This window comes from Psychrobacillus sp. FSL K6-2365 (genome assembly GCF_038003165.1).
GTDB classification, from domain to species: domain Bacteria; phylum Bacillota; class Bacilli; order Bacillales_A; family Planococcaceae; genus Psychrobacillus; species Psychrobacillus psychrodurans.
In genome coordinates this window covers 1,326,446-1,384,116 of the sequence record NZ_JBBOOO010000001.1, presented here as the reverse complement: position 1 = coordinate 1,384,116, position 57,671 = coordinate 1,326,446, and the positions used below count along the sequence as shown (strand labels likewise).

General features: G+C 35.8%; 59 protein-coding genes and 1 other annotated feature (1 of these 60 cut by a window edge). Of the genes, 9 read left to right on the top strand and 50 right to left on the bottom strand.

The window, feature by feature from the left end:
- From lspA to MKY29_RS06405, 35 genes are all read right to left on the bottom strand, one after another.
- A protein-coding gene (gene lspA, locus MKY29_RS06570) for a signal peptidase II (RefSeq protein WP_093494411.1) crosses the window boundary here: on the bottom strand, positions 1-329 show its 5' portion. 148 nt of this gene lie to the left of the window's left edge; only the first 329 of its 477 coding nucleotides appear in the window; its start codon is at positions 327-329; its stop codon lies beyond the left edge, outside the window.
- A 337-nt stretch (positions 330-666) separates the two neighbouring features.
- A complete protein-coding gene (ileS, locus tag MKY29_RS06565) occupies positions 667-3,417 on the bottom strand; it encodes an isoleucine--tRNA ligase (protein ID WP_340879344.1) in 2,751 nt (916 codons plus the stop codon).
- Positions 3,418-3,490: 73 nt separating this feature from the next.
- Positions 3,491-3,710, bottom strand: a binding site (T-box leader).
- 49 nt (positions 3,711-3,759) lie between these two features.
- Positions 3,760-4,269 (bottom strand): DivIVA domain-containing protein, encoded by a 510-nt coding sequence (locus MKY29_RS06560; RefSeq protein ID WP_090562787.1) that lies wholly within the window; start codon positions 4,267-4,269, stop codon positions 3,760-3,762.
- Positions 4,270-4,366: 97 nt separating this feature from the next.
- Positions 4,367-5,155 (bottom strand): YlmH family RNA-binding protein, encoded by a 789-nt coding sequence (locus MKY29_RS06555; protein ID WP_340879343.1) that lies wholly within the window; start codon positions 5,153-5,155, stop codon positions 4,367-4,369.
- Between the two features lie 48 nt (positions 5,156-5,203).
- Positions 5,204-5,467 carry a YggT family protein gene (locus MKY29_RS06550; RefSeq protein ID WP_093494408.1) on the bottom strand — a complete coding sequence of 88 codons (264 nt, stop codon included), beginning with the start codon at positions 5,465-5,467 and terminating at the stop codon, positions 5,204-5,206.
- Between the two features lie 18 nt (positions 5,468-5,485).
- On the bottom strand, positions 5,486-5,965 hold the full coding sequence (locus MKY29_RS06545; protein WP_241596038.1) for a cell division protein SepF: 480 nt from the start codon (positions 5,963-5,965) through the stop codon (positions 5,486-5,488).
- Entirely contained in the window at positions 5,962-6,654 is a 693-nt protein-coding gene (locus MKY29_RS06540; RefSeq protein WP_093494406.1) for a YggS family pyridoxal phosphate-dependent enzyme, read from the bottom strand. Before MKY29_RS06540 ends, MKY29_RS06545 begins: the two co-directional genes overlap by 4 nt.
- A gap of 80 nt (positions 6,655-6,734) precedes the next feature.
- Positions 6,735-6,968 carry a YlmC/YmxH family sporulation protein gene (locus MKY29_RS06535; protein WP_090562803.1) on the bottom strand — a complete coding sequence of 78 codons (234 nt, stop codon included), beginning with the start codon at positions 6,966-6,968 and terminating at the stop codon, positions 6,735-6,737.
- Positions 6,969-7,208: 240 nt separating this feature from the next.
- The gene (sigG, locus tag MKY29_RS06530; protein ID WP_090562806.1) at positions 7,209-7,988 is read right to left on the bottom strand and encodes an RNA polymerase sporulation sigma factor SigG; all 780 of its coding nucleotides are present in this window, start codon (positions 7,986-7,988) and stop codon (positions 7,209-7,211) included.
- 89 nt (positions 7,989-8,077) lie between these two features.
- Entirely contained in the window at positions 8,078-8,785 is a 708-nt protein-coding gene (gene sigE, locus MKY29_RS06525; RefSeq protein WP_090562808.1) for an RNA polymerase sporulation sigma factor SigE, read from the bottom strand.
- Positions 8,785-9,627: a sigma-E processing peptidase SpoIIGA gene (locus tag MKY29_RS06520; protein WP_093494404.1), complete on the bottom strand. Its 843-nt coding sequence runs from the start codon at positions 9,625-9,627 to the stop codon at positions 8,785-8,787. Before MKY29_RS06520 ends, sigE begins: the two co-directional genes overlap by 1 nt.
- Before the next feature lie 821 nt (positions 9,628-10,448).
- Positions 10,449-11,603, bottom strand: coding sequence for a cell division protein FtsZ (ftsZ, locus tag MKY29_RS06515; protein ID WP_093494403.1), 1,155 nt, complete (start codon positions 11,601-11,603; stop codon positions 10,449-10,451).
- Between the two features lie 42 nt (positions 11,604-11,645).
- Positions 11,646-12,935 (bottom strand): cell division protein FtsA, encoded by a 1,290-nt coding sequence (gene ftsA, locus MKY29_RS06510; protein WP_093494402.1) that lies wholly within the window; start codon positions 12,933-12,935, stop codon positions 11,646-11,648.
- A 99-nt stretch (positions 12,936-13,034) separates the two neighbouring features.
- Entirely contained in the window at positions 13,035-13,385 is a 351-nt protein-coding gene (locus MKY29_RS06505) for a small basic family protein (RefSeq protein WP_093494401.1), read from the bottom strand.
- A 1-nt stretch (position 13,386) separates the two neighbouring features.
- Positions 13,387-14,109 carry a DUF881 domain-containing protein gene (locus MKY29_RS06500; RefSeq protein ID WP_093494400.1) on the bottom strand — a complete coding sequence of 241 codons (723 nt, stop codon included), beginning with the start codon at positions 14,107-14,109 and terminating at the stop codon, positions 13,387-13,389.
- Positions 14,110-14,127: 18 nt separating this feature from the next.
- Positions 14,128-14,853 (bottom strand): DUF881 domain-containing protein, encoded by a 726-nt coding sequence (locus tag MKY29_RS06495; protein ID WP_340879342.1) that lies wholly within the window; start codon positions 14,851-14,853, stop codon positions 14,128-14,130.
- Positions 14,831-15,628, bottom strand: coding sequence for a cell division protein FtsQ/DivIB (locus MKY29_RS06490; protein ID WP_090562830.1), 798 nt, complete (start codon positions 15,626-15,628; stop codon positions 14,831-14,833). The genes MKY29_RS06495 and MKY29_RS06490 overlap by 23 nt, the downstream gene beginning before the upstream one ends.
- A 1-nt stretch (position 15,629) precedes the next feature.
- Complete coding sequence (locus tag MKY29_RS06485) at positions 15,630-16,685, bottom strand: FtsW/RodA/SpoVE family cell cycle protein (protein WP_340880817.1); 1,056 nt, start codon at positions 16,683-16,685, stop codon at positions 15,630-15,632.
- Between the two features lie 55 nt (positions 16,686-16,740).
- Positions 16,741-18,096: a UDP-N-acetylmuramoyl-L-alanine--D-glutamate ligase gene (gene murD / locus MKY29_RS06480; protein ID WP_340879341.1), complete on the bottom strand. Its 1,356-nt coding sequence runs from the start codon at positions 18,094-18,096 to the stop codon at positions 16,741-16,743.
- A gap of 1 nt (position 18,097) precedes the next feature.
- A complete protein-coding gene (mraY, locus tag MKY29_RS06475; protein ID WP_090562838.1) occupies positions 18,098-19,069 on the bottom strand; it encodes a phospho-N-acetylmuramoyl-pentapeptide-transferase in 972 nt (323 codons plus the stop codon).
- 46 nt (positions 19,070-19,115) lie between these two features.
- On the bottom strand, positions 19,116-20,984 hold the full coding sequence (locus tag MKY29_RS06470) for a penicillin-binding transpeptidase domain-containing protein (RefSeq protein WP_090563574.1): 1,869 nt from the start codon (positions 20,982-20,984) through the stop codon (positions 19,116-19,118).
- 101 nt (positions 20,985-21,085) lie between these two features.
- A complete protein-coding gene (locus MKY29_RS06465; RefSeq protein WP_340879340.1) occupies positions 21,086-23,251 on the bottom strand; it encodes a penicillin-binding protein in 2,166 nt (721 codons plus the stop codon).
- A gap of 35 nt (positions 23,252-23,286) precedes the next feature.
- Complete coding sequence (gene ftsL, locus MKY29_RS06460) at positions 23,287-23,655, bottom strand: cell division protein FtsL (RefSeq protein ID WP_090562841.1); 369 nt, start codon at positions 23,653-23,655, stop codon at positions 23,287-23,289.
- Complete coding sequence (gene rsmH, locus MKY29_RS06455) at positions 23,656-24,606, bottom strand: 16S rRNA (cytosine(1402)-N(4))-methyltransferase RsmH (RefSeq protein WP_241596044.1); 951 nt, start codon at positions 24,604-24,606, stop codon at positions 23,656-23,658. It lies immediately after the preceding gene.
- A 131-nt stretch (positions 24,607-24,737) separates the two neighbouring features.
- Positions 24,738-25,169, bottom strand: coding sequence for a division/cell wall cluster transcriptional repressor MraZ (gene mraZ / locus MKY29_RS06450; protein WP_090562848.1), 432 nt, complete (start codon positions 25,167-25,169; stop codon positions 24,738-24,740).
- Between the two features lie 1,070 nt (positions 25,170-26,239).
- Complete coding sequence (gene bshC, locus MKY29_RS06445) at positions 26,240-27,904, bottom strand: bacillithiol biosynthesis cysteine-adding enzyme BshC (RefSeq protein WP_340879339.1); 1,665 nt, start codon at positions 27,902-27,904, stop codon at positions 26,240-26,242.
- A 60-nt stretch (positions 27,905-27,964) separates the two neighbouring features.
- A complete protein-coding gene (locus MKY29_RS22000; protein ID WP_445677869.1) occupies positions 27,965-28,333 on the bottom strand; it encodes a DUF3397 domain-containing protein in 369 nt (122 codons plus the stop codon).
- A gap of 1 nt (position 28,334) precedes the next feature.
- The gene (locus tag MKY29_RS06440; protein ID WP_241596049.1) at positions 28,335-29,225 is read right to left on the bottom strand and encodes a 2-dehydropantoate 2-reductase; all 891 of its coding nucleotides are present in this window, start codon (positions 29,223-29,225) and stop codon (positions 28,335-28,337) included.
- Positions 29,226-29,636: 411 nt separating this feature from the next.
- Positions 29,637-31,178: an acyl-CoA carboxylase subunit beta gene (locus MKY29_RS06435; protein ID WP_340879336.1), complete on the bottom strand. Its 1,542-nt coding sequence runs from the start codon at positions 31,176-31,178 to the stop codon at positions 29,637-29,639.
- Between the two features lie 15 nt (positions 31,179-31,193).
- Complete coding sequence (locus tag MKY29_RS06430) at positions 31,194-31,406, bottom strand: acetyl-CoA carboxylase biotin carboxyl carrier protein subunit (protein ID WP_090562863.1); 213 nt, start codon at positions 31,404-31,406, stop codon at positions 31,194-31,196.
- A complete protein-coding gene (locus tag MKY29_RS06425) occupies positions 31,403-32,764 on the bottom strand; it encodes an acetyl-CoA carboxylase biotin carboxylase subunit (RefSeq protein WP_093494390.1) in 1,362 nt (453 codons plus the stop codon). The genes MKY29_RS06430 and MKY29_RS06425 overlap by 4 nt, the downstream gene beginning before the upstream one ends.
- 127 nt (positions 32,765-32,891) lie before the next feature.
- Positions 32,892-33,293, bottom strand: a complete 402-nt coding sequence (locus tag MKY29_RS06420) for a hypothetical protein (RefSeq protein WP_090562870.1) — start codon at positions 33,291-33,293, stop codon at positions 32,892-32,894.
- Between the two features lie 60 nt (positions 33,294-33,353).
- Positions 33,354-34,115, bottom strand: a complete 762-nt coding sequence (locus tag MKY29_RS06415) for an enoyl-CoA hydratase/isomerase family protein (RefSeq protein WP_093494389.1) — start codon at positions 34,113-34,115, stop codon at positions 33,354-33,356.
- 93 nt (positions 34,116-34,208) lie between these two features.
- Positions 34,209-34,382: a 50S ribosomal protein L32 gene (rpmF, locus tag MKY29_RS06410; protein ID WP_090562877.1), complete on the bottom strand. Its 174-nt coding sequence runs from the start codon at positions 34,380-34,382 to the stop codon at positions 34,209-34,211.
- Positions 34,383-34,406: 24 nt separating this feature from the next.
- Positions 34,407-34,946 carry a YceD family protein gene (locus tag MKY29_RS06405; RefSeq protein ID WP_090562880.1) on the bottom strand — a complete coding sequence of 180 codons (540 nt, stop codon included), beginning with the start codon at positions 34,944-34,946 and terminating at the stop codon, positions 34,407-34,409.
- Between the two features lie 124 nt (positions 34,947-35,070).
- Here MKY29_RS06405 and MKY29_RS06400 point away from each other — a divergent pair, with 124 nt between their 5' ends.
- The gene (locus MKY29_RS06400; protein ID WP_340879335.1) at positions 35,071-36,288 is read left to right on the top strand and encodes a nucleotidyltransferase; all 1,218 of its coding nucleotides are present in this window, start codon (positions 35,071-35,073) and stop codon (positions 36,286-36,288) included.
- Position 36,289: 1 nt separating this feature from the next.
- On the opposite strand, the gene MKY29_RS06395 is transcribed toward MKY29_RS06400, so the two are convergent.
- Positions 36,290-37,339 carry a SepM family pheromone-processing serine protease gene (locus MKY29_RS06395; protein WP_093494387.1) on the bottom strand — a complete coding sequence of 350 codons (1,050 nt, stop codon included), beginning with the start codon at positions 37,337-37,339 and terminating at the stop codon, positions 36,290-36,292.
- 96 nt (positions 37,340-37,435) lie between these two features.
- Between MKY29_RS06395 and MKY29_RS06390 the strand changes: the two genes are divergently transcribed.
- Entirely contained in the window at positions 37,436-38,314 is an 879-nt protein-coding gene (locus tag MKY29_RS06390) for a hypothetical protein (RefSeq protein WP_093494386.1), read from the top strand.
- Between the two features lie 313 nt (positions 38,315-38,627).
- On the opposite strand, the gene coaD is transcribed toward MKY29_RS06390, so the two are convergent.
- The 3 genes from coaD to MKY29_RS06375 are packed head-to-tail and all read right to left on the bottom strand — an operon-like array spanning position 38,628 to position 41,115.
- Complete coding sequence (gene coaD, locus MKY29_RS06385; protein WP_093494385.1) at positions 38,628-39,113, bottom strand: pantetheine-phosphate adenylyltransferase; 486 nt, start codon at positions 39,111-39,113, stop codon at positions 38,628-38,630.
- Position 39,114: 1 nt separating this feature from the next.
- Positions 39,115-39,681 carry a 16S rRNA (guanine(966)-N(2))-methyltransferase RsmD gene (gene rsmD / locus MKY29_RS06380; RefSeq protein ID WP_093494384.1) on the bottom strand — a complete coding sequence of 189 codons (567 nt, stop codon included), beginning with the start codon at positions 39,679-39,681 and terminating at the stop codon, positions 39,115-39,117.
- A gap of 15 nt (positions 39,682-39,696) precedes the next feature.
- On the bottom strand, positions 39,697-41,115 hold the full coding sequence (locus MKY29_RS06375; protein ID WP_340879334.1) for a hypothetical protein: 1,419 nt from the start codon (positions 41,113-41,115) through the stop codon (positions 39,697-39,699).
- Between the two features lie 53 nt (positions 41,116-41,168).
- Between MKY29_RS06375 and MKY29_RS06370 the strand changes: the two genes are divergently transcribed.
- Positions 41,169-41,555 carry a DUF7147 family protein gene (locus MKY29_RS06370; protein ID WP_340879333.1) on the top strand — a complete coding sequence of 129 codons (387 nt, stop codon included), beginning with the start codon at positions 41,169-41,171 and terminating at the stop codon, positions 41,553-41,555.
- 6 nt (positions 41,556-41,561) lie between these two features.
- Here MKY29_RS06370 and MKY29_RS06365 read toward each other — a convergent pair whose 3' ends face one another.
- Positions 41,562-41,834 (bottom strand): YlbG family protein, encoded by a 273-nt coding sequence (locus MKY29_RS06365; RefSeq protein ID WP_090562904.1) that lies wholly within the window; start codon positions 41,832-41,834, stop codon positions 41,562-41,564.
- A gap of 193 nt (positions 41,835-42,027) precedes the next feature.
- Between MKY29_RS06365 and MKY29_RS06360 the strand changes: the two genes are divergently transcribed.
- Positions 42,028-42,930 (top strand): glycerophosphodiester phosphodiesterase, encoded by a 903-nt coding sequence (locus tag MKY29_RS06360; RefSeq protein WP_241596062.1) that lies wholly within the window; start codon positions 42,028-42,030, stop codon positions 42,928-42,930.
- A 308-nt stretch (positions 42,931-43,238) separates the two neighbouring features.
- Here MKY29_RS06360 and MKY29_RS06355 read toward each other — a convergent pair whose 3' ends face one another.
- Positions 43,239-43,688 carry a YlbF family regulator gene (locus MKY29_RS06355; protein ID WP_093494382.1) on the bottom strand — a complete coding sequence of 150 codons (450 nt, stop codon included), beginning with the start codon at positions 43,686-43,688 and terminating at the stop codon, positions 43,239-43,241.
- Positions 43,689-43,771: 83 nt separating this feature from the next.
- On the opposite strand from MKY29_RS06355, the gene MKY29_RS06350 reads away from it, so the two are divergent.
- Positions 43,772-44,269, top strand: a complete 498-nt coding sequence (locus tag MKY29_RS06350; protein WP_340879332.1) for a PaaI family thioesterase — start codon at positions 43,772-43,774, stop codon at positions 44,267-44,269.
- Here the strand turns inward: MKY29_RS06350 and MKY29_RS06345 are convergent.
- On the bottom strand, positions 44,218-45,609 hold the full coding sequence (locus tag MKY29_RS06345) for a UDP-N-acetylmuramoyl-L-alanyl-D-glutamate--2,6-diaminopimelate ligase (RefSeq protein WP_340879331.1): 1,392 nt from the start codon (positions 45,607-45,609) through the stop codon (positions 44,218-44,220). The genes MKY29_RS06350 and MKY29_RS06345 overlap by 52 nt on opposite strands.
- A gap of 177 nt (positions 45,610-45,786) precedes the next feature.
- Here MKY29_RS06345 and MKY29_RS06340 point away from each other — a divergent pair, with 177 nt between their 5' ends.
- Positions 45,787-46,518, top strand: a complete 732-nt coding sequence (locus tag MKY29_RS06340; RefSeq protein ID WP_269921375.1) for an amino acid kinase family protein — start codon at positions 45,787-45,789, stop codon at positions 46,516-46,518.
- On the opposite strand, the gene MKY29_RS06335 is transcribed toward MKY29_RS06340, so the two are convergent.
- Positions 46,519-47,607 carry a CAP domain-containing protein gene (locus MKY29_RS06335; RefSeq protein WP_340879330.1) on the bottom strand — a complete coding sequence of 363 codons (1,089 nt, stop codon included), beginning with the start codon at positions 47,605-47,607 and terminating at the stop codon, positions 46,519-46,521.
- Positions 47,608-47,758: 151 nt separating this feature from the next.
- Between MKY29_RS06335 and MKY29_RS06330 the strand changes: the two genes are divergently transcribed.
- Both MKY29_RS06330 and ytvI read left to right on the top strand, forming a co-directional pair.
- The gene (locus tag MKY29_RS06330) at positions 47,759-48,124 is read left to right on the top strand and encodes a YugN family protein (protein WP_090562923.1); all 366 of its coding nucleotides are present in this window, start codon (positions 47,759-47,761) and stop codon (positions 48,122-48,124) included.
- A gap of 103 nt (positions 48,125-48,227) precedes the next feature.
- Positions 48,228-49,292 carry a sporulation integral membrane protein YtvI gene (gene ytvI / locus MKY29_RS06325; RefSeq protein ID WP_093494377.1) on the top strand — a complete coding sequence of 355 codons (1,065 nt, stop codon included), beginning with the start codon at positions 48,228-48,230 and terminating at the stop codon, positions 49,290-49,292.
- 60 nt (positions 49,293-49,352) lie between these two features.
- Here the strand turns inward: ytvI and MKY29_RS06320 are convergent, their stop codons facing one another.
- The 7 genes from MKY29_RS06320 to cyoE all read right to left on the bottom strand — a co-directional run bounded on the left by MKY29_RS06320 (position 49,353) and on the right by cyoE (position 55,981).
- Positions 49,353-49,814 (bottom strand): DUF420 domain-containing protein, encoded by a 462-nt coding sequence (locus MKY29_RS06320; RefSeq protein ID WP_090562930.1) that lies wholly within the window; start codon positions 49,812-49,814, stop codon positions 49,353-49,355.
- A 29-nt stretch (positions 49,815-49,843) separates the two neighbouring features.
- Positions 49,844-50,755 (bottom strand): cytochrome c oxidase assembly factor CtaG, encoded by a 912-nt coding sequence (gene ctaG / locus MKY29_RS06315; protein ID WP_340879329.1) that lies wholly within the window; start codon positions 50,753-50,755, stop codon positions 49,844-49,846.
- A 254-nt stretch (positions 50,756-51,009) separates the two neighbouring features.
- Positions 51,010-51,345: a cytochrome c oxidase subunit IVB gene (gene ctaF, locus MKY29_RS06310; protein WP_090562936.1), complete on the bottom strand. Its 336-nt coding sequence runs from the start codon at positions 51,343-51,345 to the stop codon at positions 51,010-51,012.
- Between the two features lies 1 nt (position 51,346).
- A complete protein-coding gene (locus MKY29_RS06305) occupies positions 51,347-51,973 on the bottom strand; it encodes a cytochrome (ubi)quinol oxidase subunit III (protein ID WP_241596081.1) in 627 nt (208 codons plus the stop codon).
- Between the two features lie 2 nt (positions 51,974-51,975).
- Positions 51,976-53,838, bottom strand: coding sequence for a cytochrome c oxidase subunit I (locus tag MKY29_RS06300; protein ID WP_090562941.1), 1,863 nt, complete (start codon positions 53,836-53,838; stop codon positions 51,976-51,978).
- A 34-nt stretch (positions 53,839-53,872) separates the two neighbouring features.
- Positions 53,873-54,955: a cytochrome c oxidase subunit II gene (coxB, locus tag MKY29_RS06295; RefSeq protein WP_340880814.1), complete on the bottom strand. Its 1,083-nt coding sequence runs from the start codon at positions 54,953-54,955 to the stop codon at positions 53,873-53,875.
- 102 nt (positions 54,956-55,057) lie between these two features.
- On the bottom strand, positions 55,058-55,981 hold the full coding sequence (gene cyoE, locus MKY29_RS06290) for a heme o synthase (protein ID WP_090562947.1): 924 nt from the start codon (positions 55,979-55,981) through the stop codon (positions 55,058-55,060).
- Positions 55,982-56,305: 324 nt separating this feature from the next.
- Between cyoE and MKY29_RS06285 the strand changes: the two genes are divergently transcribed.
- On the top strand, positions 56,306-57,217 hold the full coding sequence (locus MKY29_RS06285; RefSeq protein WP_093494373.1) for a COX15/CtaA family protein: 912 nt from the start codon (positions 56,306-56,308) through the stop codon (positions 57,215-57,217).
- The last annotated feature ends 454 nt before the right edge of the window (positions 57,218-57,671 follow it).

Sequence of the window (57,671 nt, the reverse complement as noted above, 5' to 3'; positions counted from 1 at the left end):
ACTTCGCCTCTCCAAAGTCGGTCAATAAAGTTCCCTATTGCTCCTCCAAGTAGCATCATCAAGCCAGCTTGAAATACTGGCTTTCCTTTTGCTTCTTTATGAAAATAATAGATAATTCCAATGATGACGATGATAGTGACAATGGTAAAGAATCCTATTTTTCCTTCTAGAATGCCCCAGGCTGCTCCTCTATTTCTATGAGAAAGTAGCGCTAGGTAAGGGTCCCACATAATAATTCGTTCACCAAGTATCATATTTTTAACGACTAGCCATTTTGTCCATTGATCTAATGCAATGACAAAGGCCGCCAGTCCATAAAATTTCCACACATTATTTCCCCCACATAACAAATTCTTTTCAGCAAAATTGAACACTCTCCATCTAGTTTAACACAGAACCATGCAATACGTAAAAGAGCAGACACAATTTCAACATCGATTATGTACCATAAGAGTTGAAAGGATGGCGGCTTTATGGGCTATTTGCTCGATGTTAAGGACTAAAGTAGAGAATTTAAGGGCTATATTGAAATCTATGGATTATTAAAAGTGATTTATGGGCTATCCGAAAACACTTAAGGGCTTTACCTTTAAAATTAAGAGCTATCTAGCCATTATCCTATAAAAAATGTGATCCAAATAATTGGACCACATTTCTTTGTTTTATTTACTTAACAACCTCTGCGCAACGTGCACATAAAGTTGGGTGGGCTTCACTTGTACCAACTGTTTCGGAAATTGTCCAACAGCGCTCACATTTTTCACCATCTGCTTTTTCTACTACAACAGAAGCATGCTCTAATACTAAGCTGTTTGCTGGTGCTTCAGACGGTGCACCGCCTAATTCAAATTTAGAAACAATGAACAATTGTGCAAAGTCAATGGCATCTGTTTCAAACAGTGCTTTATAGTCATCATTTACATATAAAGCTACTTTAGCTTCTAATGATTTACCGATCGTTTTTGCATTTCGCGCTTCTTCTAGTGCTTTTAATACATCATCACGTAATTCCATAATTTTATCCCACTTAGCTGCTAAATTCTTGAATTCAGGATAATCAACAGCTTCTGGCATATCCGTTAATTGAACACTTTCCGCAGTTTCATGCTCTAAATAAGCCCAAAGCTCATCTGTCGTATGAGGCAAGATAGGTGTTACTAATTTTAGTAGAGCTAATAATGTATCATACATAACTGTTTGCATAGCACGGCGATCCGAGTGGTCCTCGCCATAGATATACACAACATCTTTTGCAATATCTAAGTAGAATGAACTTAACTCACTTGATACAAAGTTATTCACCGTATGATATACACTTGCAAAATCGTAGCGATCATATGCAGCTCTTACTGTTGTAATTACTTCTTGAAGTTTCATGTACATATACTGATCCACTTCACGAAGATCCTTGAATTCCACACGATTATTAACAGGATGGAAATCACTAATATTACCATGTAAGAATCTGAATGTATTACGGATTTTACGATATACTTCTGATACCTGTTTGAAGATCGCATCTGATACACGTACATCTGCTGTATAATCTACAGAAGCTACCCACAAACGTACAATGTCTGCACCTAACTGATTTATCACTTTAGAAGGAACGATTACGTTCCCTAATGATTTACTCATTTTACGTCCATTTCCATCCAATGTGAAACCATGGCTTAACAAACCTTTGTAAGGAGCGTGACCAAACATAGCCGTACTTGTTATTAACGAAGAGTTAAACCAACCACGATATTGATCCGATCCCTCTAGATATAAGTCAGCTGGGAATACTAAATCGTCGCGTTCTTCTAGGACACCTTGATGAGATGAACCGGAATCGAACCATACATCCATAATATCTGTTTCTTTCGTAAAGATACCATTGGGACTTCCAGCATGTGTAAATCCTTCTGGTAGTAATTCCTTCGCTTCTTTTTCAAACCAAATATTTGAACCGTGCTCACGGAATAGTTTAGAAACATGTGAAATAGTCTCTTCTGTCAGAATCGGTTCTCCATCTTCCCCATAAAATACTGGAATTGGAACTCCCCATACACGCTGACGAGAAATACACCAGTCTCCACGATCGCGAATCATGTTAAATAGACGAGTCTCCCCCCATGCAGGAGTAAACTTGGTATCCCGAATAGCTTGTAGCAATTCATCTCTAAATGCCTCAATAGAAGCAAACCATTGTGCTGTAGCACGATAAATAACTGGTTTTTTTGTACGCCAGTCATGCGGATATGAATGTGTAATAAATGTAAGTTTCTCAAGCGCACCTGCAGCCTCTAAAGCTTCTGTAATCGCTTTGTTAGCTGTGTCATAAAATAATCCTTCAAAACCAGGTGCTTCAGCAGTCATTACACCGCGGTCATCAACTGGACAAAGAACATCTAAGCCGTAAGCTTTTCCAACGTAAAAGTCATCTTCCCCGTGTCCAGGAGCTGTATGAACACATCCAGTCCCAGATTCAGTTGTTACATGCTCTCCTAAAATGATAAGAGAATCACGATCGTATAATGGATGTTTCGCTACGAGACGATCCATTTCCTTACCTTCCAGTGTACGTTCTACTGTATATTCTTCCCAGCCTAATTCTTCCGCAACAGATTTTACTAAATCTAATGCAACGACAAATTTAGAACCTTTCGTATTAACAACTGCATACTCAACTTTAGGATGCAAGGAAATAGCTAGGTTTGCAGGAATTGTCCAAGGTGTTGTAGTCCAAATGATAAATTTTGTTCCTTCTTCCAGAACTCCTTTTCCTTCAGTCACCTCAAAGCTTACATAAATAGATGGTGATTTTTTATCTTGGTATTCAATTTCTGCTTCAGCCAATGCTGATTCACTTGATGGTGACCAGTAAACAGGCTTTAACCCTTTATAAATATATCCTTTTTTAGCCATTGCACCGAATACTTCAATTTGACGTGATTCAAATGCAGGAGTTAATGTAACATATGGATTATCCCAGTCCCCACGAACACCCAAACGTTTGAATTGTGAGCGTTGATTGTCAATTTGTTGATATGCATACTCCTCACAAAGCTTCCTAAACTCTGCTAAAGACATCTCTTTACGTTTTACACCTTTATTGGTTAGTGCTTGCTCGATTGGCAGACCATGTGTATCCCAGCCTGGAACATAAGGTGCATGGAAGCCTGACATAGACTTGTGACGGACAATCATATCTTTTAATACTTTATTTAATGCATGACCCATATGAAGATCACCATTGGCATAAGGTGGTCCATCATGTAGTACAAAAAACGGACGATCTTTTGTATGGTCCTGTACCTTTTTATAAATATCCTGATCTGCCCATTTAGTTTGAATTTCTACTTCTTTCACTGGTAAATTTCCACGCATAGGGAAATCAGTTTTTGGCATTAATAACGTATCTTTGTATTCCATCTTATAACCTCCTAATTATTAAAAGCATGAGTACTGTAAAGGAGTGGCGAAAACAAAAAAACTCCACATCCCTAAAAGGGACGAGGAGTTATGCTCGCGGTACCACCCTACTTGCGATTTGTATAAAATCGCCGCTTAGAATGCCATAACGGGGCATTAACCGAAGACACTTACTATTTGTTCAGTGCCCTTGCTCCAAAGTGATATTCTAAATAAGATTCTACCCTGAGCTCTCACCACCCTCAAGTCGCTTTGTCGAAATCTATTTTAGACGTCTTTTTCAACGCATATTATATGATATGAAATTATTATAGGTAAAGTATGGCTATGAGTCAAGAAATGTTAATCTTCCGTAACAGATATACGATCAATTGCTTCTGTATCCACATCATATTCCATTAAATGATTCCAGTCATCTGTGTTGATCAAATCTAGCTGGGCTTCGACTAACATTTTAAAACGATTTCGGAAAACTTTTGACTGCTTTTTCAAGTCCTCGATTTCCAATGCAATCCTTCTAGCCTTAGTTAAAGCTTCATTAACAATTCGATCAGCATTTTTTTCTGCCTCTTTCACAATTAACTTCGCTTCTTTTTGTGAATTGCGACGAACCTCTTCTGCTGCCTCTTGTGCAACGACAATTGACTTATGTAATGTCTCTTCAATTGAAGTAAAATGACCAACCTTTTCGCTTGAAGTTTTAAGCTTTGTTTCTAATTCCTTTTTTTCTTTCATCAATATTTCAAGATCTTTCATAATTTGATCAAGGAATTCGTTTACTTCATCTTCATTATATCCTCTAAATCCTTTACCAAATTCCTTGTTATGTATATCAAGTGGTGTCAGTGGCATTTTAACATCTCCTTTACTTACTATTCTTGTATTCTTTCTTACATTATACATTTCCAAGAAGGTGAATACATCTAAATTTGAAATATTCTTATAAAAATTAACTTTTAAGTTCTAACCTGCCTATTTGTAGTCGTAATTTATCTTTTTTTGTTCTTCCTTCGATCATTATTAATTTTACTCTTCCATGCCCTCTAATAGAAAGTAAATCAAGTTCTTGTAACTCAAGAGATACCTGATCCTTTTCTGACCAGTTCACTTTGACCTTACCAGCTTGAATAAGGGATGCAGATTTTTGACGAGAAATATTAAAAACTGCCGCAATCACTGTGTCTAACCTAAGGGAACTAACCGTTAAAGTATCAGTTATCCATTCCTCCTGTTGAACAAAATAATCGATTGGATTTTCTATCACATTTATATGAACTTTCACTTTCCCAATGGATGTGAAATTAGCTCGAACGTAATCTAAAACCTCTAAGGCAACGACGAACTGAATGGCTCCATCTTGTACGCGTATATCACCAAATTTACTACGATCAATTCCTAGTGACATCATTGAACCAAGAACATCCTTGTGCTTTAGCGTAACAAATTTAGTAGGATAATGAACTTCCACTACTTTCGAAGAGAAATCGTTATCAGATGGAGTAAAATAAGAAGGAAACAATAAGACTCTTCTTCTCTCCGCATCCTCTAGTGCACCTTGAGCGCTAGAGTCAATCTCTTCATATTGCCTACGAATCGAGTCTACGATAAATTGCTGCCTTGGGTCTAGAAAGTCCGTCAACTTAGGAGCATATCGATCCTCAACTTCCCGCATCATACTCACAACCTGTTCTATAAATGGCTGTTCTTCTTTTCTAAAATGTTGCAATACATTTTCCATTTTAATATTTCCCTTTCGACTATAGTAAAAAACCCCACGAAAGTGAGGTTAGACAACTATATTAGCTATATAATATATGCCTGTCATTGCTAGGTTTAATACAAAAATTGCCACAATTGGTGAGATATCAATCATCCCTAATGGAGGAATAATTTTTCTAAATGGTTCTAAGTATGGCTCACATATTTTCCCTAAAAACTTTCCAAAACCTGATTGTTGAATGCTCGGAACCCATGACATTAAAATATACGCTATTAATGCATACGTATAAATTTGAACACCCCAGCTTATTAAAGATAAAACTAATCCCATAATTTAAATACTCCTCTGTTAATCTAAGTCATTATAGTAATAATCCGATATTGCACCATCGACTTCAACAGAATCTGGTGCACAAAGGAATATATCCGTACCTATTCTTTGTATGTCTCCACCTAAAGCGTACACTGTCCCACTTAAAAAGTCGATTATTCGAATTCCCTGCTCCTTATCAATTCGTTGCAAATTTACAATTACAGCCTTTTTACTTTTTAAGTGTTCAGATATATCTTGTGCTTCTGCATACACTCTCGGCTCTATCAATATTACTTTTGATGACTTTTGGACATTTTGAATACTAACGAGATTAGGAGTGTTCATATCCTTTGGAATCGTATTAAATTTACGTTCTTTAGGAGCAGACTTTACAGTTTGTTGCTTTATATTATTATCAACTGTTTTTTGCTGCTGAGGTCTTGGTTGCTGCGCTTCTGATGCTTCCTCATCTTCATCTAAGTAGAAGAAGTTTTTCATCCAGTTTTTCATGCTCATACAATTCCCTCCCTCTCTTTTCCAACCAATGCTGTTCCGACTCTAATAAATGTTGCACCTTCTTCTATTGCTATCTCATAATCCCCAGACATTCCCATGGAAAGTTCTGTACAAGGGGCGCCTGCTATTTGTTTAGCTGCAATTTTACTTTGGAGTTGTTTCAATCTGCGGAAAACATTTCGAATGATTGTGTCATCTTCCGTATTAGGTGCCATTGTCATCAATCCAATAATGCGAATACGTTTATGGTTTTTAAGCTGATCTACAAATGCTTCTACTTCTTCAAAAGCAAGCCCATGTTTTGACTCTTCTTGGGATACGTTTACTTGTACAAAACAATCCTTTGTGGAGGTAGCTCTTTTCTCAATTTCATCCGCTAAACTCATCCGGTCTAATGAATGCAAGAAATTTATATGGTTAATAACTGATTTAACTTTTCTTGTTTGCAATGAACCTATGTAATGCCACCCAACATCATTAGAAATGGCATCTAACTTTTTCTGTAAACCCTCTGGTCGATTTTCTCCCAAATGCCGAATACCATTTTCTATTACCTCGTTTGTTCGACTAACTGAAACTTCTTTTGTTACTGCTATTAATGTAATATCTTCTAACTTTCTATTACCTCGGTCGCATGCATTTTGCATACGCTGTTGAATTTGTTCTAAGTTTTGTTGTACGTTTGTCATTCGAAACCCAACTTTTCATCAATTGTTTTTGTTTATTGTATCAATGAAAAGCCGTTTTATCAATGATGAACATTGTAAGTCTATGTTTTTGATACAATTATAACATCTTTTCCAATTATCGCTATATTTTGTACGGCTATTTTCTTTGTGTCTCTTTTTTTATTAAAAAAAGTTGGATACGCTCCATTTTCTTCTACTAAAAATGAAATAATATAACCAGTTTCTTTATCAATTTCTGCGTCTACAATATAGCCGAGTAATTGCCCACTCTTTGCTTCTATTACTTCTTTTTGCTGCGCATCTGAAAATTTCATCATTAACCCCCTTTATTCATTATATGAATGAAAATGAAAAAAACGCTTTTTTTCTAAAAAGAAAAAAATCCAGATCTTAAACGCTTCGTTCTAATGCATAAATACGGAATCCTACTTGTAACTACCTATATGATTTTTTAAGTGTTTTCTGCCGGACCAAGCTAACTTGTTGTTCTTAAGAAATTTATAACAACAGAAAAACGCTTCTTCTAAAAAGAAAAAGCGTTTTTGCTAAATAACTTATGGATTCAATTGGCTTTGAATAGTTGATAAGGCACTTTTCTCTAATCTTGAAATTTGTGCCTGCGATAAACCTAAGTCCATTGCTATTTCTGTTTGTGTAGCTCCATAGTAAATTCTCTTCGTTAATATTTTCTTTTGTCTTGTATCTAGCTTCTGAAAACTATCCTTCACAGTAAAATAAGTTACCCATTGATCTTCGGATACATCATTATCGCATAATTGGTCCATCATATAAATAGCGTCTCCACCATCACTGAATATTGGCTCTTGTAAAGATACAGGATCTTGAATAGCATCTAAAGCAATTAATATATCCTCCACTGAAATATCTAGCTCTTTTGACAAGTCATCCAAGGTTGGTTCTTGTAAATGTTCGTTGATAAACTGTTCCTTTGCTTTCATAGCTTTATATGCAATATCTCTTAACGATCTTGATACTCGTACTGAATGATGATCACGTAAGTGTCTTTTTATTTCTCCAATAATCATAGGAACTGCATACGTAGAAAAACGGACGTTATGCTTTAAATCGAAATTCTCAATTGATTTGATGAGCCCAATACAACCAACTTGAAACAAATCATCTGCTTGCTCTCCTCGGTAAGCAAACCTTTGAACTAGACTTAAAACTAGCCTTAAATTACACATTACCAGTTCATCTTTAACAGATTCTTCACCAGATTGTAAACGGATAAACAATTCTTTCATTTCTTCATGCTTAAGTAAAGGAAGCTTAGATGTATCAATGCCGCATAATTCAACTTTTGTTCTCGTCATAGATCTTCCTCCGGACTTTTTAATTGTTCTAAGTCAGTTTGTCCGGGAAAGAAAAGATTATTCTATACGTTTCTATCCAATTTCACCCATTAGGCAATTGGTTCGTTTAACAGCTCCTTTAAATCTAAAATGATTTTTTTTTCTAAACGTGATATATATGATTGCGAAATACCTAAATGATCAGCTACTTCTTTTTGAGTCATTTCTTCTTTACCATTTAAACCAAACCGACATTGCATAATGTACTTTTCCCTATTCCCTAGTAAATTTATTGCTTCAAATACATGTTGACGCTCTAGTTTTTTCTCCACATCTTCAATGATTAAATCCTCGCTAGTACCTAAAATATCTGATAGTAATAGTTCATTCCCGTCAGAATCAGAATTTAAAGGTTCATCAAAAGAGACTTCTGACTTCATACGATTTGTCTTACGTAAATGCATTAAAATTTCGTTCTCTATACATCTTGATGCGTAAGTTGCGAGCTTAATACCTTTTTCTAGATTAAACGTCTCTACAGCCTTAATAAGTCCGATTGAACCTATACTAATAAGGTCTTCTATATTAGTATTTGTCTGATCAAATCTTCTCGCAATGTAAACAACTAATCTTAAGTTTCGTTCAATTAATACATCTCTAGCATGTTCATCTCCATCCATAAACGCCAGTAGCATCTCTCGTTCTTCTTCTCTCGATAATGGTTTAGGTAATGATTCATTGCCACCAATATAATGTACACTTTTTCTTCTAAAGGAAAGTACCCAATAGTAAATCTTACGCAACCAATTCATCAGCATTATCCTACACTCCTTTTTTTCAAATGAAAATATGAGGAACTATGTAATATCCCATCCGCCCCATGTGGAAACTTTTCTCTTGCTTTCGTCATAACAATATAACCTTTTGGTAATGCCTGATCTCCTATCATCCATTGATCATACTTAATACCAACAACCCATGTTTTATGTTTGTGAATCGTTGCAATTGGAATTAATCTTAATTTACTTGCATATTCTTTTGAAATCTTGTCCAATCCGGTTCTTCCATCAAACTCCCAATTACTAATAGCTTCAAATAACGCATGTGGTAGAATCTCCCGCAACATTTCAGCTGCCACAAAGTGGACAGGATCATTGGACAACGGTTCCGTACACACATTTCCTGAGTCTATAAAAAGTGTCAGCTCCTTAGAAATACCAAATAACGAAACGTTAGATGGATATAGAAGCTCTCTTTCTCCGTGAGTAATATTCAGATGAAGGACATGTTTGGTCAGCAAATATAGACCACCTGTTGCAATCAACGCAAAGTTCATAATCATAAACAAATTACTACTATTGTCATACAAAGGAGCAATAGCTGTAAGTAAACCGCCAGCAAAAACACTAGTCAGTAACGTTAAAATAATTGCTTTTCCTATTTGCGAACGTTTTTTCCAAAAAGCAATCGCAATCATTACAAAAAAAGATAAAAATATTGTACTCATAGAATGAGAGAAAACAACTGTGATTACTCCAGCCGTTAGAGCAGATAGGAATAAATACCTTTTCTGATTTTCAATCCACCCAATTTTATTGGCAAATGCCAAAACGGTATAATTGAAAAAAGTATTGGTTACAATCATTACTTCCGCATACATAGTTTCCCTCCTTTTGACTAAAGCTTAGCATCTAAAGTTTAAGAAATTTGTCAAAAGACCGTTCAAAAACGTTCTTTTTTTACGACAAATAATAAGAGTTAAGAAATACAAAAAAAGATGCCAATTAGGCTGGTGGTGACTGAACGTCACCACCAGCATCTGTTTTCTCAGTAGTTTTATGGCATTTTTCTGTCCGTCACCCTTATACCTTCTAGAAACAGGTTAGTGGGATAACAAAAGATAAGATACTCTTCAATTCAAAGAGGGAGCTCCCGAAAATAAAATTTCGGGAGCTCTACCGTTAATCTATAAGGCAAATACCAGCTATTTTTTGTCGTATACTTTTTTCTTAGTGTAGAAATATATAAGAAATGCCTTTTTGGATGCTTGATAACCCAAATCTAAGAGCTCTGTTTGTAATCGTTATATTCTATACCACTCAAATTACCAAAAACTTATTTTAAGCTCAGGAATCAAAAATTATCCTTATATTTAATACAGAATTTGATCTTAATATATCTTTACTTGCTCTCACCTATTGTTTACTTGCTCCCATCAGTGGCTTACTTGCGGTCTTAAAGTTTTACTTGCTCAAAGTCTATATTTACTTGCGGACTATTACCTTTTACTTGCGTAGTGGAAAACTTTTACAAAACTTTTATCGATTCATGGCCAAAACATGTAGAACCATACTACTAATAGGTGTTTCTATTCACTGTTTCGACTGGAATATTCCTAATTTATAAGGAGTCCTTTTAACACGGGAAATTATACTTTATTCAAAAAAAGCAACCACCGAAGTGATTGCTTTAATCTTTATATTAGTTTCTACGTTGACGATTTCTTAAGAAAGTTGGGATATCTAATGCATCCTCTTGTTGGTTATGAGATACATGTCGTTCTTGTTGAGGTGCTTGTTGTTGCACTTCTTCTTTACGCTGTTCTCGGATTGGTGCTACAGATGGTTGTGGCGTTCTGCTGCCACCGAAACCTGTGCTTCGAGGTTGTTTTTGTGTGATAAGTTCTTCGTTGAATCCAGTTGCAATTACCGTAACAACTATTTCATCTTTCAAGTTATCATTGATAACCGAACCGAATATCATATTAACTTCTTCATCTGAAGCAGAGGCAACAATATCAGCCGCTTCTTGAACTTCAAACAGACTTAAGTTTGAACCACCAGTAATATTCATCAAGACACCAGTTGCTCCATCAATTGATGTTTCAAGAAGTGGACTTGAAATAGCCTTTTTCGCAGCTTCTGCAGCACGATTTTCTCCTGCAGAAATACCGATACCCATAAGTGCTGCACCTTTGTTAGACATAATTGTTTTAACATCTGCAAAGTCAAGATTGATAAGACCAGGTACTGCGATCAAATCAGAAATACCTTGAACCCCTTGACGTAGTACATTATCCGCTTCTCTGAATGCTTCTAGCATTGGTGTGTTTTTATCTACGATTTCTAACAAACGGTCATTTGGAATGACGATTAACGTATCAACTGACTCTTTCATCATGCTAATACCACCAACTGCTTGTGTAGAACGTTTACGACCTTCAAAAGTAAATGGACGTGTTACTACCCCAACTGTTAATGCCCCTAAATCACGTGCAATTTGAGCAATGACTGGTGCTGCTCCAGTACCTGTGCCGCCACCCATACCTGCTGTGACAAATACCATATCTGCGCCTCTTAAAGCTTCTTCTATCAGTTCTTTACTTTCTTCCGCAGCTTTTTTCCCTACCTCAGGATTCGCTCCTGCACCAAGACCGCGAGTTAGTTTTCCACCAATTTGTAGTTTTACTTCGGCTTTTGACATATTGAGAGCTTGTGCATCTGTATTAACAGCAATAAAATCTACTCCTTGAACACCGTGTTCAATCATTCGATTTACAGCGTTGTTACCGCCACCACCTACTCCAATAACTTTAATGATCGCTAATTGATCTTCATTTGTTTCAAATTCTAACATGCTATTGCCTCCTATGCTCTCTCTGCTATGATAAAGGGTTTGTTATTCGAAAAACTTGTCAAAAAATCTTTTTGCTTTTGTCATTGGGCTATCTTTGTGTTCATTGGTTGTTTGCGCAGTTTGTTTTTGTTTTTTTGACACCGCAACTGTTTCATTTGGAACCGAATGCGCTAATGCATGGCTACTACCAATTTTACCATAGAAAAGATCTTCTTTATAGGCATATCTTATAAGACCAACTGCAGTCGTATATTGTGGCTCACGAACCCCAATATAATCTGGAGTATATAGTCTTACTCTTGTTTGGAGTATATGTCTTGCCAACTGACCTAAGCCTTCCAGTTTAGAAACTCCGCCAGTAATCACTACTCCTCCTGGTAAGTCTTGTAAACCAAGTCGATAGAATTCTTCCAGAACTAGTTCAAATAGCTCTTCAAGTCGAACTCCGATGATTTCAGCAATATAACGTTGCGAGTATTGTTCCTTCATATCAGCTCCTATTACAGGTACTTCAAATAATTCATCATCCGAAGCATCATCATAGAATGCATGTCCATATTTTAGTTTAATCATTTCTGCTTGTTCGGTTGGTGTTTTCAGTACAATAGATAAATCTTTTGTAATATGATCTCCACCTACCGGAATAACAGAAGTATTAATTAAATGACCTTCATTAAAAATGGCAATCGTTGTGGAACCCCCGCCTATATCAATATAAGCAGTGCCATGATTTTTTTCATCTTCAGTTAATGCAAAATGACCACCAGCTAAAGGTTGCAAATAAATCTCCCTTATTTGGAGACCAGCTCTTTCCACACATCTTAACACGTTATGTAAAATTGTTTTGGATGTAGTCATCATAATACCGTCTAATTCTAAGCGGGTGCCAATCATCCCTCTTGGATCTTTAATTTCCTCTAAGTGATCGACGATAAACTGTTTTGGTGCTATATTAATAAGCTCTCTCTCAGGAGGAATAGACATTACTTGAGCAGACTCAATCACACGTTCTAAGTCTCCATCCGTAATTTCTCTATCCTCACGATTAACAGCGACTACTCCTTTAACATTTTGTATATTCGCCATATTTGCTGGGATGCCTAATACTATTTCATTAATAGACATACCAATCATTCTTTCGGCTTCATTAACAGCTTTTTTTATAGATTGTACGGTTGCATCTATATCCACAATGGTGCCTTTTCTTATTCCATTTGATTTAACATTTCCTACACCTATTACATGCAGCGAGTCATCATTCATTTCGCCTATTAAGACCTTGATTGATGACGACCCAATATCTAGTGATACGTATAATTCTGATTGATTCAACCCGTGGCACCTCCTGTAAACTCTTTATTTATTATTCTAGTGTAAAAATAGTATAAAGTCTAAAATTTTCTAAAGAAATAGTCAATTACTATATAAAATCTATTGTTTTTTTCTTTCTGACCATTTGGTTAACATTATTCGACGAATAACTGCTATATTTTGAAATAATCGTACTCCAAACGCAAAAATTGCAGCCAAGTATAAATCTATCCCTAAGTGGACTCCTAAAAATGCTAGAGCTGCAGCAAGAGCAATGTTGAAGAAAAATCCTGAAACAAATACTTTATCATCATAAACATGCTGTAGATGGGCACGTATTCCACCAAATAAAGTATCAAGTGCAGCCAATACTGCTATTGATAAATAGCTTTCATATATTTCTGGAACCTGCATTTCAGTTAATAAACCGAGGGAAATCCCAAGTATCAGTCCTAATAATGGCAACCACATTTCATGACTCCCCTTCTGGTACTTCTTTTAAGAAATGATTGTTCACTGGTTGGTCATAAGCTGAAATCCTGATAATCTGCTCTGGCTCACCAATCTTAAGTTTTAAATTATCGATATAGAAGTCATCACCGATTGTAGAAGCCTCTAACTGATTGTACATTTTTTGTGCTTCATCATAGGTAGAAGTTCCAATTCTGATCATAAATGGAGCATTTCTTACAGGTATATTATTCACTGTAGTTTTACCATTTACATCTCTTATTGGTGAAGAATATATTATACGTTTACCGTCAACTTCAATATCTTTAGCTTTAAAACGATTGATTTCATTGATTAGACGAATAAGTAGGTCTGGTGAAATACCTTCTACAGGTTGTCCAAGTGCAATGCTTTCTAAGGATGGTTCTACTTTAATAGTAAGCCCTGGACCAGTATAATCTACTAGCCCAATATCTTCCTTTAGTTGCACCACTGTATCCTCTAAAGCAAACGCAGCACTTTCACTCACCATATTCCCATATTTAAGGATTGTCTGATCTAACATATATACTTCAGATAGTAACTCTGAGTGTGTTTCGGTTTCTTTGGACAATTCTTGACGAATAGCCCATATGTCTCGTGTGTCTCTAGTTTCTGGATTTTGAACGGTGTTATATTGTACTGCTAACATAAAACCCACTATTAACAAAATTATGGTGAACCGAATATAGACGGTTTTTTTCATTATTCGGCCTCCTTTTGGTTAGCTATAATCATCATCCCTTAAAGCAGGCATAGTTATTAAATCTTTTTCTCCGACGGTTACCACTATATTATCACTAGTAAGTTGATCTACAACGCCTCCACCTAAGTTTACGGAGGCGAATAAAACTTTGGGATCTCCTACTGCTTCTATTGTAAATGGGGCAGGAAAGGTTTTCCCATCAACCACAATTACAGGTCCAGTACATCGTATATAGGAGTTTGCGTGAAGCCGCTGACCATTAATCGATATAGCCTCTGCACCTGATATTTTTAATTCATTGATCACTTTAAAAACATGACTCTCATGTACAATGTAATCATTTGGGTTTTCTTGAGAAGGATTATATGCCCCATCTTCCAACGAAACAGTAATTCCTTTTCCTTGTGATGGAATATCACCAATTAATAATCGAAGTAATTCTGCTTCCTCAACTAGCTCTTCCACACTTTCTTCACTCTCTACAAAAGATTGTTCATAATCTCGAACTTTTTGCTGCTTTACGATAATTTCTTCCGTTAGTTCTTTATTTCGTTCTTTTTGTTCTACTAATTTTTCTCTATATTTTTCTTGCTGTTGGAACCCCGAGACATCTGAAGCGTTTTCATCTGTGTCATCTGAGGAGATGCTATACGAATATGCAAGTATAAATCCTAACACTAAACTTACCATCGATATAGTAATAAGTCCCCTAGACGGTACTTTAAGGAGTTTGGTCTTCCTCATTTTCCACAACCTCCTCCTTTTCTGGTACATTGTACACATCTACATATGGTTGAAAAAATGTTCCTACTTCTAAATCTACAATCCCTTTCACTTCTGGATTCAGTTGAGAAACAATAGACGGGTAGTAATTCATTTTCTCTCCAAATGATGGAATGATTGCTTGAACCTCATTGCCATCATTCATATACACTTGAATAGAATAGGCATCGTTTTCGGTTGGTGTATATTTAATCTGTGAAATACCCGTTAACACTTCACTGTCTAAGAGCTTTAACTCTTTAATCATTCTTTGACGTATTTTCTCATCTTCAAACCCAGTAAATATGGGACCATCCTTAGGAATAACTTGTCCATCTGTTTTAATAATCTGCCCATTTTCTAAAATAATATGAAGAAAATCGCCTTCCTCAAGGTATCCTATTTGATTAAACTCATTCACCTGTATATGAACGGATGTTAACCACTTCCGCTGGACATGCACTGATTCTACCCAGGCATTCCCTGCCAATAGATTTTCTATTTTACTTTCATTAAAACTCCACATCGATTCACCAGTAACCAATGTACTTTCTTCTATGTACAATTGCTCTGGAACTAGTTTTGCACCATCTAATGAGATTGTTTGAATTTGACTATAAGATGATTGGAAATATAAAACAATCAACAAAGTAGTTACAAAGAGAAAAAGTAGAATGGAAAATTTTTTGTTTGTTCTACGTCTTCTTCGCTCTTTTAGTGTAGGTATACGATCTTCAATATCAATAATTTTTTCCATTCTACCGCCCCCCTTCTTTATCAGTTTCTTTGGCTAAATTTAAAATAATTCCAATAATCCCCCATGTCATCACTAATGACGATCCCCCATAACTGATGAATGGTAAAGTCACTCCTGTCACTGGTAACAGTCCAGTAACTACTCCCATATTTAAAAATGTTTGTACTGCCAACAGGGAAGTAAATCCGATAATCATCAGCTGGCGTTCACGTGTTTTTGCACGTGCAGCCATTGTGAAACTAGTCGTAAAGAAAGTCACAAAGGCAAGTACGATGATGAATCCCCCGATGAAACCTGCCTCTTCTAATAGAATAGAAAAGATAAAATCATTTTGAGGTTCCGGCAAATATAAAAACTTCTGGCGGCTATTTCCATAACCAAACCCGAATAATCCAGCTGGTCCTATTGCAAGCAATGATTGTATAGCTTGAAACCCAGAGCCCAAAGGATCGTTCCAAGGGTCTAAAAAAGCTTGAATTCGTACAAGTCTGTATGGTGCTGAAACAATTAATAACACAAAAGCAACAATTCCACTCAAGCCTATCCAGAGGAAGAACTTAAACGGAAGACCTGCTGCGAACAATAAAAAGAATACAGCAACAACCAAGACAAATGCTGAACCAAAATCTGGCTGAACCATGATAAAACCAATTGGTAATAATAACAGGACCGCACTTTGAATATACATTTTCATCCTAGAATTTTTTTCATTTGCAAGGGTGCTTGCCAAAACTCCTAAAACAGCTATTTTAGCTAACTCAGCTGGTTGAAAGTTCATAAAACCAAGTGAAATCCAGCTTTGAGATCCATTTCGAACAACTCCAATGCCTGGAATCAAAACGCCGATTAGCATAACAATTGCAACTATATATAAACCTTTCCAAAATCCATCTGACCGTATGAAACTCGATTTTTGAATAATAAATGCTCCAAAGATCCCTACAACTAAATATGCAGCTTGTTTTAACGCAAAAGGCATTTGTCCTTTATAATGGACTTCGCTCCAATAGGAACCGGCTGAATGAACAAATAATATACCTATGATGGATAAAAACAGTACAGAAGATAGGAAAATAAATTTTCTTGTATCTTTCGTTTAGGTCATCCTTTCATTACTCTTCTAAAGAAATAACTCGATTGATAAATTCTTCGCCACGTATCTCAAAGCTTTCATATTGGTCCCAACTTGCACAAGCGGGAGATAATAATATAATATCCCCTTCCGATGACAACTCAGTTGCCATTTCAAATGCTTCACCTAATGTTTGAACACTAACTACAGAAGGTATTCTCTGTGCTTCTCCAAACTTTTGTAGTCTGTCTTTAGTTGCTCCGTAATGGACTAATGCTTTCACACGATGTAAGTATGGTATTAATTCATCAAATGAATGTCCACGGTCCACACCACCTGCTATTAATATAACCGGCTCCGTAAATCCTTCCAATGCACTTTTAGTAGCAAGTGCATTGGTAGCTTTTGAGTCATTATAGAATTTACGTCCCTTCCACTCCTTGATAAACTGTGTGCGATGCTTAACCCCATGGAACGTCGACAATACTTGTATAATAGCTTCCACAGAGCAATTCATCATAAGTGCAGTAGCAGTAGCTGCTAATGCATTTTCTAAATTATGTTTACCTCGTAGCGCGATGATTGATCTATTAAATAATTGTTCACCGTTCCAGTAAACATATAAATCATCCGCACTAATACCATCCTTTGTTTTAAGACTTACATAGAAAGGTATTTTGGATGCATTACTTTTTTGGGCATAATCTTTTACAATTTGCTGCTCCCCATTAAAAACTAGCCAATCGCTAGCATCTTGTTTTTGGGTAATTTTAAATTTAGCATCTGTGTATTCTTGAAAATCCCTATGATAATCTAGATGGGCCTCATACAAGTTAAGCAATACGGAAACTTTAGGCTTTAAGTCTTCTGTACCCATTAGTTGGAACGAAGATAATTCAGTGACGATAATATTGTCTTCTGTTGCTTCTTTTGCAACACTAGTTGCCACCGTCCCAATATTTCCAGCTATTTTTGGCTTTTTATTGGCAGCTGCAAGCATTTCAAATATTAATGTTGTTGTTGTTGTCTTCCCATTTGACCCTGTAATTCCTATCATAGGAGCTTCGCTAATACGATACGCTAGTTCTACCTCTGTCCATACTGGAATACCTCTTTTATTTGCCTCTGCAACGACTGGATTGGTATAAGGTATCCCCGGATTTTTGACGATAAGACTAAACCCTTCGTCTAAAAGATCTTCCGGATGACTTCCGCAAATAACTGTAAGCCCTTTGGACAACAAATACTGAGCGTTTTCATTTTGCTCAAATGGCTTTGAATCATTTACGGTAACAAAAGCTCCTAAATCATGAAGAATTTCTGCAGCAGCAGTACCACTTTTCGCCAATCCTAAAACGAGTATTTTTTTATGAAATACAATTGGTAATTTCTTCATATTACAAAACCTCCAAGCAGACTACAATCATTGCAGCTATAAAACCTATTGCCCAAAAAACGGTAACTATTTTACGTTCATTCCAACCTGATAATTCAAAATGATGATGAATTGGGCTCATTTTAAATATACGTTTTCCGGTTGTTTTAAAGCTAATTACCTGCAAAATTACCGACAATGTTTCAATTACAAAAATAATACCGACTAGAAGTAATAACAATTCATGTTTAACTAGAATGGATACCATTGCTAGTGCGCCACCTAATGCTAGAGAACCCGTATCTCCCATAAACACTTTTGCTGGATTTTTGTTGAATAATAAAAACCCTAAAAGTGAACCCGAAACACTGAATGTGAATATAGCTATATCTGTTTGTTCATAAGCAAGTGCTAGAACACCAAATGTCGCAAAAGCAACCGTTGCAGTTCCTGCTACTAAACCATCTAAGCCATCTGTTAAATTGACAGCATTTGAAAACCCTACTAACCAAAATATTAGGAACGCAATATACAATTGTCCTAAAGCTAGTTCCATTTGTGTAAATGGTATTTCAATGGTTGTATCAAACGGACCTTGCTTTAGTAAGAAATACGCAATTACCGCAATAAGAATCTGACCAATTAGTTTCTGAATAGAAGTTAAACCCAGATTTCTCTTCAATACTACTTTTATAAAGTCATCTAAAAACCCAATTACACCGAATCCTACCAGGATAACTAATAAAACAATTGACTGAGTCGTTAACTGATCAAAATAAAATGAAAGAGCAAGTGTAGAAATAATAATAGATGCTAAAAAGATTAGTCCTCCCATTGTAGGAGTACCCGCCTTTTTATGGTGCGACTGTGGGCCTTCTTCTCTTATACTTTGACCAAATTTCATTCTTCTTAAATACGGAATAACTATTGGAGCAAGAATAATAGTGATTAAAAAACTAACAATAAGTGTAATAACCGTTGTAGACAATGTCATGAAAAAATCTCCTTAAATACGATCAACTAATAATGAATGTACTGTTTTATTTATTTGTGTAGACATGTATTGTTCCATCTAATGGGATGAGCCCATTTTCTTTTGGTAGCTGAGAAATTATTTCGTCTCCCTCACCATGCCAAACAATAGTAAATGGATACATATAGGACGTAATTTCTTTCCTTTTCGTTCCTACTAGGTTTGGTGTACGGACTTGTTCCACATCTCCCCATCTATACTCTTTTTCCAATTGGGTGCCACTACCCTTAGTCTTCATTGAATCTTCCAAAATTTGACCTACAATTGGTGCTGCAATGACTCCACCAAATTGAGTGCTATGTTTTGGGTTATCAATTGCCACATATACAATAAGCTCAGGATTATCAGCAGGTGCAAATCCTATAAAGGAAACAATGTATTCCCCTTCCATATACCGCCCGTCTTGAACTTTTTGTGCTGTTCCTGTTTTACCACCAATGCGAAGTTGGTCGCGATACGCGTTTCTACCTGATCCTTCCGCAACAACATGTTCCAAAGCATCTCGTACAATGGCTGAAGTTTCCTCACTAATCACTTGACGCTTCATCTCTGGCTCACTACTTGATAATATTTCGTTTGTTTCACCATCAATTGTATTTTTCACAATAAATGGCTTATATAGATATCCACCATTAACTGCTGCGGCTACAGCTTGAACTTGTTGGATAGGTGTAACAGATATCCCTTGACCAAAGGATGTTGTAGCATGTTCAACTGGTCCAAAGTTTTCTTTACTAAATAGAATACCCGTTGATTCCCCAGCCATCCCTGATCCTGTAGATTCACCAAAGCCAAAGTTGCGTATGTACTCCGACAGTTTCTCTGCACCTACTCTATTCCCTAGTTCAATAAAACCAGGGTTGCAAGAATTTTCAACAACCTCTAGGAATGTTTGATCTCCATGTCCTTCACGTTTCCAACAACGGAGTCTCGCTCCCTCGACCATTGTATACCCGATATCATGGAAATGATCTTCCTCTAAGTCTACTACTTTCTCTTCTAATGCGGCACTTAATGTAATAATCTTAAAAGTTGAACCAGGTTCAAAAGTCATCCAGACTGGTAAGTTTCTGTTATAAATAGTTGAGTCCACCTCTTGGTATGAAGATGGATCAAAATTAGGAGCAGAAGCAAGAGCTAATATTTCACCGTTTTTCGGATTCATGACGATTGCAATCGCTTGAGTCGCCTCATACTTTTGCATAGCTTGAGTAAGTTCACGTTCAACTACTTTCTGAATATCTAAATCCACGGTAAGCTGTACATGATTACCTTTTACTCCATTTTTCCAGCCATCATCCACATGAGGAAGCGGTACTCCCTTGGCATCGGTAAACATTCGCACAGCAGAAGACTCCCCTTTTAAAATAGAATCATATTGATATTCGATTCCAGCAAGCCCTTGTGCATCATATCCAGTGAATCCTACTAATCTAGATAACATATTACCATAAGGATAGTCTCTTATATAATCTACTCCTGCATACAATCCTTTAATATTCTTATCTTGTATGTCCATTGCAAGTTCACTTGAAATATTTTTTCCTTTTGGTGCAATCTTTACCAAGTAGCTTCTTTTGTTTATCTGCTCTAAAAGCTCACCTTTGTCCATGCCAATTAAAGGACCAATTTCATCAGCTACTTGTTCTGGATCATCATTTTGAGATGGCATATAAAACAAGGTAGGTGAAAGCTTATTGCCAACAATTACTTCACCATTACGATCCAAAATATTCCCACGCAGCGATGCGTAAGGTAGTTCTCTATCCCAGCTTTCTTTCGCTTTCGTCGTAAGTTCATCAAACTGAAAAAATTGAAGTTGAACTAACTTGAACAGTACCAATAAGAATAAAAAAATAATCATAATCCAAATCATGCGTAGACGTACAATTTGTTTTAATTTTGAAATTGCCAATTCCCCTTTAGTCCGTTTTAGATAACTTATGAGAAAATGACTCTAACTATTCTATCCCTCTTTTAGTCCTGAGGTAAATCTGTAAGTGATTCTTCTTTGCTTGTTTCCATATTCGTTACTACATCAGGAGTGGCAAGTTTTACGACTATGGGAGTGTCAGCCGTTACGATCGATCCTCCAGTCAAACTCTGTTCTGTTACAAACCCTTCTCCAACAATTTCAATAGGTAATTTTGATAATGATTTATATAACATTATATTTCTTTTTGACCAGCCCTTAAAGTTTGGTAATTGAATGTCTCCCTGTCCCTTGATAAAGACTGTGCTATTTGAAATAGTCGATACATTAGCCACAGGATACTGTTCTTCCACCTTATCCGACTGACCGATAACTACTGTTTTTAAACCCTCTGCTTCAAGTTTACTTTGACTCTCAATTATATTTTCTCCAATTACATTAGGCATTTTAATTGGTTTTGCAAGTTCCGTGTTCTCCGGCTCGATATTTAAATATTTTAAACTTCTTTCTGTTACCGAGTTGAAAATTTCTGATGTCGTTTCGGAACCTGATTCAGTTGGCTCCAAATTAGGTCGATGTACCATGATATATACGATTAACTGCGGGTCCTCAACTGGAGCCATCCCTATGAAAGAATATAGGAAATCATTTCTTCCCCAATAGTAACCACCGCCAGGTTTTGCTATTTGAGCAGTTCCAGTTTTTCCAGCTGATGTATATCCATTTAACTTGAATTTCTTAGCAGTACCTATTTCTGACGTTATAGTGCTTTCCAGTATTTCTTTTACCTGCTGTGCAGTCTCTTTAGAAATTGGAGATTTTTTTTCAGTCGGTTTGTGATTCTCCACTACTTCATTTGTATTTGGATTGACAATTTGCTCAATAATATAGGGTTGCATCATTTTACCTTCATTTGCTATAGCAGTCATACCCTGGACCATTTGTATAGGTGTAACAGTTGTACCCTGACCAAAAGTTGTAGTAATTCGTTCAACTGGTCCAGAATCTGCTATAATTCCAGAGGCTTCATTGGGGAGGTCAATTCCCGTCTTCTGTCCAAATCCGAAGAGTTTAATGTATTCATTGAATGTTTCCTCTCCTATTTGGTTCAGTAAGTAAGCCATTGATACGTTGGATGAACGTTGGAAACCTTGTAAATACGTTATATTACCCCACCCTACTACGTTATGATCACGAATCGTTCTATCATAAATCGTATAGGATCCAGACTTAAACGTAGCATTAGGTGCCCATACCCCCTCCTCAATTGCAGAGGCTAGTGTGAATACTTTGAAGGTAGATCCTGGTTCAATTGTCTGCTCTGTTACTTCATTTAACCAGTTAGTGGATAATCCTTCTCTTGTATTCGGTTCAAAGGTAGGTCGCTGGGACATAGCTAATATCTTCCCAGTTTTCGGATCTGCAACAACTGCCGTAATCTTTTCTGGTTCATACTTATCTTGCACTTTATTCATAGATTCTTCTAAAAAGTTCTGAATGGTCTTATCTAGTGTGAGCTGGATATCCAAACCATCCTGTGCCTTTGTTACCATTTTTTCAGCATTCGGAAGTAAAAAACCTTTAGTATCACTTTTGAATTCGACTTTACCAGGAGTACCTGTTAACTCTTCATCATAAATATATTCAAGCCCCATTTTTCCGACAGGTTCAGCTGTCCCATCTTCCTTCTCTTCTTTTAGAGCGAAACCTATTAAATGGGAAGCAAACTGACCATTAGGATATAATCTTTTCAAATCTTCGATAAAAATAATTCCAGGTAGTTTGTTACTTTTAATCTCTTCCATTAATTGATTGTTAATATCTCTACCAGATTTTCCGAACTCCACTTGATATTTCTCAGCTTTTATATTTTTATCTAGTAAACTAATAATCTCTTGTTCTGTCATATCTATATAATTCGCTAATACTTTAGCAGTCTTTGCCGTATCAGTAACATGTCTTTGTACACTACTATTATTAGAGGCACTTGGACTAATCACAGCAATCATTTTATAGCTAAGTGTATCCTGCGCAATAATTTCACCATTACGATCAATTATTTTACCTCTACTAGCTTGAAGTGTTTGTTCTCTACTATATTTATTCTCTGCTTTTGTTGATAATTCTTGTCCTTCGGCTGTGCCTGTATACTGTATAAATACAAAGCGACTAAGTAATAAAAAAAAGAGCCCTCCATATAGTAAAAACATTAGAAAGGCTCCCCATTGAAAACGAAATTTCTTATTCATTGTCCTGGCACTACCTTTACGTTTTGCTCATTCAGTTTCAAACCGAGCTCTTCCGCCTTTTTCCAAATGCGATCATAGGTAGATAATTCATTTACTTGTATAGACAAGTCGGTATTCTTTTTCACAGTAGAGTCAATTTCCTTTTCAAGTAGAGAAATATCGGTAGTTGTTGCCCGTACAGCGGTTTGAGTTTGAATAATCATTAAAGACAAAATGGTAACTATAGCTAATAACCCAATAAAAAGGATTTTTTCTCCTCGAGAAATCAGTTTATTACGTTGTTTTGCCGGCTTCTTTACAAGTGGTTGTTCAGGGTAAGAAGGCCGAGTTATGTATGTTTGTGACTGATGTTTACGAATAGCCATTTAGACACTCCCCTTTTCGATTAATTTTTCCACAATGCGTAACTTTGCTGAACGGGAACGATTATTTACCGCTAATTCGTCCTCCGACGGGACAATAGGTTTCCTTGTAACCAGCTTTAACATTGGTTCCATGCCTGCAGGAATCATTGGTAAATTTGGAGGTAAATCAGGTATAGAAGATGCTTCCTTAAAAATTGTTTTAGTTAGTCTGTCTTCCAAAGAGTGGAAAGTAATAACACTTACTCTTCCCCCGACTTTGATGAGCTTAATAGCATCTTCAAGGGAGTCTTCTGCCGCTCCTAATTCATCATTTACTGCAATTCGGATTGCCTGGAAAATACGCTTCGCAGGATGTCCTCCAGTTCTTCTAGCAGCTGCTGGTATGCCTTCTTTTATTAATTCTACGAGTTGGAATGTGGTAGCAATTGGCTCTATCTCTCTAGCCTTTTCAATTTTACGCGCTATCTGTTTGGAAAACTTCTCTTCTCCGTAACGGAAAAATATTTTGAGCAGTTTTTCATAGGACCATTCGTTGACTACATGATAAGCAGTTAACTCACTTGATTGATCCATACGCATATCTAAGGGTGCATCATAGTTGTAGCTGAATCCACGCTCAGGAGTATCCAATTGTGGAGATGATACTCCTAAGTCATACAAAATCCCATCGACTTTTTCAACACCAATTTGGTAAAGTTCATCTTTTAAATAACGAAAGTTAGCATGTACAAAAGTAACTTTATCTAAAAACGGTGCAAGTTTTGTCTTGGCATTTTCAATAGCCGTCATATCTTGGTCAAAGCAAATAAGTCTACCTTTTTCATTTAATTGTTGTACTAAATACTCACTGTGGCCAGCTCCGCCTAGTGTGCAATCCACATAGATCCCATCAGGACGAATAGCTAGTCCATCTACTGTCTCTTTTAATAATACGGTTGTGTGATGAAACAAGCTGTCCCCTCCTCTTTATTAAATTAACCTTGGCGTAGTTCTGTTCAGATTTATATCATTTAACTCGATGTTAAATCCACCAGATACTTTAACCTAATTCAGTGGGGGAGAAAACCCCTACTAGTTAAAAGTTATATGTCAAAGCCAATCATATTTTCTGCAATATCATTGAAAGAATCCTCAGATTCCACAAAATAATTTTCCCAAGCATCTTTTGCCCATATTTCAAGACGATTCGATACTCCAAGTACGATACATTCCTTGTCCATTTTTGCATAGCTACGGAGGTTGATCGGAATATTAATACGACCTTGTTTGTCTATTTCTACTTCGGTTGCACCTGAGAAGAAAAAACGAGTAAATGCACGAGCATCTTTCTTAGTAACTGGGAGTTCTTTTAATTTTTCTTCGAGTTTTCGCCATTCATTCATAGGATAACCAAATAAGCAATTATCGAGACCACGCGTTAAGACAAAACTGTCATCTAAATGCTCTCGGAATTTTGAAGGAATTATTAACCGTCCCTTCGCATCAACGTTATGTTGATATTCGCCCATGAACATGCTACTCACCCCACTTTATGTCATTAACATACCACATCGCCCCACTTTCCTCCACCGTTTTTTTTAAAACAGGACAATATTTCTTTAAAATGTGTAAATAGTACTTGTTGAGACAGGATTTCTAGCAATTTCAACAAAGTATTCCTAGAACTTTAAGACTTATAAAAGTTAGAATTTTGGCCGGTTTTTATATAATGATTACAACCTTTTCAAAAATTGCAGATGAAATTCCTCAGAATGTGGGGGAGATTCCATTAAAATAAACCACCGAATCAAAAATAAGGTGCTTAATTGGATAATTGGCATGGTAGTTGGAAAAAAGTTCGTCTCATACAAAAATCAGAATCGTTCAGATCTAATCCTGTTTCTATCGCTTTATGAGCTCTTAGGTCAGTCGTTCTGCAATATTATTCCATAGCAATTTTAGGGATTTACATTAGAGTCAAAAGCTTCCGTGTAAAACGGAAATCACCAGTATTATTAGATAGATATTAATCTTCTAAATACAAAACCACTAAGTAATAAACATAAAATTTAATCCTTTCGCTATAAGAAAAACCACGCAAATAGACGCCTGGTCCTTATAGTTCAAAACCTGTTTCTAACTTTGTCCAATTGTTTTTTAAAGCAACTGGTAATCTTATGGCATTTGTCTGTCCGTCGCCATTCTACAACTTTTAGAAACAGGTTAGTACATTTTTGGATAACTAGAGAAAGCTACTAACTATTCCTAGAGTAAGCTCATGAAAAATATAATTTCTTTGGCTGTTCACTTCTTAATAGTGCAAACACTTACTCTCGTATAAAAGCGATTACAAATAATTTGATCACCCTCTAAAACTTGATTGATTGTAGTGCAAGGTAACGACTCCGACGGGAATAGTGTCAGGCGAAGACCTTGCGCAAAGCGGGGACGCTAAGGTAACGCCCGAGTAAAGCGTCCACCTGAAACGGGAATCAGCAGGATTACACATTCTTGAAAGTGCCTGGAACTCAGTGTTCACAGGAAATTTTCATTTACTTCCCTATCTCATAAAAAATCCCCCACTTAGGAAAGTGGGGGCATAGAATTATAAATAAATCACATGATGTTTACCATTAAATTCATAAGGAACCTCTAATAATTTTTGAATTAGAGATGGACCATACTCATTCAACAATTGAATAGGTGTAAATGTTCGTTCTTGTAGTCCACCGTTTGGCACTAGATTCATACTAATACGATCATAGCGATTAATAGTCGCATCTAACTTACTTAGGAATGTATCTTCAATTGCATTATGGATGAATTTCAGCTGCTTTTCATGGTTAAGTAAATTCTTTTGCACTAAAGGAGACAACTTTAACCCATCGTTCATTAAAAGTTTCTCAAGCTTTTCATACTTTTCTATAAGATCCTCTTTTATTTCTTCAACCAAACGAGGGATTTCTTCATTACGATTATTATTAATGTAATTCAACTTAGCATCTTGCAGTGATCCATCCCACACATCTTCTATAGTAAAGGATAACTTCTCTAATAACGATTGCGTTTTGGCATTGACAATAGAAATACTAATTCGTGGCATAAGAACTGGCATTTTCATATCAAAAAGCTCAAATGCTGTTTTAAGTGTACCCCAATAAGCAATTTCACCAGGTCCAGCAATGAAACTTAACACCGGGAAGACCATTTCCTGCATAATCGGTCTAGTCACTACATTATTACTTAACCTCTCGGGATGCTCTCTAGCAATTACCATCATTTCATCTAGTGTAAACGATATTCCCTTTGCCTCATAGATAAATCGATCGTTGACTCTTTCAAGCAAAAAACGTTCTCCCTCTTCAATATAAAATAAATGAGCCGCTGATTCTTTCGCTTGTATTGGAGTACCAAACCCTTCTCGCTCCATTTCTCCTTCATGTTCAAATACAACCTTAGCTATTTCTGCAGAATGTAATATTTGTAATTGGAAAAAATCACTTTCCAGTTTTCTTAAAGGTTCATATGCAGCATCTAATAAAAGTAACCCTTCTTCTTGAAAAAGTTCATTCATCAAAGCTGTAAAAAAACTTGTATACGTTAAGTTATTTTCTAAAAGCTCCATGACTTTAAATTTAAGGCTTTTCGTGTAAAAGGTCTCTGGTAAACTTTTGAAAATTTCATCCAAATAGCCATCCATTAATCGTAGATCGAAAGTAGATTCGGAAGCAATTTTTTTGATTCTAGACTTTTCCGGATAAACAAGTTTTTGAAGTGTTCGACTTCTTTCTATGTAGACATGATTTATTTCATCAATATCATGATCCTCTCCTGCAATCCAAAAAACAGGTATAACAGGCACTCCTTGTATTTCCCTTTGTTGTTTTGCCAATGCAATAACAGAAATTGCTTTATGGATTGAATACAACGGTCCAGATAGAATCCCGGCTTGCTGCCCTCCAATAACTACAATCCCATTGTTTTTAAGTTCATCTATATGCTGCTTACTCTTCGCCGATATACCATATTTACTCATAAATGAAGTTATCACTTCAGCAAGTTCAGTTCTTTTATGTTTACTAAAATCAGCTTCTTGAATCCTTTTATTAAATGCCTTTTGATTCCATTCATAATGAAAGAAAGAAGATAAGCCAGTAATATCTTCCAAATATTTCTTGTAAAATGAGGAAGCGAATGGTTGTGTGTACTGCTCTAATCGCACGTTTTTTCCACCTCGGTTGTTTTCATATTCATTTTGGTGAAAATTCACCAAAGCTATCATCTTAAATACTTTAAGAGTATATCACTTACTATTTATGTGTGAAAATTATTAGCTTATATAAGTTAAAACATATCGGATAACTCCGAATAACCATAAAATTGCATACATACAGCATAATATCAGAAATAACATTCTCCAAATTTTCCTTAATAACGCAATTACTTCGATTTCTTTTATAGAGCGCCATTCTAGATACGACATAATTGTAGCAAAAATAATGGAAAAAATAACTAGATGCCAACCAATCTCTTTTAAGAAGATAAAAGAAAACAAATTAGTAATAGAAAAATATAAACATAAAGTCGATATATCAGATGCTATTCCAATTGACTTTTTTCTTTTTCGTAAAATGTATTTACTAAAAAGAAAAGTAATCAAAAAAACAACTACCGGATATATAACGAAAACTGAAAGCACATTAACGATTATAATCACCTTCTTTATTCATTTCACTTAATAATAAATAAAACGCCTGTAAAATAGGCAATGTTTTCTTTCTTAGAGTGGCTCTCTCTAGTAAAGCTCCAACTATTGTATCTAACTCCATCATTCGACCATTCTCAAAATCCTTAAGCATGGAAGAACGATTGGATCCAGTATTCTCACAAAGCGCCACAACTTCATCCCAAGTAAGTCTTTCTTTCCATTCTTCAAATGCTTCCATCATTTCGTTGTACATACTTCTCAATATAACTTTATATGAACCATTGTTAATAAGTTCACCATTAGTCACGCAAGCAATGGTAGTCAATGGATTGATTAAACAATTTAGCATCGCTTTTTTAACAAGCATTTGCTCGATGTTCGGTGTTAAAATCAGCGGAAACTTGTCGTTATTCTTCTCTACAATATTATTAATGAAATGCCATTCACCCTTATAAAACCCAATATAAGTTGGACCTACCCCCAAGTGTTGAACCGTATGGTTATTTTTTTTCGTAGCACCATGTAACACAGATCCGATCATAATTGTATCTTGTTGTAATTGCTCTAGGAAATCTATATGTGATAGTCCATTTTGTATAAATAATAGGGGGATATGTAGTGGTAAAGAGTTTAACTGGTTTTTTAATGGTTTAAGATGATGATATTTCACTGCAATAATAATAAGATCCATTCGTTGTAGATCAGCTATGTCCGAAACAATCTCACAAACAATTCGTTCCCGATTTTCATTACTTTTTTCTATGTATAAATGCTTGTCTACATTAGTTTCTCGAACTAAGAAAGTAATACGATGTCCTACCTCCGAAAAATAAGCACCAAATAGTAGCCCTATCGCTCCTGCACCAACAATTCCAATATTCATAAATTCACCCCTGTATCCTAATAAAAACCGGGAAAAGACATTCCCAGCCCTTTGAGTTCAAAATCAGTTTCTATTGTTTTCGAAGGGCTTTAGACATACGTTTTCCTATGTGATTACATTGTGAGTACCAAATACACTTACTTTGTGCCCGCAAGAAGCATATCTTATTTATTATGAATAATCCGATTCTAATTTTTCTTTACTTGCTCTCACCTACGACTTACTTGCGGTCATGTGTGATTTACTTGCTCTAAGGCTAAAATTACTTGCGGTCTATTGCCTTTTACTTGCGAAACGGATAATTTTTCCAAAGCTCTTTATTTATTCAAATTTTTTCAATTACCATTTTTATATACTTTCAAGTCTTTCAAAAAAGGTCTACCTCTGAGGTAGACCTTAGCATTAATAATATTATACAGGAAGCACCGGATGTTTTCGAGGTGCATTTACTATTTGTTTGCCTTCATAGAAGCGCAAACGATTTGCAAGTTCCGAACGTAAAGCACTTGGTGCAACAATCTCATCGATAATCATTTCAGAGGCAAGCTTATAAATATCAATTTCCTCTTTATATTCCGCATGCTTTTCTTGAACAAATTTTAAACGTTCCTTTGGATCTTCGATTGCTTCAATTTTGTTTGAATATACAGCATTTACTGCCGCTTCTGGACCCATTACAGCAATTTGCGCTGTAGGTAAAGCAATACACACATCTGGCTCAAATGCCGGACCAGCCATTGCATATAAACCCGCTCCATATGCTTTACGCACAATAACAGATATTTTCGGAACTGTTGCAGAACTCATTGCTGCAATCAGCTTCGCCCCATGTCTAATAATACCTGCACGTTCTACTTTCGTTCCAATCATAAATCCAGGAACGTCAGCTAGGAATAATAGTGGAATGGAAAATGCATCACAAAGTGAGATAAATTTCGTTGCTTTATCGGCAGAATCAACAAAGAGTACTCCACCTTTAGCTTTTGGTTGATTGGCAATAATACCTACTGCTCTACCATCTATTCGTGCTAATCCAGTAATTAGCTCAGGAGCGAACAGCTTTTTCACATCAAAGAAAGTTCCATCATCAATAATCGCATCTATTGCTTCATACATATCAAATGGTGCATTTTGATTTTCTGGAATGATTTCTTCTAGTGTTCTTCCTTCTTTAATAGCCTTTGCTTCCACTTGTTTAGGTTTTTCTGTATAGTTCGACGGGAAGAAGCTTAAGTAGCGTTTAGCCTCGATAATTGCCTCTTCCTCTGTAGAAACAAGTACATCCCCTACACCACTGACTGTACAGTGCATACGAGCTCCGCCCATTTCTTCCAGTGTTACCTTTTCACCAATAACCTTTTCGGCCATTCGAGGTGAACCTAAATACATGGAAGCATTACCTTCAACCATAAAGACAATATCACAAAAAGCGGGTATATATGCTCCTCCAGCAGCAGAAGGACCAAACAATAGACAAATTTGTGGTATAAAGCCAGAAAGTCTTACTTGGTTATGAAATATCCTCCCTGCTCCCCGGCGATTTGGAAACATATCCAGCTGATCCGTAATACGAGCACCAGCTGAGTCTACTAGGTACAGCATTGGCACTCTATTTTTTTCTGCTATTTCTTGGATGCGAATAATTTTTTCAACTGTACGTGATCCCCATGATCCAGCTTTTACAGTGGAATCATTTGCCATAACGCAAACAGTTTGTCCATTCACTTTACCAGTTGCAGTTACAACCCCATCTGCTGGCAAATTCCCTGCCTCTACATTCGCAAAGCGGCCATCTTCGATATATTCCCCATTATCGAAAAGTAATGCTAAACGATCACGTACAAATAATTTATTTTGCTCTTTCATTTTTTCATGATACTTTTCATGTCCACCAGAATAGACTGATGCTAGTTTTTCTTCTAATCTATCATTATACCCCTTTGATTCTCCCACGGTTTAAAGCCCCCTTTATTCAAACGTTACTAAAACATCGCCTTCATTTACGAAGTCGCCTTCTCCGGCATTGATTGTTGCAATTTTACCCGCTGTTTCCGCTTCTATTGGAATCTCCATTTTCATCGATTCCAACACCATTACTACCTGTCCAGCTGATACTTCTTCCCCAACTGCTACATTTACTGTAAATACTGTTCCTGCCATTGTCGATTCTAAATTTTTCATTTTGAAACTTCCTCCCTTTGTTTGTTCATCCATTCCCCTAAAACAGATGTTGAATACTCACCACTTATAAAACTCTCATCTTCCAAAAACTGATGGAATAGTGGAATATTTGTTTTCACACCTTCTATTTTAGCAGAAGAAAATACTTTTTGTGCAGACTCTATCGCTAATTTTCTATTTTCTGCATGAACAATTATTTTAGAAATCATCGGATCGTAGAACGGCGTGACTTTATCACCTTCTGCGTAACCTGCATCTATTCGAATTTTCTCATCTGTTTCAAAACTTTGTGCAGTGATAGTTCCAGGTGATGGGAAAAATGTTTTTGGGTCCTCCGCATATATTCTAAATTCTATTGCATGTCCATTAGATTTTATCGAAGATTGATCTTTCACAGGTAGTTCTTCTCCAGCAGCAACCTTTAGCTGCCATTCTACTAAATCGAACCCCGTGATAGCTTCCGTAATCGGATGCTCTACCTGTAATCTAGTATTCATCTCTAAGAAATAGAACTGATGATTATGATCTACTATAAATTCAACAGTCCCAGCATTAATATAGTTTACAGCTTTCGCTGCATTCACAGCTGCCTCCCATAATTTCTCCCTAGCTTCCTGAGGGAAATTGGGAGAAGGTGCCTCTTCCATAACTTTTTGGTTTCTACGTTGAACAGAACAATTTCGTTCAAATAAATGAACAATATTTCCGTGAGTGTCCCCAAAAATTTGTACTTCAATATGTCTAGATGAATCAATAAATTTTTCAAGAAAAACTACATCGCTGCCAAAATAAGATTTTGCTCGTGTTTTAATAGATTCAAAATTTTTAACAAGCGTCGCTTCATCATCACATCGAATCATTCCTATACCGCCACCGCCAGCACTCGCTTTAAGCATAATCGGATAGCCAATCGAAGCAGCCGCTACTATTGCATCTTCTACAGAAGCAAGTCCTTCTTCCGTTCCCGGAACAACTGGAACGTTCGCATCAATCATCGTAATTCTTGAACCAATTTTATCTCCCATTTTTTCCATTGTTTCTGGTTTTGGACCAATAAAAATAATACCTTCAGCCTCTGCTTTACGGGCAAACTCAGCATTCTCCGATAAAAACCCGTATCCCGGATGAATCGCATCAACCTTTTCCCTTTTTGCAAGCGCAATAATATCATCTACTTTTAAGTATGATTGTTGAACTTGATTTGGACCTATTAAAAAAGCAAAATCAGCCTCTTTTGCGTAAGGTAAATCTTTGTCAGCTTCCGAATAGATTGCCACAGTTTCAATATTTAATCTTTTACATGTTTTAATAATTCGTCTAGCTATTTCTCCCCTATTTGCAATTAACACTTTCTTCATCTTATTTCCCCCTTCGTTTGACATTTCCCCATCTATATTAGTCTATACGAATGGTGAAAGCGATTTCAACTATATTCTTCAGTATTGTATTTTATACAATAAAAGAAGCCTTATAAAAAGGCTTCTTTTACTTGCGTTCGATATGAGTAATACCTTGTTTAACCCAGTTTAATAACTGTTCATAATCATTTTTCAACAAATTATATGCACTTGAAATTTCATCGTAAGAATGCTTCATTTCATCATAACTTTCCATTGCCAATTGCAAATGGTTTTGAAGCGATGAGGAATCTGCTATTTCTCTAGTAGAATACGAGGTTGTTGTTTTATGTTCTTTTTTAATAATTTGAGGGCGTAGATTCTTGTTCCATCGGAATGCACACGCCTGCTTTGATCTTCCTAGTAATACACTGGCTTCCTGAAAACCAGAAATTTGCGTGTGGCCTTGATTAATTTTGTTCAAAATTATTTCTTTTAGAAGATTATCTTCTTCTTCAGTCCAACTATCTTTTCTCAATTTTACATTCATCTAGATCACCCTTTGCTTTTTTATTAATATATGCAAAGTGGGTACAAATAGACTCTCATATTATTTCTTTTTAGATAAAAATGAATCGACTGCTTGATGATGCGCTTCTTGCTCCCATAGAACGGAACAAGTTCTAACCTCTTCTATAATTCGTTCGAATAATTTAGTCTGTTGCCATTTTCGAATTAATTGCATTTTGTATGCTTTTAATACAGATTCATGTGGCACAATCATTTTTTGTATAAATGTTTCTAGGGCATCGTATTTATTTCCTTCGAAAACTTCCGTTGCCCAGCCAATCGCTTGGAGTTGGTCAGATACATAAGGAATCGATTCTGTTAGCATTTGGAGTGTATGATCTAGTCGCAACCCTTTTTCCCATAAATAGGTTCCTCCGCCCCAACCAGAAGTAATCGCCAATTGACCTTGAATGAACCCACATTTTGCGCCTTTCTTTACTAAACGATAATCGCATAAAGTTGCAATCTCACAACCTCCACCTACTGCGGTACCGTTAACTAACGCTAAAGTAGGGATTGGTAGCGTAGCAACATCATATAAAATAGTCGCTGCGTCACTTAACATTTCATACGACTCTCGCTCTGTTTTCAACTTATGTAGAACAGTTAAATCGCCACCGGAACAAAAAGACTTATCCCCTGCTCCTGTTATTACTGCTAATTTAATAGAACTTTCATTTTTCACTGTAAGTACTAACTCTTTAAACCCCTCTAAGACTTCCATGTTTATCGCATTATGTATAGCAGGTCTATTTATTTCTAAAATAATTATTCCTTCTCTTTTTACTAACGTATAAGCCATTTACTCGCACCCCTTTTAAAAAATGTGAATAGAGAAAAAGACTACCGAAGAGCCATGGTCTCTTTGGTAGTCTTTTAAGGAACAAATACTGAATTATTTGCTCAATACTTCTTTCCCTTTGTATTGACCGCAAGATTTACAAATACGGTGAGCCAATTTCATTTCACCACAATTTGAACAAGCAACCATACCAGGTACGGATAATTTAAAATGTGTACGACGCTTTCTTTTTACAGTTTTAGAAGTTCTTCTAGCTGGTACTGCCATAGGTGGCACCTCCTTACAGATCTATTATTCGTCTGTTTGATCAAAATACTTAGCTAAATCAGCAAGTCTTGGATCTACTTTTGGTTGTTCATCTTCCTGCACTTCTTTGAGTTCTTCGTCTGTTGCATAACTCCAACCATTTCCACCCTCATGTCTAAATTGGTCTGCACCTTCTTTATACACTTGCATTGGAATTTCTAAAAGAATTAATTCTTCTAGAACTGGATCTACATCAATAACATCGCCTTCTACAACATGAAAGTTATCATATGCTCTTGCAGAAGCGAGTGCTGTCTCAGACCAGTTGAAGATTTCATCAGATTCAATCTCAAATGGATATTCTACATCTTCCCAAGTGCGTGCACATGGTAAAATTAGAGTCCCTGAAAGCTGAAAGTGACAAGTCATTTGCGCTGCACCAAATGTACAGTGCCCTTTTACGTGAACGGGTGAAATCCTTCGAACGTCCTGGTTCCGCTTCTTCACGTTTTCGAGTTCCACGAATTCATCTAAAGTTAGTCCGTTCTCACGATATTTAGATAGCTGATGAATTGCCCATTTCATACGATTATCACCTCAAGACAACAAAGTTGATTATATAATGACTGATTTTAGATGTCAAGATAATTTCTTGTCACTACATTAGTTTAACATTATACTGGCATTAAGGAAAGGATTTGATTTAAAGATGAAAGCAACTGGAATTATTGTAGAATATAATCCATTTCATAACGGTCATTTGCATCACCTACAGCAAACTCGTATAAAAACGAATAACGATATCGTCATTGCCGTCATGTCTGGTAACTTTCTTCAGCGCGGGGAACCAGCCCTAGTTGACAAATGGACTCGTTCAAAAATGGCCATTGCTTCAGGTGTTGACTTAGTAATTGAACTTCCTTATGCATTTGCTACAGCGCAGGCGAGTGATTTTGCGAAAGGTTCTATTTTCTTATTAGATGCTTTAAAGTGTAGTTCCTTTTGTTTCGGTAGTGAAGAGGGTTCATTAGAAGCATTTCAACAAACCTACAGTCTATTATCAACCAAAAAAGACGAATATAATACAGCCATTGCAAATTATATAAAAAAAGGTATCAGTTATCCTAAAGCATTAAATGAAGCGTACAATGACATTTCTAAAGCCTCTACGGACCGTTTAGTAGATCTATCTAAACCAAATAATATTTTAGGATACCATTACGTCCAGGCTGCAAACCTTTTAAACAGTAATATTAAACCTGAGACTATTCAACGTGTTGTCGCAAATTTTCATGATGATGCTAATAATAACGAAACTATAGCCAGTGCAACTGGTATTCGCAAATTACTATTCGAAGGGCAGAAAATCTCTGAGGTAAATGCTTTCATGCCTAGTACTAGCTTAGAAGGACTGAAGGATTGGGAAAGTACCTACTTTTCTTTTGGTAGCTGGGAAATATTTTATCCGACACTACGAATACTTATACTTCGCTCATCGAAGGAAAAGTTGGCACAAATTGCAGAGATTACCGAGGGTATGGAAAACGCTATTTGGAAAGCTGCTAAGACACACACTAACTTTGAATCTTTTATGCAACAAATAAAATCAAAGCGCTTTACATGGACAAGGATTCAACGAATGTTAACACATATTTATACCGACTTTACCTGGGACCAATTACGTGACATTGATTTACCCACATATATAAGACCTCTAGCAATGAATAAAAAGGGGCAAGCGTATTTACAAAGCATAAAAAAAGAATTGCAGCTCCCTCTAATTAGTAGAGTAGCCGCAAGTAAAAATGATAAACAGTTGCAATTAGATATTAAAGCTGCAGACCTTTTTTACTTAGGATTACAGTCTTCGTTTGGTCAAAGCATGGTTGGCAGTGATTTTCGAAATGCCCCTATTATTCAAGAATAGATTATTTTTTGGGCTCTAATTGTTCTAAGTAAGCAAGAGCATCATCAATAGTTTTCACAGGTACGATTTTCATATTCGTACCTATTTTTCTTGCAGATTTTAGTGCTTCCTCATAATTAGATGTTAGACCAGGATTATTTTCCAAAACAATAGGATTAATATCATCATCAGGAGCAAACATTATTTCAATGTCTTTATTGTCCGCAGCTATTACTTTTAAGTCTATCCCTCCGATTCTACCAACTGTTCCATCTGGTCCCATTTCTCCTGTTCCTGCTATCTTATATCCCTTTGTAATATCTTCTGGTAATAACTGATTCAGGATCTCTAAAGTAAACATGAGACCAGCTGATGGTCCTCCAATATCTTCAGAGTTAATATGTACACCTGGAGTCGTTTCAACTTTTTTGTCCGCAGTGTAACTAATTCCGATACCTGGCTTTTCAAGCACTCCGGGAATTGATTTGAGAGAAACTTCTTTATCCACCTGTTCCCCATCACGCTCAACCTTTAAACGAATAACATCCCCTTCTGCTTTCTCAGCTAGATAGGCTCTTATAGACTCTTCTGTTAAATCATCGATATCATCCATTTGCAAAATTTTATCACCAGCCTCTAATACTCCATCAGCTGCACCTTCATCCACTACATTAAAAATAAATATTCCGTTATTTGATACAGTATAAGGCTTATTCGCACGGTCAAATGCAACTGAAATAGCATTAAATTGAGAATTTGACATAAGCTTTAATTGACGAACATTATATTCTTTTTCGTCTTCATCTTCTTGACGAATTTCATTTGCTTTGTAAATTTTTTGACTATCTGTAATTTTAGCATATGCGTATGTTAGCGGTGTAGCTTTTGCTAGAGCAATCGTTAGGAGACTCAATGTACCTTCGTCATCTTGATCACCACCATCAACTTCTACAAACGGATCTAATTCGTATGCACCACCCGGTCTAGAAATATAAGATTCTAATGGATAGAAACCTAATGCTAAAACTATCACTACTATGAAAAGAAGGATTATAGGATTTCTCTTCTTCATCAAAATATCCCTCTCTTTCTAAAACACATTTGAATATTAGTTTATCACTTCCATTTTTTTCTGACAAAATATATGTGAACAAAGGATGAATTATACATGCATAGACTGATTACAATTGGAAGCTGGGCACTTATAATCCTTTTATTTTTGCAGCCTGGTGTTGCACACAAAGGTGCAGTTGAAGGTATGAGAATTTTCACAACTGCTCTACTACCTTACTTACTGCCTTATTTAGTAATAACACAGCTATTTATACGTTCTCAAAACTCATTTTTAAACACGACAAATAAATTTAAATTGTATTTTAATATCTATTTATTAAGTGCTATAGGCGGTTTTCCGAGTGGTGCTGCAGTTATTACTTCATTGAAGGAACTGGGTACGCTTAATAAGAGTAATGCTAGTTGGTTAATCGCAATATCCCATGCTCCTAGTCCAATGTTTGTAATAGGCTTTGTAGGGATTGAAATCTTCCATGCTGAAATTGCGGGAATTAAACTCTTACTTATAATTCATGCGGTGAACTTAATCTTTTTACTAGTATTTATCTTTTTATCTCCTCCTATCCATGAAAATTCACATGTTCAAAAGTCTTCTGAGTCGCCATTCCAGGAGAGTATTAAAGAGACCTATCAAATATTATTGCTCATCGGAACTACTGTTATATTTTTTACTACAGTAAGTTTTATAGTGTTTGAATCCGTCAAAGAAATTCTACCTAATATTTCACCTATTCTACTTGTTTTTATTGCTTCTCTCTTTGAAATGACCGGCGGGATTAGCTTAGCAGGGGAAATGTTATCGGGCTCCACGTTTTTACCATTTGTAGTCGCTATTATTATTGCATTTAGCGGAATTAGTATTCATATGCAAATAATTGTGCTTGCACAAAAAGCAAGTATCCCGATTCGCAAATATGTTCTGTTCCGCTTTCTACATATTCTTATCATTCCGATATTGTTTTTCTTTTTGTGATTCTTCCTTTGTTACAAAAATAATATAACCGGGCAAAATTGATGTCCTAACTTTAGTTGCTAACGTTTCCGAAGTGCTTTGAACAGACTCCTCGCTATATTATTACTGATGATTTTTTGGAAATTCTGATCGTGATTTATGTCACTACTAGACTCTCTTTCTTTCGGTAATCTTAAGGCTTTTAGCGTCCGTCTGAAGCAGAAATAATAGCGGTTATTCATTTGTTTAAATATCAAGAACCCCATGATTATGCTACATTTTTTATACTTAGCTTCAAAAAAGAACCTTGCATAATAGCAAGGTTCTCTAGTTTTTAATATGTATTGTATTTTACTTTTAAAGCTTCTTCGACATGAGATGGCACAAGTTCATCTATTTTACCGCCGTACCTTGCCACTTCTTTCACTATACTTGAGCTAAGGAAAGAATACTGATTTTTAGTCATAATAAAAAATGTTTCGATTTTATCATTTAGAACACGATTCATAGAAGTAATTTGCATTTCATACTCAAAATCAGAGACCGCACGTAAACCACGAATAATAGCGCTCGCATTCACACTTTCAGCGTAATCTATCAATAATCCGGAAAATGTTTGAACTTTGACATTTGGTAAATGTGAAGTAGCATCTATGATTAATTGCATTCTCTCCTCTACTGAGAAAAGCGGATTTTTAGAAGAGTTATTCAAAACAACTACAAAAACTTCTCCAAACACGGATGCCCCACGATTAATAATATCTAAATGACCATTAGTAATCGGATCAAATGTTCCTGGTACTACAGCTATTTTCCCCAATTTAATTCCCCTCCTCTTTAAGGTAACGATAAATAGAGATAACCGTTCCACCGTAAATCTCTTTTTTCACTAATTCAAAGTCACCGTAGGATTTTTCAAGAACGACATTTTTCTCATGTTCACAAACAATAATTGCAGTTTCACTCATACATCCTTTGTCTACTAGTGTTTGAACTAATTCATAATACATTACTTTGTTATATGGAGGATCTACAAATAATAGGTCAATTTTAAGTTCTCTTTTCTCTAAAGCTTTCACTGCTCTTATGGCATCTGCTTTGAAAATTTCACCTGAATCCTCTAGACGACACTTCATCAAATTTTCTTTAATGGTTTGTATAGCTTTTGGGTCTTTTTCGATAAAGATACATTTATCGATACCTCTGCTCAAGGATTCAATCCCTAAATTACCACTACCGGCAAATAAGTCAACAGCTATACCACCGTCAAAGTATGGACCAATCATATTAAATAAGGACTCTTTTACTTTATCTGTTGTAGGTCTTGTATTCATCCCAGGGACTGCTTTTAATGGCAGCCCTTTATTCGCACCTGATATAACTCTCATCTCTAAACTCCAATCCTAAAATAGTGCGGATTGTGTAATATTAATACGTTTATCTTGTTTTTCAATATTCAATAAAAACAAACGTATCATCCACGCTTCTTCAATATATAATTGTGATGCAATAACCTCAAATGGTTCCGATAACGCATCATATCTTTTATTATTTAATACATAGAATGGTTCTTTAATCGGAAAACGAAATGCTCTAGTTGCATTTTGAACATATAAGCCTTTGTCCGTGTCGTTAAGAGTATAACCCAAAGAAGTTAACAATTGTTCTGCAGCGTATAAAACCTTGCCATCCTTGAATAGAACTTTCATCTCTTCTTGCTGTTGCTCATTTATATATACAGGTCTAGGATCTTCAAATAGTAATGGGAAATTTTCTGCCCCTGATTGTTCATTCATTACAAAAAAAGAAGTCTTTAAATCGATAATATCTGTCAATATTTTATCAAATTCTGCTGCTGTTGTATTTTTATTATTTAACAAAGCTGTTTGAAATTCTGCTCGTTGATCGGATGTTAGATAGTTATTTATCGTTTCATACATCCAAATGGACTTCGCTGAACCGACAGGTATTTCAAGCAAAAAGTTACTTAAAACCTCTGCAATCATCTGATTATCTTGAGCTAAACCGTATTGAGCTTGTATATTCTTGATGATAAGCTCTTGTTGTATAGAAGCTATATCCCCTTGTTGTATAAATGCAATTCGAGTGGCATCAATATTATTTTTATTTTCCTCAAATAATATTGCTAAATGCTCATCATTAGTTGAATCTAACTCCCCTATTATGTCAGTGACTTCATCCGGTAAAGTGTTGGAAGCATAAACTGTGAAGTAATCATCTTCATATTGAACAGGTAATACCTCCTGCTGCCAATATAATTCTTGCACATCACCCGCACCAAAAGAAAGTGTATAATCAATCAGTTCCAATGAGGTTGTACCGATTAAAGGCAATCCAGATACCCACATACCACCTCTTTTCAACTCATCGGTAATATCAAGTGATGTGAGCGAGACATCCCCTGTTTCTAGTTTAACTAGGAAGTTTTGGATCATTTGTCCATCCTTTAACCCTTCCACTAAGGGAATTTCATAAGAAATACTCTGCTTAGAGTTTTCCCCTACTTTAAATGTAGTCATATCTTCGGACAAACGGTTACAACTATCACTTGTATCTAAATCACAGCTTCTATTCTCACTAATAATCGGCCACGATAAAGCAACTTCTTCCTTTGGGATATTGTTAAAATGTTGTTTAATAACAATCTTGTCATTCTTTACTTTCATCTCCACATCCTGCTCATAAAAAAATACTTGTCCATTCTCTTCTAACTCGGATGAGTATGCATCGTATTGAAACAAAAGTAGAACACTATTAGAAACAATAAGGAATAGACATAAAAAACTTAAAACAAATTTCATAGAATTGTCCTCCAACAAAGTGGTAAGATATATAAGAAAGGAAGTGTTATCAATTGATTCAACGTTTTATAGAACTAGGCGAAGGTTATGGAGATATTTACGAACTCTGTGAACTTGCAAGAGTAAACAAAGATCGTATACACCAAGCATTTATTTTTTCTTCAACTAAAGACAAAATAAGATACTTTTCTATCGCAATCGCTCTAAAACCAGTAAATACTGCAAACTTTTTTCCCATATATATATGTCGAGAGGGTATAGTTGAAACGCAACAAGAATCAAAACGACTCACTACATTTAAGGAAGCTTTGGCTGAGTTATCAATCGAACCCATTAAAGTCGACATCAAACACTCTTCCATCTATGTGGATGTAAATTTATATTATCAGTATATAATTGGTATTTTACGTTTAAATCATTTAATACCACCGTTACAGTAGGCTTAGTTATAGTCCGATTTTATAATCGTATTCTTTCGCTTTATCTGGTTTACTATTTTCAAATTCAGTTTTCAAAAATGGTCTATATGACTCTAAAATTTCCTTAACATAAGGCAATTTGTTCATCTTTTGCTTAGCAGCATCAATTTGATCTTGATCGCAATATAATACGACATATTTTTGTCTTTTTGAAATATAATGAACGTGACCAAACTTCCGCAAGGATTTAGCTTGTTTTAAATGATGCACATAGACAATTAGTCCTTGTCTTTCTGTCATACTTTTCCCCTCATTTCTTCCTCTCAAGAATAACATATGGAGGAATTTGATAGCAACAACAACTAGCTGACAGTTTTATGTACTTTGGATATAATAAGAAAATGCCCTTGGTAAATGAAATTCATACTGGATAATTCATAGAAACAAGTAATATTTTTATTAAATACATTTCACTCTAAGGAGGAATTGATTTATGGGTAAAAAGTCAAATGTTGCTTTCGCACTTGCAGCCGCAGCAGGTGCAGCTTGGGCTAGTACTAAAGCACTTTCCAAACCGCAAAGTCGACCACCTAAAAAAGCATTGGAATATGAACAACCTATTATATTGGCACATCGCGGAGGATCAGCACTTGCCCCAGAATGTTCTCCTTCTGCATTCGAACAAGCTGCAAAACTTGGGGTCCATGGTTTTGAAATAGATATAAGACTAACAAAAGATGAAGAGATAATTGTATTTCATGATGAAGAACTAAACAGAGTAACTAACTTTGCTGGAAAAGTATCCGACTATACATTAGCTGAATTAAAAGAAGCAGATCTTGGACATCACTTTTTGGATGTTGAAGGCTCCCCTTCCTTTAAAAACTGTGGCGAACAGATTATAACCTTAGGGGAATTACTAAATTCATATCCACAGATGCTGATCAACATGGATATGAAGGATGCTCCTCAAACTTATGAAGGAAGTTTAATGCCTTCCAAACTTTGGAGACTTTTAGAGGAGCATCAAGCATTAGATCGTGTCGTGGTCGCTAGTTTTTATGATGACCAACTAGATCGTTTTAACTTATATGCACAAAATTCGGTTGCACTAGGTGCAAGCGAAAAGGAAGTAAAAAAAGCGTATACAGCATACACGAGTCAATTTAAACATTTATATCATCCAAAGGCCGATGTCTTTCAAATTCCAGTAAGATCAAATTTATTCCCACTGGATAATCCAGGTTTTATAAAATTTTTAAATTCATTAAATATCCCAGTTCACTATTGGACAATTGATGATCCAGAAATGATGAAAAAACTAATCAGCAATGGTGCAAAGGGAATAATTACCGACAGACCAGATTTAGCGATGGAAGTGCTGAAGCTAGATTAGTAACTAAATGATAAGAAGCGAGAGCAGCATTATAAGTAGAATACAGGCAACGTTGATTTCCGCTCCGAGCGGACACTTTCCGTGGGCACGGCTTCAGCCGCTTCGCTTGCTTCTGCGCAAAGCTCGTCGCAAAGAGAACGAGGAGGCTCGGCCTCGCCCGCGGAAAGCGTCCACCTGAAACGTAAATCAGTAGTATTATTCATTCTTAAAAGTTCTGTATACCCAGCGTTCACGCTGCATTTTTATATAACTTCTTTCAAAAAAAGATGTGTGCATTTTTTGCACACATCTACACTTTACTAAATACATTAGGCAGAACAAGAACAAGATCCGCCTGTTCCGCATCCACTTCCGCAGCTAGAGCCCGAGGAAGCGAAAAATGGATTACTTACAGGAACCTTAACGCCTTCTGAAACAGATTTACCAATTAACAAACTCACTTCGTCCAGTAAGTCCTGCAATTCGTTCTCAGCGACTTTCAAGTGCGCCACTGCATCTACCATATCCAATTTTCGTTTAGTTACACGAATATCTTTCATAACCTTCGAATAATCAGGATGGTATTTCCCGAAACGTTGAACCTCTTCGTATTGCTCTTTTAGTCTAGTGAAGCTATTAACCTCACTTACTAAAGATATATCTGTATATACAGCACGATGTGCATCTAAGTATTGGTAAAATTGCTCAGAGGAAAGAATCATAGTACATAATATATCCGACTGGTCCATTATATCGACCCATTCGTTAGTCATAATCATTTGATTAACCTCCAATCTGAGTTAATCATACCAGAAAAGTAAAAACAAATGCCAAACTATTAACTTTTTGTTAGGAGAAAATAATGAACGAACTACAAAATTTATTTGAAAAAGTAGCAGAACAGTCATCTGAACAAGAACTAAGCTTAATAAATGATTTTCTAAATGCGATTCAACAAAAGCAGCAAAACCAGGCCCCTACATACTTAAATGCCGTATTTCAAATGGATACTCAGTATGAGCAAGATCAATGTATTGTCACAATGCCAATAACTCCAATCACACATAATAGTTTTAATATGCCTCATGGCGGTATTATCGCTACACTTTCTGATAATGCAATGGGATTTTTAATTAATAAGGATTTACACCCAGAAGGAAAAGGTGCAGTAACAACGAATATGACAATTCACTATGTTAAATCTTCAACGGAAAAAACCTTAATAGCAACCGCTAAATACTTACATAAAGGTCGTCAAACAATAGTGATGGAATGCACCGTAACACAGCCTGACGGAAGAAAAATTGCTTATGCTACAGGATCATTTTTTGTAATTAATCCTCCTACTTCTTCAAAATAAGAACAAACTACATCACGATCAGAAAAAGGGACTACGAGGTCATGTAAAATTTGCTCTTGTTCATGTCCCTTTCCTGCTATTAATACAACATCTCCTTCTTTTGCTATTTGTAGTGCATAAATAATGGCCTGCTTTCGGTCAGGTTCTATATGATATTTCTTTTTATCCAATCCCCTTACAATTTCTTTTATAATATCTGTTGGGTTTTCATCTCGTGGATTATCGGAGGTTATTATTGATTGTGTTGCAAAAGTTGTTGCTACTTTTCCCATCTCGTTTCGTTTTTTCTTATCTCTATTTCCTCCACATCCAAATACAACGTATATATTATTTTTAGCAAAAGCATTAATAGTTGAAAGGCAAGCTTCCAAAGCATCTGGTGTATGCGCGTAGTCGATTAGCACTTTAATCCCTTTATTATTATCTACATGCTGAAATCTTCCGTTTGGAAGCATAAGAGGTTTTACATTATAAAGTGGAACCTTCAAAGCCCATAAAGAAGCAAGTGCAGCGGCGAGATTCATCCCATTATAAAATCCACTGTTCTTCATTTTCACTTCTATTTCTTCATTTTTCACATAAAATTGATACGTTATTTCATCTTCATTGTCGTTTTTTTGTTGAAAAGTAACAGTATTACGAGCATCGACACCGAAGCTTATTATAGGTAAAAAAGAATTTTGAGCAACTGTTCTACACCAGTCATCATCTGCATTTACTACTAATGTGGTACATAGTGGTACGAGTAATTCTTTTGACTTTTTATACGGAACCATTCCCCCATGGAATTCAAGATGATCTTTTCCAATATTCAAAAATACTCCTACGTCTATCGGATACCTCCCTAAGCGATTGTCCAATAATCCTTGCGAAGATGCTTCTAAAATGATGAATTCGACAGAATGCTCATAGCAATAATGTACAATTTGTATAAAATCATAGAATGGTAGTGTTGTATTATTGCGGAAATTTTGTTTCAACTGCTTTCCGTTGATAAACACACCTAATGTCCCGATTACACAAACCGATTTCCTTTGTTGCATAAGTAATTGACCTATGAAAAAAGCGACTGTCGTTTTACCATTTGTTCCTGTAATCGCTACTGTCTTCACTTTTTTCCCATACAGTTCATAGGTTTTTTCGCAAATTCTCTGCTTAAATCGTTCCATATCAGAAGGAATAATAATCTGAGGAACGCAGCAGTCTGCTAGAAAAACTTCTGATATTACTGCAACTGCGCCCAGATGAATCGCTTCATCTATAATACGACGACTATTTCGTTCACAAATAAATATATCGCCTTCTTTAATCTGCTTTGAGAAATTAACAATCTTGCTCATCCGACATATTGAAAAGTCACCAATTACACTATATGTTAATCCTTTTAAAAGTTCATTTAACGGATAAATAGTAACACACTCCCTACACCATTCTTGTAAAATCGCATACAGTAAAATGAATTCCCTGTATCGTATGAACGGAGTGTTTGAAATGTCACGAATAGAGTGGTTGAGATTATGATTGTTCAAAAATTTGGCGGTATTGCCATGCAAAATCATCAGAACAGACAATTAGTAATACAACGAATCCAGCAAGCTATCAATACCCATCAAAACGTGCTTGTCGTTGTTTCGGCAATGGGAAGAAGGGGGAAACCCTATGCAACTGATACTCTTTTAGATTTGCTTCCTATCAACGACAATAGCATTGAAACAGATTTGCTCTCTGCATGTGGTGAGTTGATCTCAAGTTCTGTATTATCAACAGAACTAAAAACTGAAGGAGTATCTTCTACCCTTCTATATGGCAAAAATGCCGGCATCATAACGAACGAAACGTATGGAAATGCCCTTATTAAGAAAGTAGACATGAGCTCTGTACATCAAGCATTTGAAAATTTCCAATGCGTCATCGTCCCAGGTTTTCAAGGTGTCTCAGAAAGTACACACAATTTTACTACATTAGGAAGAGGTGGGAGTGATCTAACCGCCGTCGTTTATGGATATTATTTAAGTGCTGACGTAGTTGAATTTTACAAGGATGTCCCTGGTATCATGACGTCAGATCCTTCTACAAGCAAAAATGTGGAGCTGATACCTTTTATGACCTATGAGGAACTTCAGGAGAAGATAGATGAACCTGTCGAAGTCATACAAAAAAGAGCAGCTACATTTGCTGCTCTTCATCAAGTCCCTTTGCACATTCGCTCTTTGTATCAGGAAAGCGAGGGAACGTTTGTCTCTAACTAATTATTGAAGAATATCCTTGGAATTATTTACAGCAGTTCGTTCAATAAAGTTTTGCGTATAGTAGCTACCGTAAACCCCAATACCAGTATGTGTATAATCCTGACCTAATAAGATCTCGCGATGATCATTAGAATTCATCCAACCATTTACGGCTTCTCCTGCATCAAAATAAAAAGCGGCTGTATTTCCAGCGGCACTAGAAAATTCAATTGATGACTCTTTTAATTGATCACTAAACTTGGATACTTCAAACTTTTCATTGACAACAATATTATTTTTCGCCATTTCCTCACTATTATCCATCGCAATATTTTGCAATTCATTATCAGACACTAGTAATCGAAGGTTATTACGATAACGATATACATTTGTAAGTTCAAATACCTGACGCTCATTTGCGCGGTCTATCGCAGCTTGAAAGAGGGAATCAGGAGTTTTTGTTTCTACCATAATTCCGTTATATAAAATATCATAAGGCTTATGCAGCAAAATAGTTTTGGGGTCTGTAAACCTAACTGCTTCTAGCTGCCGACTTTCCGAATCTATATATAGCATAGCAAATAAATTATCAAACTGAACTAATATTCTATTGTCTATGTCATCTTCCGTAAGAGAAAAAGTATAAGTATTTGAATCTATAGAAAATGAAATTTCAGATTGCACTAACGTAAAACGATAAATTTCATCTACGTCTTGCCCAATTTTATAAGGTGCGACCTCTATGTTATCTCCAGCAGCAAAGGCTTGGGTTACTTTATCTCCTTCTACTCCAATTAACAAATAAGTTTTAAGAGACTGATTGTATACCCACCACTCATATCCAAATGCTGATGGTTCGGTCCGAGTAGGTTTCCCTAATAACTCAATAACCGCTTGGGTCGAACCTCCTACTAATGTTGAAACTCCTTCCTTGGGACGTGTAAATGCGGTCTCAACTTCCACCATTTCTGTTGAAGAGTTTGGAATTACCTGCCCTGTATTATTTGAGCCAGTAATGAGCTCATTTTCATGTACAGGATTATCAAAATATATAAATATCACTAGTACTATAGCTATAGCAATAACAATACGTATTAGATTATTCATCATAACTTCTTCTCCTAACTCTTCCACCATTTCTCCTAGTATACCAAGGTTAACTAGAAAGACACAATGTTACCATTGCAACATTATCAAATTTGAATTAATATTAATAGGAACAGATTCTATTTGGAATATGAACGTGAAGGAGGACAATTCAATGTATTTCGAAAACACTGGTATAGAAAACACTGTCATTGATCTAAATATATTAGATGACCTTATGAAAAAGCAAGGTTTAGTTCGTGCAGGTCAATGGGATTACGAACGTGTTACTTATGATAAAAAGTATGTTATAAAAGAAGGTACATTTTATCTTCGAGTATTTGGTTTCACAAAAGATGGTGATGTAGGGGCACACGATGCAAATATTACACTTTTAAAACCGGTTATAGGAAAACATTATTATCCACATGGTGTTGAATATGGCGAAAATGAAGTTTTCCCAAAGCATCTCCTAAAATCTTGTGATCAAACATTAGCTGCTGTAAGAGCAGAGTTAGCTGCTTTTGAAATTCATGCTTAATAGGAAATCCTAAAACGCAAGAGTTTAATTCTCTTGCGTTTTTTCTGTTCAAAAATTAGGAACTTGTCTATACTGTTAATAAACGACAAGAAAGGAGCGTATAATGGTCTTAAATTTTTTTAAAAAAGAATATATAAAATATATTGTTCTTGTCTTTATACTCTTATTATTAACAATATTTATCCTTCCTGTTTCCATTCCAATTATACTCGCTTTACTTACAGCTATCATTATGGAACCTGTCGTAAAGTTCACTCAAAAAACATTTAAATGGAAGCGTAAACCTGCTGTCATAACTAACTTTGTTCTTTTTATTATCGTCATTTCCGGACTATTATACTTGGTAATTACCAAACTAATTAGCCAGCTTATTCACATCTCTCAGACCATTCCTACATATATTAATAACTGGACCGGATTATGGATTAACATGCAAAACAACATATTTAAATACACAGAAGGTCTCCCTACAGAAGTTGTCGTATCGATTCAAAGTAAATTTGATGCTACATTAGAAAGTATGAGAGATGCCCTACTAGATATACTTAGTTACAATAATATTTCTACACTTTTAACGAATATACCGAACTTTTTAGTTAGTTTTATAGTGTTTATTATTGCCCTTTTTTTATTTATGTTAGATTTACAGAATTTACAGCTTAAATTTTTTCATTATTTATCAGATAACACAGCTGGTAAAGTACGTTTTATGTTTTCTAACATAAAGAAAGTAGCTATTGGTTTTATGAAAGCCCAAATTATAGCTAGTTTTATTATTTTGGGGGTATCATTCATTGGCCTATTACTTATTATCACGCCAAAATATGCTTTAATAATGGCTATTGTTATTTGGATAATCGATATTATCCCGATATTGGGTTCCATTGCTGTATTAGCACCTTGGGCTATTTATCATTATCTAACAGGTGACATGGTATTGGGAACTAAGTTAACTATATTGGCAGTTGTGCTTCTAGTGATACGCAGAGCTATAGAACCTAAGTTAATGGGTTCTCAGATGGGAATATCCCCCCTTGCAATTTTAATAGCCATGTTTATAGGAGCAAAGCTATTTGGTTTCATTGGGTTTATGATAGGCCCTCTTGTAGTTATTATTTTTATTACTGCTAAAGAATCTGGAATGCTTAAACTAAATTTTAAAATTTAAACGATTATAAAAAGCCTATACTCTTTTGGAATGATTCCAATAGAGTATTGGCTTTTCTTTTTATCCACCTATTATTGCTTTGATAACCGATGTAGTTTCTCCACCTGTATAAAATACATATAGCAATAAGTAGACAGCAACTCCTGTTATTGCAACTAAAAACCATATCACACTTGTGATTGGTCCTATTTTACGATGCTTTTGGATATTATTTTTATATCCTAGATATAGAGTTACCAAACCAAAAAATGCACCTGTCGTTGCTAATGTAATATGAAATATTAAAAAGATTGTATAGTAAATTTTAATATCGGCTGGTCCACCAAAAGCTGTATTACCAATGAAAATAGTTCGTGATGCATAGATGATGAAAAATATTAAAGCTGAAATTGCGGCTGCAGTCATCGTTTTTTTGTGGGCTTCAATTTTCTTTTGTTTTATGAATGCCCAACCAATTGCTACTAAGATAGCACTTAACACGATAAAAAATGTACTTATTGTTGGTAGAACTGGTAAATTCATCAATCATTCTCCTCAAATCACTATATTGACTATAGTCTAGCCTGTACTTTTAAATCATCTAGAGCTTTTTGCGTAATTTCTTCTGCGTTGTCCTGCTCATTTTTATACCATTTGAAGAAAATGGACATTAAGAATACTGCATATATAATCTCTTGAACAATTTTCATCAGAATACCACCCAATTGCTGATCTGCGATAGGTGTCATATTGGAAAATAATTCAGGTCCACTTAATGATAGTCCCGCTAATGTACTTGCTGGAACACATAGCTCCATCGCTTTCAACCATGAATCCGAATTTGTGTACGTATCGTACAATGGTGTTCCAGTGAATATAATCAGCGCACATGCTGGTGTTATTAAAACTGCACTTCCTATAATGAATCCTATCTTTTTCAAGCCGTGTAAACGTCCAGTAATTCCTTTTATCTCTATGATTGACCACCACATGAAAAGTGCTGACAGGAATAGAATAAACGTGTACGTTCCATGTAATCCTTCATCCAATTTGATATAATCGAAAAACAAAGGAATATGGTAAAACGAGAACAACCCTGAGAAGACAATTAGTGAAAGTAATGGCTTTGTTAAAACTGGAAAAACCTTACGTACCACAGGTAATTCTATGACAACTTTCCATACCCACCATGGTATCCCTTTCATTAAAAGCGGCGGAATTAATAATAGTAAAAGTGCCATCTGGACCATATGAAATGAGAACATAATATGTGCCATTAAATCCACTGGAGAACCCTTTACAATATATAAAAGTACAATACCTACTAAAAAGTAAACAGCCTCTTTCATTTTCAACGGCTCGGATACTTTAAAGTCATTTCTCCATTTGACTGTTATTAAAAAATATAAAATAGTTAGAAATACTATTACTCCAATCATCACTGGGCTCCACATTGCTTGGAATCCAAATATACTTAAAGGCATAGAAATCATCGCTCCTTTTTAGGTAACTTCCTTTATTATATAGGTCGAGCCCAATAACTTCAATGAACGAACTATGACATTTAGAATTTAAAGATACATCCTTCACCTTTAAAAAATTAGCAAACAACTCAATTACTAATAATTTCTTCCTCCCAGTTTTTCAAATCTAGGTTGTATGTCAAAAGATTATAAACTTCCTTATTCTAAAAAAAAGCCGAGACAAAGTATTTAACTTTGTCTCGGCTTTAAATTGTTTAACCCCACCAAATAATTGTAAGGAAAGTTAAGATGAAAGTGAAAGCTATCAAACAAGCACTGTACAAGAAAAATGCAGCTACCTGATGATTTTTTTCACTCATATGCATGAAGTAGTACAATTGTAATACTACTTGAATTGCAGCAAGCAATAAAATAACTGGAACTATTAAATATACGGAAAAACCAGCAGCTACAGTAGTAAAAGCAATTAATGTTAAGAATATCATAATCGCAAAAGTTGTAACTTGGTTACGCATATCTTTTTTACGTTTTTGCTTAATATATTCAAATTCTGTTTGTGATCTCACATAAACTTGAGCGTCGTGTGACATATTAACCAACAACTCCCATCAAGTATACTACTGTAAAGATGAATACCCACACTACATCAATAAAATGCCAGTATAGAGAAGCAGTATAATATTTTGGTGCATTATACAAACTAAATCCACGTTTTGCATTACGTAACATTAATAGAATAATCCATCCCAACCCAATTACTACGTGCAATCCATGAGTACCTACAAGTGTAAAGAATGAAGATGAAAAAGCACTTTGACCATAAGTAAAACCTAAATGTACATAGTGGTTAAACTCATAAATCTCTAAACATAAGAAAGCTAATCCTAAAAGAACTGTTATAGCTAACCAAGTTTGCATACCTCTAAAATTGTGATTTTTCATGTGATACATTGCGTACACACTTGTTAATGAAGAAGTTAATAGTAACATCGTCATAACAAATACTAACGGTAATTCAAAAAGTGTCTCAGTAGAGAAAGTCATACCACTTGGACCTTTGTTTTTTAACGCTAAATAAGTAGCAAACAAACTTGCAAATAGTACAGTCTCTCCACCTAGGAATAACCAAAAACCTAAAAATTTATTCTTACCTTCTAAAGTAACTTGCTCAGGATGATCTGGCCAAGTTTGTGGGGTGTACTTTTTATTAAAGTCCATAATTATTTACCCCCTTCATCATTCATTAAATCTTCTTTGTGAATATGAAAACCATGATCGTCTTTAATCGAACGAACAGCCATAGAACCAAGTGTAATTGCTAAACCTAGTACTAATACTGGAATTGCCCAATCTTTTTCACCATTGTATAGTGCTCCAAAAGCTGCGATGAACAAACCAATCGTCATAACAAAAGGAATGAAAGAATTGTTAGGCATATGGATATCAGAAACTGGTTCTGCATATGTCATACCTTCTTTGTTACCTTCTTGTTTTTCAATCCAGAAAGTGTCTAATCCACGAACAAGAGGAGTTTGTTTAAAGTTATAAAACGGAACTGGTTGTGGAATAGCCCACTCCAAAGTACGTCCGTCTTCCCAAGGGTCATTACCAACAGGAACGTTTTTAACAACTGTAATTATGATGTTAATTACTAGTATAATTACACCAATTGCCATGAGTGCAGCACCTGCAGAACTGATTAAGTTGAAAGTATCCCAACCTTGGTTTGCTCCGAAAGTAAATACGCGACGAGGCATACCCATAAGTCCTAAGAAATGCTGTATAAAGAACGTACAATGGAAACCAATAAAGAAGAACCAGAATGTCCATTTACCTAACGTTTCATTTAACATTTGATTGAACATTAACGGCCAATATAAATGTACCGCTGCTAGAATTGCTAGCACTACCCCTCCAACGATTACATAATGGAAATGGGCAACGATAAAGTATGAATCATGTAATTGGTAATCAAGCGGTGCTGCTGCTTGCATAATACCAGTTACCCCACCTGCTACGAATGAAGGGATGAAACCTAATGCATATAGCATTGGAGTTGTGACTTTAATGCTACCACCCCATATTGTAAGCAGCCAGTTAAAGATTTTCATACCTGTTGGAACAGCGATTGCCATAGTAGCAACTGCGAAAATCGCATTAGCTGTTGGTCCTAAACCAACTGTAAACATATGGTGAGCCCAAACCATGAATCCTAGGAAACCGATTAATACGGTTGCAAAGACCATAGATGAGTAGCCAAATAAACGTTTACGCGAGAACAAAGCGAATATTTCTGAGAATATACCAAAGGCAGGTAGTATTAAGATATACACTTCAGGATGCCCGAAAATCCAGAATAAATGCTCCCAGATAATTGTATTACCACCCATTGTATGATCAAAGAAGTTACCACCAAACATACGGTCAAAGATTAAGAAGAATAATCCAATAGTAAGTGGTGGGAATGCAAATAATATTAATGCACTAGCTACAAATGTAGTCCAAGTAAACAATGGCATACGCATGTACGTCATACCTGGAGCGCGCATATTAATAATTGTTACTAGGAAGTTAATACCCCCTATATAAGTACCAGCACCGGATATTTGTAGCCCAAGTGCATAAAAGTCAATACCATGACCAGGTGATGCTAATGATAATGATGCATAAGAAGTCCATCCTGCGTCAGGTGCTCCACCCATAAACCAAGATAGGTTAAGGAAAATACCACCAAACAAGAATAACCAAAAACCAAGCGCATTTAGAAATGGAAACGCTACGTCACGTGCGCCAATTTGAAGAGGCATGACTGCGTTCATAAATCCAAATAATATAGGCATGGCTGCAAGGAATATCATGGTTGTACCATGCATTGTAATAATTTCGTTAAAAAGACCAGCACTTACAAAATCATTATCTGGTTGTGCTAATTGAATACGAATAAGCATTGCCTCGATACCACCGATTACGAAGAACAAACCGCCGGCAGCAAGGTAAAGGATTGCGATTTTTTTATGGTCTACCGTTGTTAAATAGTCCCATAAAGTTGCGCCAAAGCCCTTTTTCTTTGCGATAGAACTCACAACTTTAACCTCCCTCATAAATTATCTGCGGAACTTATTTTTCTACAGATAGTCCCATTAGATATGCTGCAAGAGCATCTAATTGGTCTTCACTAAATTTTTCGCCGTCGTTAATAGTTTCTGGCTGAGGCATTAAGTTACCTGGTTTGTATAATTGAGGATCATTAATCCATTCTTTTAAGCTTTCTTCATCATGGGACATAAATCCAGCAACACGATTACGATCACCAAAAGTTGCTAAGTTTGGACCCATTCCGCCGGTAGTACCAGCACCTGAAGTTGCGTGACAAGCAATACAGCTAGTATTGAAAATTTCTTCACCTTGAGAAGCAAGTTCACCTTCTGCAACATGCTCGTTAGTTTTCATTGTTTCAACCCAAGCATTAAAATCTTCTGGTTCTAAAGTTTTCACTTTGAAATCCATAAGGGCATGTGACGGTCCACATAGTTCCGCACATTTACCGTAGAACACACCTTGTTCTAGACTAGCAGATGCATCATCAAATTCTAAATAGAATTGGTTAACATTTTCTACGTTTGTATCCATTTTACCGCCAGCTGTAGGAATCCAGAAGGAGTGTTTCACATCAGCAGCTTTTAAATTGAAATAAACTTTTTGATCCGTAGGAACTACTAACTCTTGAGCTGTAACAATTCCTAAATCCGGATACTCAAATTCCCACCAATAAAGACTTGCTTTAACATTTACAGTTACATTTGTTTTGTTTCCTTCTTCATCGACTTGATCCATTGCAGCTACATCCGCATGTTTATAAGTATAGTAAACAGTCGGTATAGCAAGTACGATTAACAGTAATATTGGAATAACTGTCCATACTATCTCAAGCGTATGACTTCCCTCTACTTGTTTAGGAATAACATCTTCCCCAACTTTTTTGCGACGGAATTTCACTAGAGCAACCACATAAATAATTACTACTACAATAATAACTAAAGCCATAATAGCAGAAGATAGTAATAACAAGTTAAATTGATCTCTACCGACTTGTCCTGCAGGTGTAAGCGTTGATAAGTATTCTTCGCCACAACCCGATAAGAAAATCGTTAGAGCTGCTAACAGTGAAAAAAGTCGCCATTTTTTAAGCCCTTTCATCATAGCTAAATCAAACCCCTCTTTCATAGTTGTTTTCATGTTTCTTTGGACTGTGGTGGTTCTGTTTATATGAATTCTTGTTGACTAAAGAAAGAATTCCAAGGATTAAATAAAAATAGAAAAAATAATTATCGCTACGAATAATATCGTCATATAGTTTAAGGAATATATAAACATACCTGTTGCCCATTTTATATCATCCTTCACACGGAAACCTTTGATGGAGAAGTATAACCAACCAAGATTTAGTGCAGTTGCCAAAACAACAAATATTATACCTAATTCCATTAATAAAAATGGTAATGGGAATAATAGTAGAATCCATAAAAGTATTGACACTTTTGTACGTTTAAAACCTTTTACTACTGGTAGCATTGGGATATTGGCAGCTCGATATTCTTCTGTACGCTTCATCGCAAGCGCATAGAAATGTGGAGGTTGCCATGCAAACATGATTAAAAATAAAGCAAGTGCCCCAAAACCTAATTTAGGTTCAACAGCTGCCCACCCGATTAAAGGTGGTATTGCACCTGATATACTACCAACTATTGTGTTACTCACATATTTTCGTTTAGACCACATCGAGTATAACACAACATAGCTGACGATTCCTGCTAGTCCCCACACTCCCGCTGAAGTAGAGGCCAAAAACAATAAAATTTCACCTACAATCAATAGTGAAAAAGAAGTTATTAGCACGGCTAATGGACTAAACCTTCCAGTAACTGTTGGTCTTCCTTTTTTGCTCTTCATGACAGGATCTATATCACGATCGATAAAATTATTCATTGCTGCAGAACCCGCGATAATCATTCCGGACCCTATTAACGTATAAAATAATATATCCAACTCTCGAAGAAAGTTACGATCGGTAAATTGAAATGCTAGCCACATACCAGTAAAAGTTGTAAATAAGTTAGAATTGACTATACCTATTTTAATGAGCGATAAAAAATCTTGAAAAAATGAAGTGTTTACTCTTTCAGTTTCAGTCTCATTAGTTGCGGTTATTGAATGACCATTTGACATGCTGTCCCTCCTTTCAAAGTTGTAAGCATATTCCGCTACCTTTTACTATAACGAAAATCTTAAGTAATTTCTACAGTTAATGATAATTTTCGCATAAATATAGTTGAGATACTCATTTATATACTTAGGACATATCAATAGTAATGCATTTTCGTGCATTGTTTGTGAATGTTCGAGTACGAATTTATGAACAATTTGTGAAATGCAATTACTCTACCTATTAGTTTGAAGGTTATACATTGTATTTTCCTCCGTGATTCGATATCATCAAAAAGCAGATACCGTCTTTTTAAGACGAGCAAGATACATAAAGTAGGTGACGTATTGCACATTCATAAAAATTTAAAATTGTTAGCTGTTGCATCTACAGTTGGTATGCTGCTCATTCTTTTAGGAGGAGCATTAGTTACTAAAACCGATAGTGGTATGGGTTGCGGTAGACACTGGCCTGGTTGTAACGGACAACTTATACCTGATGTAATAACTGCTGAGGTATTGATTGAATTTTCACACCGTCTAGTTACAGGGGCTGTTGGTATATTAATCGTCGCCCTAGCAGTTTGGTCATGGAAGGCACTTGGACATGTTCGAGAAACAAAATTCTTATCAGCAATGGCGGTATTTTTCTTAGTCGCTCAAGCATTAATTGGAGCAGCACAGGTAAAATGGGGACAAGGCGATTTTATATTGGCTCTTCATTTTGGTATTTCTCTCATCTCCTTCGCTTCAGTTTTATTATTAACCTTATTAGTTTTCGAGATTGACCGTAAGTTCGATACAGATAAAATCAGAATCGGCAAAACATTAAAGTTCCATACAATTGGTGTTACACTTTATTCTTATATTGTCGTATACACCGGTGCATTAGTGAGACATACAGAATCTAGTCTTATATGTAATGACTGGCCATTATGTAATAACGACCAGTTTGCACTTCCTTCTAATTTATATGAGTGGGTACAAATGGGGCATCGAGCTGCTGCAGGATTAATATTTATTTGGATTTTAATCATAGCGATTCACGTAATGCGAAATTATAAAGATCAACGGGCAATTTACTGGGGATGGGTCATCTCTTTAATACTAGTCTCCTGCCAAGTAATTACCGGTATGTTAGTCGTGTTGACTAAACTAAATCTTTACATAGCTTTATTGCATTCTTTATTTATATCCTTATTATTCGGTCTGTTATGCTATATGATTCTACTATTATCAAGAAGTAAAATGAATGACTAAGAACAAAAGAAAAGCAGGGTAAACAAACGCCAAGTCCTTTAAGAACAAAACCTTTTTCTATCGTTTCCGAAGGGCTTTAGACAGACGTCTTGCTTCTGATTATCGAGTGAATATTTGGGGATATGCTTGGATGAGACTGACGTCACAACCAAGCATATCCCTTTTTCCGGTAATCTTATGGCGATTAGCTATCCGTTGCCCTCCTGCAACTCTTAGAAACAGGTAAGTGCGGTATGATAACAAGAGAAAAGACATTTTCATATTCATAGAGGAAGCTCTCGGAGATAGAATTTCGTTCGCTGTCTCACTTCATTATTTGGTGAAAACTTACTATTCCCCGTAATTTTCACTAGTATTAAAGAAAATCTACTTCATTCATCATCAAGTAATAGTATCACTAATTCAACTGCAATTTCAGATAGCTTTTCTTCTTACATTAACTGATTAATCTTAT

Bases quoted from the DNA above. Each gene is read 5' to 3' on its own strand.
- ileS (WP_340879344.1), bottom strand. From the start codon at position 3,417: ATGGAATACAAAGATACGTTATTAATGCCAAAAACTGATTTCCCTATG.
- MKY29_RS06560 (WP_090562787.1), bottom strand. From the start codon at position 4,269: ATGCCACTGACACCACTTGATATACATAACAAGGAATTTGGTAAAGGA.
- MKY29_RS06555 (WP_340879343.1), bottom strand. From the start codon at position 5,155: ATGGAAAATGTATTGCAACATTTTAGAAAAGAAGAACAGCCATTTATA.
- MKY29_RS06550 (WP_093494408.1), bottom strand. From the start codon at position 5,467: ATGGGATTAGTTTTATCTTTAATAAGCTGGGGTGTTCAAATTTATACG.
- MKY29_RS06545 (WP_241596038.1), bottom strand. From the start codon at position 5,965: ATGAGCATGAAAAACTGGATGAAAAACTTCTTCTACTTAGATGAAGAT.
- MKY29_RS06540 (WP_093494406.1), bottom strand. From the start codon at position 6,654: ATGACAAACGTACAACAAAACTTAGAACAAATTCAACAGCGTATGCAA.
- MKY29_RS06535 (WP_090562803.1), bottom strand. From the start codon at position 6,968: ATGAAATTTTCAGATGCGCAGCAAAAAGAAGTAATAGAAGCAAAGAGT.
- sigG (WP_090562806.1), bottom strand. From the start codon at position 7,988: ATGACGAGAACAAAAGTTGAATTATGCGGCATTGATACATCTAAGCTT.
- sigE (WP_090562808.1), bottom strand. From the start codon at position 8,785: ATGCTGATGAATTGGTTGCGTAAGATTTACTATTGGGTACTTTCCTTT.
- MKY29_RS06520 (WP_093494404.1), bottom strand. From the start codon at position 9,627: ATGTATGCGGAAGTAATGATTGTAACCAATACTTTTTTCAATTATACC.
- ftsZ (WP_093494403.1), bottom strand. From the start codon at position 11,603: ATGTTAGAATTTGAAACAAATGAAGATCAATTAGCGATCATTAAAGTT.
- MKY29_RS06505 (WP_093494401.1), bottom strand. From the start codon at position 13,385: ATGTGGTTGCCATTATTAGGACTGATACTTGGGATTTCCCTCGGTTTA.
- MKY29_RS06500 (WP_093494400.1), bottom strand. From the start codon at position 14,109: ATGAAAAAAACCGTCTATATTCGGTTCACCATAATTTTGTTAATAGTG.
- MKY29_RS06495 (WP_340879342.1), bottom strand. From the start codon at position 14,853: ATGAGGAAGACCAAACTCCTTAAAGTACCGTCTAGGGGACTTATTACT.
- MKY29_RS06490 (WP_090562830.1), bottom strand. From the start codon at position 15,628: ATGGAAAAAATTATTGATATTGAAGATCGTATACCTACACTAAAAGAG.
- murD (WP_340879341.1), bottom strand. From the start codon at position 18,096: ATGAAGAAATTACCAATTGTATTTCATAAAAAAATACTCGTTTTAGGA.
- mraY (WP_090562838.1), bottom strand. From the start codon at position 19,069: ATGACATTGTCTACAACGGTTATTACACTTATTGTTAGTTTTTTAATC.
- MKY29_RS06470 (WP_090563574.1), bottom strand. From the start codon at position 20,984: ATGATTTGGATTATGATTATTTTTTTATTCTTATTGGTACTGTTCAAG.
- MKY29_RS06465 (WP_340879340.1), bottom strand. From the start codon at position 23,251: ATGTTTTTACTATATGGAGGGCTCTTTTTTTTATTACTTAGTCGCTTT.
- ftsL (WP_090562841.1), bottom strand. From the start codon at position 23,655: ATGGCTATTCGTAAACATCAGTCACAAACATACATAACTCGGCCTTCT.
- mraZ (WP_090562848.1), bottom strand. From the start codon at position 25,169: ATGTTCATGGGCGAATATCAACATAACGTTGATGCGAAGGGACGGTTA.
- MKY29_RS06440 (WP_241596049.1), bottom strand. From the start codon at position 29,225: ATGAATATTGGAATTGTTGGTGCAGGAGCGATAGGGCTACTATTTGGT.
- MKY29_RS06430 (WP_090562863.1), bottom strand. From the start codon at position 31,406: ATGAAAAATTTAGAATCGACAATGGCAGGAACAGTATTTACAGTAAAT.
- MKY29_RS06425 (WP_093494390.1), bottom strand. From the start codon at position 32,764: ATGAAGAAAGTGTTAATTGCAAATAGGGGAGAAATAGCTAGACGAATT.
- MKY29_RS06420 (WP_090562870.1), bottom strand. From the start codon at position 33,293: ATGAATGTAAAATTGAGAAAAGATAGTTGGACTGAAGAAGAAGATAAT.
- MKY29_RS06415 (WP_093494389.1), bottom strand. From the start codon at position 34,115: ATGGCTTATACGTTAGTAAAAAGAGAAGGAATAATTATTTTAGAAATA.
- rpmF (WP_090562877.1), bottom strand. From the start codon at position 34,382: ATGGCAGTACCAGCTAGAAGAACTTCTAAAACTGTAAAAAGAAAGCGT.
- MKY29_RS06405 (WP_090562880.1), bottom strand. From the start codon at position 34,946: ATGAAATGGGCAATTCATCAGCTATCTAAATATCGTGAGAACGGACTA.
- MKY29_RS06400 (WP_340879335.1), top strand. From the start codon at position 35,071: ATGAAAGCAACTGGAATTATTGTAGAATATAATCCATTTCATAACGGT.
- MKY29_RS06395 (WP_093494387.1), bottom strand. From the start codon at position 37,339: ATGAAGAAGAGAAATCCTATAATCCTTCTTTTCATAGTAGTGATAGTT.
- MKY29_RS06390 (WP_093494386.1), top strand. From the start codon at position 37,436: ATGCATAGACTGATTACAATTGGAAGCTGGGCACTTATAATCCTTTTA.
- rsmD (WP_093494384.1), bottom strand. From the start codon at position 39,681: ATGAGAGTTATATCAGGTGCGAATAAAGGGCTGCCATTAAAAGCAGTC.
- MKY29_RS06375 (WP_340879334.1), bottom strand. From the start codon at position 41,115: ATGAAATTTGTTTTAAGTTTTTTATGTCTATTCCTTATTGTTTCTAAT.
- MKY29_RS06365 (WP_090562904.1), bottom strand. From the start codon at position 41,834: ATGACAGAAAGACAAGGACTAATTGTCTATGTGCATCATTTAAAACAA.
- MKY29_RS06360 (WP_241596062.1), top strand. From the start codon at position 42,028: ATGGGTAAAAAGTCAAATGTTGCTTTCGCACTTGCAGCCGCAGCAGGT.
- MKY29_RS06355 (WP_093494382.1), bottom strand. From the start codon at position 43,688: ATGATTATGACTAACGAATGGGTCGATATAATGGACCAGTCGGATATA.
- MKY29_RS06350 (WP_340879332.1), top strand. From the start codon at position 43,772: ATGAACGAACTACAAAATTTATTTGAAAAAGTAGCAGAACAGTCATCT.
- MKY29_RS06345 (WP_340879331.1), bottom strand. From the start codon at position 45,609: ATGAGCAAGATTGTTAATTTCTCAAAGCAGATTAAAGAAGGCGATATA.
- MKY29_RS06340 (WP_269921375.1), top strand. From the start codon at position 45,787: ATGATTGTTCAAAAATTTGGCGGTATTGCCATGCAAAATCATCAGAAC.
- MKY29_RS06335 (WP_340879330.1), bottom strand. From the start codon at position 47,607: ATGATGAATAATCTAATACGTATTGTTATTGCTATAGCTATAGTACTA.
- MKY29_RS06330 (WP_090562923.1), top strand. From the start codon at position 47,759: ATGTATTTCGAAAACACTGGTATAGAAAACACTGTCATTGATCTAAAT.
- ytvI (WP_093494377.1), top strand. From the start codon at position 48,228: ATGGTCTTAAATTTTTTTAAAAAAGAATATATAAAATATATTGTTCTT.
- MKY29_RS06320 (WP_090562930.1), bottom strand. From the start codon at position 49,814: ATGAATTTACCAGTTCTACCAACAATAAGTACATTTTTTATCGTGTTA.
- ctaG (WP_340879329.1), bottom strand. From the start codon at position 50,755: ATGCCTTTAAGTATATTTGGATTCCAAGCAATGTGGAGCCCAGTGATG.
- ctaF (WP_090562936.1), bottom strand. From the start codon at position 51,345: ATGTCACACGACGCTCAAGTTTATGTGAGATCACAAACAGAATTTGAA.
- MKY29_RS06305 (WP_241596081.1), bottom strand. From the start codon at position 51,973: ATGGACTTTAATAAAAAGTACACCCCACAAACTTGGCCAGATCATCCT.
- coxB (WP_340880814.1), bottom strand. From the start codon at position 54,955: ATGATGAAAGGGCTTAAAAAATGGCGACTTTTTTCACTGTTAGCAGCT.
- cyoE (WP_090562947.1), bottom strand. From the start codon at position 55,981: ATGTCAAATGGTCATTCAATAACCGCAACTAATGAGACTGAAACTGAA.